This is a genomic window from Pedobacter terrae (genome assembly GCF_900100705.1).
Lineage (GTDB): Bacteria > Bacteroidota > Bacteroidia > Sphingobacteriales > Sphingobacteriaceae > Pedobacter > Pedobacter terrae.
The window spans coordinates 1-57,671 of sequence record NZ_FNCH01000014.1 but is presented as its reverse complement, the minus strand read 5'-3'; the positions used below and the strand labels follow the sequence as shown (position 1 = coordinate 57,671).

Here is a 57,671-nt window from a genome sequence, read left to right as displayed (position 1 = left end):
GGAAGACCTAACCCACGCTTTCCTCTCGCAAAATGATGAAGCACATGCCATTTTTGAAGAAATTAAACATTTCCATTTCGGCATTATAGATGAACTCTTTCAAGGGAATCACCATTCTGTTTATGATGATGTGGCCAACACATTTGTCGAAATCGATTGGTTGATTGAAGATGAACCAGACCAATATCATGACTATATTTATGATCAGATTGTTTCTATTGGTGAGATCGTTTCAACTAAAATTGTGGCGGCCTGGTTAAATGAAACGGGCAACAAAACCCTTTGGGCCGATGCACGCAACTATATCCAGACCGATAATACGTATAAAGAAGGTAAAGTAGATTGGGCTAAGACCAACCAGATTATACAAAAAGATTTAGTCCCGCTTTTAACAGATAACATCATTGTAACACAAGGATTTATTGGCGGAACAAGTGAAAATTATACCACAACATTGGGTCGCGAAGGCTCTGATTATTCGGCAGCGATATTTGCGTCCTGTTTAGATGCCGCGGCCTTAACCATTTGGAAGGATGTTCCAGGGGTATTAAATGCAGATCCTAAATGGTTTGATGAAACAGCCTTGATTGCTCAGCTTTCTTATCATGACGCCATTGAACTTACTTATTACGGTGCAACGGTAATACACCCCAAAACCATAAAACCACTCCAAAACAAGGGTATTCCACTTTTTGTAAGATCATTTATCCAACCAGAAGGATCTGGAACAGCAATTACCAAAGATAATAACCCATTGCCTATCCCTTCTTTTATTTTTAAGGTTAACCAGGCGCTGATTTCTATTTTCCCAAAAGATTATTCTTTTATTATTGAAGAAAACCTGAGCAATATCTTTGAACTTTTTCATAGACATAAAATAAAAATCAATACCATGCTTAACTCGGCAATCAGTTTTTCGGTAAGTATTGATGATCATCCCGTGCAGATTGAAAAACTGATTAAAGACCTATCAGACGAGTTTACAGTAAAATACAATAAGGGCTTAGAATTGGTCACTATCCGTTATTACAATCAGCAAACCATTGATCGGGTAACAGTTGATAAAGATATTTTATTAGAAGTGAAGAGCCGGCACACCTGCCAGATGGTGATGAAGAATAAAACCGTATAGGTTCGTCATTTCGACAGCAGTGGAGAAATCTATTTGAATACATTTCTCCACTTCGTTGCACTTCAGTTGAAATGACGAACTCTTTGGAAATAACATAACTAACAATGAACAATAAACTTTTGGCTAAAGCTGTACAAGATTACATTAATGCAAACTTAAATGCGGATGTGAATCAGATTGCTTTAGCAAAAAGTCCGTTCGAAGGCATTAGCCCTGCGGAGCTAGCTACACAAATTGCTGCGAAAAAAAAATCGGAGAAGAAATTACCAACCTGGTTTCATGCAGAAAACATTTATTACCCCCCAGTATTATCCATCGAACAAACATCTTCTGAAATTACCGCAAAATATAAATCAAAACTGGCTAAAGGTCATACTTTAATAGATGTTACAGGCGGCTTCGGAATTGACAGTTATTACTTTTCGCAAAAGGTAAAAAAAGTTACACATTGCGAAATTAATGACGAACTGTCTGCAATAGCCCAACATAATGCCCAGGCCTTACATGCTACCAATATCGAATTTAAAGCAGAAGATGGCATTGCTTACATCCAGAAAGGTGATACCACCTATGATACCATTTATGTAGATCCTGCACGAAGAGCCGAAAAGGGCAAAGTTTTTATGCTCATAGATTGCACACCCGATGTTGCAGGTAATCTGGACATATTACTGGAAAAATCATCACGCACAATCATCAAAACGGCCCCATTACTGGATATCTCTGCCGGATTATCAGAATTGACGCAGGTAAGCGAAATTCATATTGTAAGTATAAAAAACGAGTGCAAAGAACTTTTATGGGTAATAGATAAAGGTTACAAAAACGACACTAAAATTAAGGCCGTAACTTTAAATAATGAGACTGAAAAAGATTTTTCTTTTTACAGATCATCATCAAATGCATCAGTGCATTTTACCAATCATTTGACCATTGGCGAGTACCTGTACGAGCCTGATGCTGCATTATTAAAATCAGGTGCTTTTAATTTAATTGGTACAACTTACGGTCTCTTAAAATTACATCCTCAAACGCAGTTATTTAGTGCTGATGGCATAAAAACAGATTTTCCTGGCCGTATTTTTAAAATTGAGTCTATACTGAATACTGGTGAACTGAAAAAAGAGGTTAATTTAAAAGGCAATGTGATTGTTCGTAATTACCCTGCAAAACCAGAAGATCTAGTAAAAAAATATAAAATCAAAGCCGATCAGACTCAGTTTTTGATTTTTACAAAGACTGCCAATGGAGAGAACGTGATTTTGAAAGCGTCGATTATACAGTATTATTAACTGTCATTCTGAACATATGGAAGAATCTTTAGCCCATCAATATTTTTTTGAAAGCAGGTACGGAAGCTTTAGGATCACACAGCCTCGCTTCTGCCGATGAAATATCGGCATCTAAGATCGCCCGCCTGCAACAGGCAGTGGTTTATCTGGCTTAATAGTACAACTAATGTTTGTAAGATAAACAGACAGCGTCATCCTGATTTGAGTATTATTTTATCCTTTAGCAGATTTCAATCGGGATTAAGCAACTGGGACTATCGGGACCTAAGTACCAAAAATGCTGCTTTTCAAAAAAATATGTCAGTTTCATCACATCATATTTCCAGACTTTCAGCTTGATTCGCAGTAAAGAATCTTGTAACAAGACCTTGAAACAAGTTAAGGGTGACGATATCATTAATGCAAAAAGCCCCGCTCTCGAAAGACTTTTTGCATGCTGGAGATATTATAATTATTGCTTAAACTTTTTTAACGTTTACAGCTTGTAAACCTTTTTTGCCATCAGCTACTTCAAATTCTACTTTGTCGTTTTCTTTCAAACTCTCAATTCCACCCAAAACATCTTTGAAATGTACAAATATGTCTTTATTGTCTTCTTGCACGATAAATCCAAAGCCTTTTTGTGTATTAAACCATTTAACTTTTCCGGTTGCCATAAAAAAATAAAAATTGTATAAATAAATAAACCCTTTACGCTTTGATCAGCATTTAATTTAAACAATTGTGTATTAATTTAGATAAAAACAACCCGTTTAAGCATTAATATTGAAACAAAACTATCAAATATAATAATTTAAGCATTTAACGCAAGTGATTTTGATCTGTTCAACAAGAATGTTGCGTTACTAAAAACCGAATTATTTATTTGGCTGAGGTGTGGTACGTAAATAGGGTTTAATCACCTGATGTCCTTTCGGAAACTTAGCAGGAATATCTTCAGTTTTAATACTGTTTACCACAATTACGTCTTCCCCATCTTGCCAATCGGCCGGCGTGGCTACGCTATAATTAGCAGTAAGCTGTAAAGAATCAATCACACGCAATACTTCATTAAAATTCCGTCCTGTGGATGCCGGGTAAGTAATCATTAATTTCACCTTTTTATCGGGACTGATGACGAACAATGACCTTACCGTTAAGGTTTCTGAAGCATTCGGGTGGATCATATCATAAAGATTAGCTACTGTTTTATCCGGATCGGCAATAATCGGAAATTCGACAGATGTATTTTGAGTTTCGTTGATATCATTTATCCATCCTTTATGCGAATCGGCAGAATCAACACTCAAGGCTAAAACTTTAACATTTCTTTTCTCAAACTCGTCTTTCAATGCGGCAGTTCTCCCCAGTTCAGTAGTACAAACTGGTGTATAATCGGCTGGGTGAGAAAAAAGCACACCCCAGCTATCACCTAAATAATCGTAAAAATCTATTTCGCCAATGGATGTATCGGCCTTGAAATTCGGTGCGGTATCGCCTAATCTTATACTCATGATATTATTAATTTAATTTTGACTATAACAAATCTAAACAATACTATAGTAAATACATAGATTTTATATTAATTTAAGACTTCCAAATTACAATTTCAATAAAAAAACCCTGAAGAATAATCTGCAGGGCTTAAAGTATTAATTTGTTTGGGGTATTATTCTTAATATGCTTTAATCATAAATACATAATCTTGTATTTTTTCAATCTGTTTGGTACGTTTTAAACCAGACAGCAAACTCTTTTTATTGGCAGAAAGTTTATTTACACCCAGCGAATCCTGAGGAATAGCCCTCATGGCCTCTAAAATATATTTAGATTTGATAGCAAAGGCGGCACCTTCAGTCTGGTCTGGCTTACCGCTAATTATACCAACTAAATTTCCATTATTATCTAAAACCGGACCACCGCTATTACCCGGATTAACCGAAATGGCTACCTGATACTGAGTGGTATCTCCAACAAAACCATTTTTAGAACTTACGTAACCTTCTCCCAATACCGCATCATCTTTCGGATAACCTAAAGTATATACAATTTCGCCAATGTTACTGGTATTTCTTTTAATGGTATAAGGAATAGATGACAGGTTACTAAAATGTTTATCGCTTATCTTCAGAATGGCAATATCATTTTGAGGATCAGTGTAAACCGATTTTACTTTAAAGGATTCTCCTTTACTGTTTTGCACATACAATGAATCTGCACCATTAATAATATGCAGGTTGGTTAAGATGTAACCATTTGTAGAGATGGCAAAACCAGTACCCCCAAAACTATTTTGATTATTTGGCTTATCGGAAGTAGCATTATTATGCTTTATATTTCTGATTAGGCTATTTTGAGTTTTAATGGCATTATTTACTTTATTGCTCAACTGCCTGTAGCGCTCGGCCTGTTGGGTGCTGTGCTGAATAGAGTAGATCGAAACCAAAGAAAGTACAACAAAAGATGCGGCAACCGCAATGGCAGATTTATATTTCCGCCACAATTGCACCACACGTGAAGGATGAGGCCTAAGTGTAGAAGCCAAACCTTCCACATCAATTTCCGAATGGATCTGATTTAACTGTTCTTTTAAGCGTAATTGTTCTGCAAAAATATCCATAGAAGCTAAAAAGAACTTATGCGAAACTACTTTATGATCTATTGTAGCATCGTTAAGACGTAACTTTTCAAAAGCTTCTATTTCCTGTTCATTAAGTTTACCTAAAAGATAATCTTCAATAATTGCATCTAACTCCAAATCGTTTCTCATTTCAAATTATGGTTGAAAAAATATTTTCTTTAACCTTTGCAGGCATTTATATTTCTGCGTTTTTGCGTTGTCGGTATTGGTATAACCAAACTTTTCGCAGATATCCTGCATGGATAAATTTTGGATATAAAAATCCTGAATAATGGTTTTACAAGGTTCGCCCAGATGATCAAGCGCCGATTGCATTTTTACAAAAGAGGCATCTTTCTCTTCGTGGTTTTCTACATCTTCCTCAACAGCGAAAACATCTTCGTAATCAGTAATACTCCCGGTCTTTTTACTGTTTAAGCTCAGTTTCTTCAGCCAAATGCGCCTGCAAACCGAATAAATATAGGTTTTCAGCTTACTGCTGAGCTCAAAATTACCAGCCTTAATTTTGTTATATAATATAATTATGCCTTCCTGGTAAACATCTTTTGCATCATCTTCATCACCGTTATTGTTTAGGATAAACTGCAAAACCATTGCATAATAAGCTTTGTATAACTTGTTAAGTGTATCTTCTGAGTTATTTAGGATACCTAAAATAACCTCTCTATCTGTTGGAACTGAACTCTTTAAACTGTTATTCACTAGTTAATACATTTTTCTGTAAATAGTAACCCAATATTAGACAAAAAAATATTTATAGCCACTATAATTGCTTAATACAATCATCAGGCAAACGGTAACCCAAATCTCCAAAAAAAAATATTTTAACTTTTTTGTAAATTTTCGGGTTACCTTTTTACCTTTGCGGCATTAACAAGAAATTAATTACTAAAAAAAATCAAAAAATGAAAAATGCATTCAAATTAGGCTTTTTAGCTTTAGCTTTATCTTTATCAGTTGTTGCTTGTAACTCAGAGAAAAAAGCTGAAGGTGCTGATACTACTTTAACAGATTCTTCTACCATCGTTACTGATACTACTGCAAAAGATACTTCAGTAAAAGATTCTACAGTAAAAGATACAGCTGTAAAAACTACTACAGAGAAAACTGAAGTTAAACACTAGTCTAACTTTACCATATAAAAAAGCGCCTTGAAATTAACTTTAAGGCGCTTTTTTATTTTTATTCATTTTTTTTATTTTTTTTGGGTTACCTTTTTAAATAAGTGGTATTAACAGATGAATTAATTAATTACTTAAAAATACTCAAAAATGAAAAATGCATTCAAATTAGGCTTCTTAGCTTTAGCTTTATCTTTATCAGTTGTTGCTTGTAACTCAGAGAAAAAAGCAGACGGTGCTGATACTACAGCTACTGATTCTTCTACTATCGTTACTGATACTACTAAAAAAGATACAGTAGTTAACGATTCTACAGTAAAAGATACAAGTGTGAAAACTACTACAGAAAAAACAGAAGTTAAACACTAGTCTAACTTACTGATAAGAAAAGCCTTTGAAATTCATTTTTCAAAGGCTTTTTTATTTTTGTAAAATAATAAGGTTACCTTTTTAATTTTTTGGTATTAAGGGTATATATTAACCCTAAAACAGATACCAATATGAAAAATGCATTCAAATTAGGCTTTTTAGCCCTAGCTTTATCTCTAACAGCGGCTGCTTGTAACTCAGAAAAAAAAGCTGATGGCGCTGATACGACAGTTACAGATTCTTCTACAATTGTTACTGATACGACCAAAGTTGATACAGTAGTAACAGATTCTACCGTAAAAGATACTTCTGTTAAAGCTACAACAGAAAAAACTGAAGTTAAACACTAGTTTAATCAATTAATTATAGAAAAGGTCGCGATCATAAATCGCGACCTTTTTTGTTTTAGAATATCAGGTTATTTTTATCTTTTTTTTTGAGAAATCTGTTTTGATAGATTTTTCCCCGCCTGTAAGGGCAGCCCTATCCGCACAGGCGGGCACTTCGCATTGATAACTCTTTAAATTCAGGCAGGCTGAACTCAACGTGTCAATTAGTGGTGTAATCACAACTTATAACACAGTCTCCTTTTTATTTTAGACATCAAGGCCTTAAAATCCATCAATTGTAGTAAATTTGCGGCAAAAATATAATCCGCATAATGAATTTAACATCACTACAAGCTATTTCACCTGTTGATGGCCGTTACAGAAAAACTACAGAAGGTTTAGCCGCTTACTTTTCTGAAGAAGCCTTAATCAAATACCGTGTTTTTGTAGAAATCGAATATTTTATCGCGCTTTGTGAAATCAACTTGCCAGGCTTAGCAAATTTTGATCGAAATCTTTATGCCGAATTACGCAAAATCCACGAAAATTTCTCAGAGGCCGACGCTTTAGAAATTAAAGAAACTGAAAAAGTAACCAATCACGATGTTAAAGCGGTAGAATATTTTATCAAAAATAAATTTGATGCTTTATCTCTTCAAGACTACAAAGAGTTTATCCATTTTGGTTTAACCTCTCAGGATATCAATAATACGGCTATCCCTTATTCTATTAAACTGGCATTAAACGAAAGTTATTATCCGGCTATTGATTCTTTAATTGAAAAAATAAACGCGCTGGCCACAGAATGGAAAGATATTCCGATGTTGGCACATACGCACGGGCAGCCAGCCTCTCCTACCAAGTTAGGCAAAGAGTTTTTGGTTTTCGCTGATCGTTTGGCCATTCAGGTAGAAAGCTTAAAAAACATCCCGAACAGTGCTAAATTCGGTGGCGCTACCGGCAATTTCAATGCCCACCACATTGCTTACCCTCAGGTAAACTGGGTTGATTTTTCGAACCAATTTGTAAACGAAACATTAGGTTTATCGCGTGCACAACACACTACCCAAATTGAGCATTACGATCAGTTTGCTGCACAATGTGATGCATTGAAACGAATCAACAATATCATTATCGATTTGGATAGAGATATCTGGACCTATATCTCCAAAAACTATTTTAAACAGAAGATCAAAGCTGGAGAGATCGGTTCATCGGCAATGCCACATAAGGTTAACCCGATTGATTTTGAAAATGCAGAAGGAAACGCGGGAATTGCAAATGCACTTTTCGAATTTTTCGCCGCCAAATTGCCAATTTCGCGTTTACAGCGAGATTTAACAGATTCTACCGTTTTAAGAAACGTTGGTGTTCCTTTTGGACATACATTAATTGCCATTCATTCGACTTTGCGTGGATTAAATAAGATTTTATTAAATGAAGCAGCTTTGCATGCAGATTTAGATGAAAACTGGGCGGTTGTTGCTGAGGCTATTCAAACGGTTTTAAGAAGAGAGAACTATCCGAATCCATACGAAGCCCTGAAAGAATTAACCAGAACAAATACTAAAATCAATGCAGCAAGTATTGCCGAATTTATTGAAGGTTTGGCTGTTTCGGAGACAATAAAAGTTCAATTAAGAACCATTACACCATTTAATTACACCGGCGTTTTTTAATGAAATTAAATTGACGTTAAGCAGACAGCCCGCAAGGGTTTTATTTAGCAGTAATTGTTAATTTTGTTTATTCAAATTGATTAAGACATGACGATTAACGTATATACAGAACAAACTCCAAATCCAGCTACCATGAAATTTATGGTAAACAAACTGTTAATAAACGGCAGTGAGGATTTTGCGACTAAAGAGAGTGCTGAACATTCGCCTTTTGCGAAAGAGTTATTTAAGTTCAACTTTGTTTCTGGCGTTTTTTTCGCCAGTAATTTTGTTACCATTACCAAAACAGACGATGCAGATTGGGCAGATATTGAAGCCATTCTAAAAGAATTTGTGAAGGGCGCGGTAGAATCTGAATTAAAAATTAAAGAAGCAGCTGCTGAAGAAGCTCCAGCATTTGAAGGTACCGAAACTGAGATTAAAATTCAGCAGATTTTACACGATTATGTTCGCCCAGCCGTTGAACAGGATGGTGGTGCAATTACATATAAATCTTTTGATGAAGGTGTGGTTACTGTAGAATTACGTGGCTCTTGCAGTGGCTGCCCGTCTTCTACCATTACGCTTAAATCAGGAATTCAAAACTTATTACAAAGAATGGTGCCAGAGGTTACAGACGTAGTTTCTGAAGCGCTTTAAAATTTGCATTTTTCATAGTATATATAGTAAAAAGGTTGCGATGAGAATCGCAACCTTTTTTTTATTTGAACCTATTTCCCGTCATCTCGACTGTAGCAACGCGGAATGGAGAGATCTATTTAGAATAGATTTCTCCACTACGGTCGAAATGACGATCTGCTTAATTTATCTTGCGATTATTAAAAATACTTTTTAATCGCCTGCAACATCTCATTGGTAAGCTTCCCATTGGTAGCTAGGATCTCCCTTTTCTCAAAATAATCATTTCCACCAGAAAAATCATAAACCGCTCCGCCTGCCTGCTGCACAATGAAACATCCGGCTGCAAAATCCCATTGCTGCAGATTGTATTCAAAAAAAGCATCAAAACGTCCGCAGGCTGTATATACCAAATCTATTGCCGCTGCACCAATTCTACGAACGCCATGACTTTTCTGCATCATTTCAGCCAATAATTTTAGGTATTTCTCTTGTTTATCAAACTGATAATATGGGAAACCCGTAGCCAACAGGCTTGATTTTAAATCAGGATTACCGGAAACTTTAATTTCCTTTTTATTCATTAAAGCAGGTCCACCCTTGTAAGAATAAAACATTTCTCCCCTATTTAATTCATAAACGACACCAATTACAGGCAATCCATCTTCATAAAGCGCCACGCTAATGCCATAGGCGGGAATACCATGAATAAAGTTGGTTGTACCGTCTAATGGATCAATGATCCAGGTGTATGTTTTTCCTGTACGGTTAATGGTTTTTTCTTCGGTGATAAAACCTGCATCGGGAATTAATTTCTCCAGATTTTGAACGAGTTTCTGCTCCGCTGTTTTATCAACATAAGAAACCATATCATTTAATCCTTTATATTCTATTTTCTGAACATCAAACTGCATGGCCTCTTTACGGATAAAATTTCCGGTAAGCTTAACAATCGAGATCACTTTATTGCATAGTAATTCGTAATTCATAACTATTTAACAACAGCGTAAAACTATTGTTGGGTTTTAAATGAATTTATAGGGTTCTTATTGGGCCAGTTGATTCCTGTTCCTTAAAGCATAAGCACTTAGTGCAATTCCACCTACAACAAGAAAAGTTGAAATCATTTCTGCCTGCGTAAAAGATAAACCAAAAACATGGTATTTGGAGTTTACACGGATTAACTCGATACAGAAACGTTCGAGACCGTTTAAGATCATGTAAATACCAAACATTAAACCAGGTGCTTTTATTTTATCTCTTATACTCCATAAAAAGGCGAACAGGATTAAACAGATAATCACTTCGTAAAGCGGTGTTGGGTATACACCTTGTGCCAATTCGTTACAAAACTTACCTGTACAGCCGGGAATCGGAATCCCCTCGCCCACCACATTATTTGGGTATTTGTAAGACCATAGCCAATCTGGCAGCCAGGAGAACGGTTTAGGATTGGGATTCACAATGCCCCAGTCGCCATCACCTGCCATATGACAGCCAATACGCCCCACTGCATAAGCCAGCATCATACCTGGACCACCAACATCAAGCATATGTAAGGGTTTAATGCCGTTTCTCTTTGCAATAATTAATACAGCAGCACCACCGCAAATTAACCCCCCGTAAAAGGTTAAACCACTAAAAGATAATAGGCGCTCTATAGGATGTTGAACAAAATCATCCCAATACTCTAAATTATCGAAAAATTTTGCACCCAAAAAGCCCCATATAGCCGCCCAAACAATCAGGTTGCTCATTGTTTGATAAGGGTGAATGGTTACCTGTGTTTCTTTTGGTTTAGCTAACTTATGTTTATTTTTTTCTGTATAATCCCAATAAGCGAATAAACCGGCAAAAAACAAACCACCAATTATATTTCCTTTGGTCGACATTAAAACCGATTGTGCGTCGTTTACAAAGAGTTTATAGTTTAATAAAGCATAAACCAGTTTATAGCCGATAACAAAGCCGAACAGGCCGTTCATCAGCAATTCTGATGTAGTAGCAGGCTTGCCAACTATAATTGTCTTTTTAATCGGGTGGAGTATGCCTAATGCCTCTTTACGTTTAAGCTCTTTGGTAAATGCCCAGTAACCGGCTACAAATGCTAGCGCTACAAAAACTCCAAATGTATTAAATGGAAGCGGTAAATTAATGCCGAACAGGTATTCTAAAAAATGTGAAACGGTAGGAAACATACAAATATTTTGTTGCGAAGATAGGAAAGAAAGAGTAAAGACCAAAGCGGAAAGACCGAAGTCTGAAGGCTAAATTTAAAAGAGAAATAATTCATAAACAATAGCATATTTTTTCCATCATTCATTTTTAAATCTTACTTCTAAAAAGATTCTTCACTGCGTACAGAATGACAACAAAGGATATTTAACTGAATACTTTAGACTAAAGACTCTGCACTGAAGACTTTGGACTGAGGACTATAGACTGAAGACTAACCTAGTGATGCGCGTAAGCGGTTTCCAATTCGGCTACTTCTACTTCTCCATCAGCTGTAATTGCTAAAAGCTTAACCGCTTTTAATTCATTTACCATAACGGGGTCGTATTTGGCACGAACTTTTACATAGTTTTTGGTAAAACCATGCATGTAACCTGATTTTTGATCTGCTTCGAAAAGTACTTCTCCCTCAGCTCCAATTTGCGATTCGTAGAAAGCCCTCCGTTTTTTATCTGATAAGATATGAAGCATTTTACTGCGCTCATTCCGCTCACTTCCGGCCACAACGCCTTTCATTTCGGCAGCAGCTGTTAATTCGCGTTCAGAGTAGGTAAATACATGTAGATAAGAAATGTCAAGCTGGTTTAGAAACTGATAGGTATCCAGGAAATCTTCTTTTGTTTCGCCAGGAAATCCAACAATCACATCTACGCCGATACAGCAGTTTGGCATTACTTCTTTAATTTTAGCTACACGCTCCACATACAAATCACTGCGGTAACGACGGCGCATTAAACCTAAAATTTTATCAGAGCCAGATTGTAAGGGAATATGAAAATGCGGAACAAACCTTTTTGAAGTGGATACAAATTCTATAATTTCGTTGCTTAATAAATTTGGCTCAATAGATGAAATACGAATTCTTTCAATTCCTTCTACCTCGTCCAATGCTTTAACCAAATCAAAAAACTTGTCTTCCCGCTGCCCGTTTCTGATTCCAAAATCACCCAAATTTACACCGGTTAATACAATTTCTTTAACACCGCTTTCCGCAATCATTCTTGCACGGTTTACTACATTTTCAATAGTATCGCTACGGCTTGCACCGCGCGCCAGCGGAATAGTACAGTAGGTACAAGGATAATCGCAGCCATCCTGTACTTTCAAAAACGTACGCGTTCTATCGCCAATAGAATAAGAAGCAATAAAGTTGTGGTTAACTTTTTCTATATTTTGTTGGTGAACAAGTGCTTTTGGCTGTTTGGTTAAATCGGTAATATATTCAACAATTCTAAATTTTTCTGCCGCACCTAAAACCATATCAACACCTTCTATTTCGGCAATTTCCTGTGGTTTTAACTGGGCATAACAACCTACAATGGTTACAAAGGCATTTGGCGAATACTTTAAAGCTTCTTTAACTACTTTACGGCATTTTTTATCAGCATGCTCAGTAACAGAACAAGTATTGATTACGTAAACATCAGCCTGATCCTGAAATTCTACTACGGCATAGCCGGCATCGGTAAATAAACGACCGATGGTTGAGGTTTCGGAGAAATTGAGTTTACAACCTAATGTATAAAATGCGACCTTTTTCATTGAGCCTGCAAAGATAATAAAATAGATTTGAGTATTGAGATATGAGATTAGAGATTAAATGTAAATTACAGTCTATTAACAAAGGAGTTGGCAATTTTAAGTTTTCAGTTGACTACAAACTGAGAATTGCAAACTGAAAACTATTTTTCCTGCCACCGGTAACTTTCCTGTTCGAAACCTGCCAGGTCCAATACCCTGCTCACTACCGTTCCGGCAACTTCTTCTATGGTTTGGGGCAAACTGTAAAAAGATGGGTTGGCTGGACAAATGATTCCTCCGGCTTCAGTAACCGTTTTCATATTGTTAATGTGAATCAGACTAAATGGAGTATCTCTTACTACAGCTATTAATTTTCTACGTTCTTTTAATACCACATCTGCCGCTCTTGAAATCAAATCATTAGATATGCCATGTGCTACCCTACCCAAGGTTCCCATTGAGCAGGGGATAATGATCATGGTATCGTATTTTGCAGATCCTGATGCAAAAGGTGCATTAAAGTCGTTTTTGTTATAAAATGTAAATTCTTTAAAATGGTTGTAATCCTGGTTCCCCAGCTCGAACTGCCAAACTGCTTTTGCATTATCGCTCATTACTACACCCACGGCTTCAATCTGGTCTTTTAATTTTAGTAACTGATCAAACAAAACCTTTGCATATATAGAACCACTAGCGCCTGTAACCGCCACAATTACTTTCTTTTTCATCATAACCACAAAAATAGTCTATCTAAATCCATTAAAACAAAAAAGGGCCAGAACAATGTTCTGACCCTACATCTACCTATGAAAAACATACCCTCGAAAGGGTAAGAACAAATATATATAAATTTTTAAAATAATATAAATGTGAAACGTTAAATATTCCAAATTAGCTAAATTAATAAAAAATAAAATACAAAATACTGATTATCAGATTAATAATTTTAAATAAAATTTATCAAAAACTTTTTTACCACTTAAATAGACGTATTTTTTAATAAAAATAAGAGTAATTTTGTATTATAAATAATACTATATCCGCGGATAATGACCGAATCTGAAGTTTTCATTGAATCTTTATATCATAAAATTTACATTTTTTTGATATTGTCCTAACATCATTACCCATGCATTTTTATAAATATTCAGCAAATCTTTTACAACTAACAGTTATGAACTTCTTATAATATAGCAAGTTTAGATCTAATCCGACTTAATGTTTCTAACCGCATATTCAAAAACGATGCGATATATTTTAGCGGAATGCGTTCTACTAATTTTGGGTAGGATTTAATGAAGCGGATATATTTTTTCTCTGCTGAAGGTAGTCGCGAAATAAATGCCCTCTCGGATGCTTGAAGATAGTGGAGTTGCGCCACTTCTTTACCAATGTAGTTCGCAATTTGATAATTTAAATATAATTTTTCTGACATGGTATGCGGAATTGCAACAGCAATAACATCTTCCAAAGCCTGTATATATTCTTCTAAAGCATTGTTCGTATTCCAGATATTACTCACGCTTCCTATAAACTCATTTTCTTTAGCCATCCACATGGTAATCTCTTTATTATCATCTTTAATATATCCTCTTGTTACGCCCTTATTAATAAGATACACGTACTGATCGAGGTGTAAGGGCGATGAAATAAATTTATTCTTTTTAAAGTTAACTGGAAAAGTTTCATTATTGATGATCAATTCCATCGCTGGGTTTAAATCGTGAAAAGATTTAAAAATGGTAATCAGCGGTGAAAAACCATCGAATGGCAACCACTTTTCGTGGGTATTATAGTTAAATTCGGGATTCATGATCTTATCTGTTATGCAACTGCTACTAAAGTTCTAAAGAAGAACAAACGAAATATTTACTATCATTTTTCAAACATCGATTTATTTGAAAATGTTTTATTGATAATTGTTCATTGTTTCAAATTAAAAAATGAGCACAAGCCATTAAAAATCAATCACCTTATAATCTATACCCTTATGTATGATAAATATTATAAATTCCTACTAAATCAGTTGGAATTAATTGTTTAACAATTATATTTGAGAAAGAGTCATCTCCGATTTATGATAGATTTAGCTTCACCATTCTTAAAGGCATTATTAAAACATTCTACAAGCCCGGTAGTCATTTTTAAGATAAAGCCCATACTAGTGGTTGTTGCACATAATGATGCTTACCAGGCTTTAATAGCACGTGTTGGTGGAAAATCAAAATTCTTAGACACCGATATTATTCCCAATCTCATATCTGATGCTGAAAAAGTTAATTTGATTAACACAGTTCAAAAAGTGAGTGAACTTAAGGCTAAGCAGCTTCTGATGATCCATCCTATTTATTCCAACTCACCAAACGTAAAATGGGAATTGGAATTTTCGCCGGTATTACAAAACGATCGCCCGGTTGAGTATCTCATTTGCTCGCTGAGGGAAATCCCAATGGACGAAAATGACCTGGAGCGGATTTTATTTGAACTTTCGGAAAGTGAAACACGTTTTAGGGGATTTTTTGAACAAGCGCCTTTAGGGATGTGCGTGTTAAAAGGCCCGGAACTGATTACAGAGTATGCGAATGATAATATATTAAAAATTTGGGGCAAAAGCAGAAAAGAAGTAATCGGAGTACCTCTGGAAAAGGCAAGGCCGGAATTCGATATCCAACAATCTCATGTAAAACGTGTAAAAGATATTTTCAAAAATAAACAACCTTTAACGATCAATGAACTGAAACTGTCCTCGCCAGTATCAGATGGCTATTTTATCGCCCTTTACGAACCTTTAAAAAATGACAAAAACGAAGTAACCCGAATTTTAGTGATTATAAAGGATATTACCGAGCAGGTAAACTTTAAAAAGGAATTGCTTAAAGCTAAAGACATTTTGAAAATAGCGATGGATGCCTCTGAAATGGGCTCATGGAATATCGACTTGGCGCAAAAACAGATACTGTTATCCGAAAGGGCACAACAGATCTATGAACTTGAGGACAACAGGTTAGATATAGAAGAAGCCAAATCTATGATCTGCCCTGAGGATATGGGGCATCTTACCAGAGGGATAATACGTGCGCTACACAACCGCGACGCTTTCAACATCGAATACCAGATTATTCTGAAAGGCTCCAGTGCAAAGCGCAGATGGATAAGAACTGCAGGAAAGGCTTATTATAACGAGGACGGAAAAGCAATTTATATAGCAGGTGCTGTTCTGGATATTACAGAGCACAAGCAGGATGAAATAAGAAAAAATGATTTTATCGGTATGGTAAGTCATGAGCTTAAAACGCCTTTAACCTCTTTAAGTGCCTATGTACAGCTTTTACAACATAAACTCAAAGAAACAGATAATAGCTTTCACGCTCAGATACTTGATAAGATAAATGTTCAATTAAAAAAAATGGCGTTAATGATTGATGGTTTTTTAAACGTTTCCCTACTGGAATCTGGTAAAATATTATTGAACAAAACAGCTTTTAATTTTATCGAACTGATTAAAGCCATTACGGAAGAAAGCAGAATGGTTTCGCCAAGTCATTTTATCCAGGTAATCGGTCCGGAAGAATTATACGTTTACGCCGATATGGAAAAAATTGGCAATGTAATTAGTAACCTGATTGGCAACGCCGCAAAATACTCCAAAAAAGAAACTTTAATTGCAATAAAATGCGAAATACAAAATAATTACCTTGTTGTAAGTGTAGAGGACGAAGGTATAGGCATTAGAGAAAATGATATACCGCGGCTTTTTGACCGTTTTTATCGCGTAGAGAGCACTGATACCAAAACAATTGCAGGATTTGGAGTCGGGTTATATATTTGTGCTGAAATAATTGAAAGACACGATGGAAAAATATGGGTAGAAAGCAGATTGGGAAAGGGTTCTACATTTTATTTCAGTTTGCCCGCCTCTACTCACCCATAAAGCTAATTAGAATCTGTTTAGTCAAGAAAATCAAACCTTTACTTCCTCCCTTTCTAATTTAACGTTAACCGCCATCAGGCCGCGTTCGTGTAATTCAATTTCAAAAGTTATTTTTGAATTTAAAGTAATCTGATCATCTACATCTCCTAATTGAAAATGTATATCCTGGCCATTTTCATCAATGATGATTCCTTGTCCGTTTTCAAAGTCAATTTGCGTAATATCTCCCTTTCTTATCTCCTCTGCTATAAAATTTCTTTCCATAAATAATGAGCAATAATAGCTAATTTTTGTATAATTATGAATACATTTAACATTTTTTAGCATAATCTATTGCCGCGAGCATTATATTTTGTTACCAATACGACTTAACAAAGGAAAATGACGATTTATTTTTTCCCCTATGTCAGTAATAATTTACTTTTTTTTCTGATGCTGTACAATTCAATATTGCCTGATCAACATGATATCCAAATGAGCAGGTTTTGTTTGAGCTACTACTGACAGATCCCAATATAATGGCCGGCATCTCGACCGCAACCATGCGAAGTGCGCTCTGTACCGACAGACCTGCCACTTTATCAGGCGGGGAGAGATCTATCTTAACAGAACTAACTTTGCAAAGCAACCAAATCAGGCACAGATGTTTTTAACACTTTTATACTAAAAAGGGCCGGAATTAAAAATTCCAGCCCTTTATATCATTCATTAATTTGAACTCTATTTTTGAGATTGTTCAGGCGCTTTCCCAATCAGATCCATAAACTGATCTAATTTAGGCGTGATGATAATCTGTGTACGTCTGTTTTTAGCTTTTCCGGCTGGGGTTGCATTATCTGCAATTGGATTAAACTCTCCACGTCCACCAGCGGTTAAACGTTTAGGATCTACAGCATACTTGTTCTGTAATACCTGTACAACAGATGAAGCACGTAATGCACTCAAATCCCAATTGTTACGGATATTTGTTTGCGCAATTGGCACATTATCGGTATTACCTTCTATCAACACATCATAAGTGTCGTAATCTTTAATAATCTTGGCAATTTTACTCAAAGTTTCACCAGCTTTATCTGATACTTCATAACTACCTGATTTATATAACATGTTATCAGCTAACGAGATATACACTACACCTTTAAGTACCTGTACATCAACATCTCCTAATTCTTCGCGGCTTAATGAACGTGTTAAGTTATTTGTTAAGACCATATTAAGCGAATCGCTTTTGTTTTTGGCATTAACCAATTGTTTGATGTATTTGTTCGAACTATTTATCTCATCAACCAGCTTTGAAATATTAACATTTCCCTGGCTACTCGAGTTTAAACATTTGTTTAAGGCATCTTGCAATGCTGTTACGTTGGCTTTTTCTGATGCAATCTGCTCTTCTAAGCTTTTAACCCTGCTGGAAGTTCCGCTAAGCTCGCGCTGACTATCCTGATATTTATTGCTGAGCTCCTGATTTCTTTCACGTAACTTCGAATAAGTATCCTGAAGTTCGGCGTATTTCTTATTACTTACACAACCTGCAGCAAGTGCCACGGTAAAGAGCATTATGGGAATTGATTTGTATAATTTCATAATATTACTTTATTTATTATTACTGCATTAACAAATTTCTTGCCGTAAAGTTTAAATGGCCAGATAAGGGTGTTAAAAGGTGTTAATTTTCACTGAATCGAAGCTGGCCAATGCTTTATATGTTCTTAATCCTATACTGCCCGATTGATATTGATCATCTGATGCTGAAAGTACTGGTTTAGGAGATCCATTTATAAAAATATCAAATTTAGTATCCTTGGCAGTAATCTTTAAGGTATATATCTTATTCATTTCGACAGGGTATTTTTCTGAACGTATTACTGTCCATTTTTGCCCGTTAGCTTTCCCAAACACTATGGTTCCATTAAGTTGATCTAGACCCACATAGTATCCCTGGTAAGCATCTGGTCCTATAGCCGGCTTAGCAACCCTGAACATTAAACCAGCATCACCTGTGGTATTGATTTTAACATCGGCCTGATAAATAAAATCTTTAAAATCTGTTCCGTTAGCTACGTATTTAGATCCATTTATACCATAACCACCGGAACCCGGATTTGAGGAAACATTCATCTGACCATCTTTCCAAAACCAGCCACCACCATAAAAAACCCAGTTATTGGCCATTCCGTGATCAAAGTTTTCGACCAAAGTTTTGTTTCCCTTTTTGGGTTCACCAATTACGGGGAAGCAACTTAAGCGGATATTTTCTGATCCATATGGAACCAGGGTAATTTCCTCCGGCTTTTCTGCCGATGCAATTGGGCCAAATGGTACATCAAAAGCAGCCATCTTATTGTAATCTAAGCCCCATGATGGAATCCTTTTTGCCAGTACCTTTATTTTAAGCGGTGCATTCGCTGCTATAAACGGGTTATCGGGCATTTTTGATTGGAGCAAATTAACATTAGTCAAACCACTTTTATCGATCATTAAGCCATAATTCCATGCCGATTGGGGGTGTATTTCATAATCTGTAAAGCCTGTAACAGCATGTGTTTTAGTAACCTTATTTATGGCTTTAATTTCCAGTGCGTAAACAATCGGTCCACGTTCTACACTTACAGAATTGTTTACCTGTGTATTCGTAGTAACTTCCATAGGAAAGTTAAGTTCTAATTGATCCTTATTTTCCCATTTGCGGGTTACGGTAAACATTTCTCCAGCTTTTACACCATTTAAAACAATTCCATTTAGTTTGATGCTCGGTTTTACACTCCAGGCTGGAATTCTTAAAATCAATGGAAAAGATACAGGTGCAGCGAGCCCTACTCTTAACCTGATCTGTTCTCCGAAAGGATAATTGGTTTCTTCTGTAATTTTAACTTTTTTATTCCCGGCAACTACTGTTTCTATTTCCATGGGGCCATAGGTAATTACGGCCAAACCTTTATCTGGCGTGGCCACTACACTATTTTTCACATAATAAGGCCAGCCCATGTGCATATTATAGCGACAGCATCCAAAGCCTGAATATGGACTGGAAACAATACCTGTGCTATAATCCTGATTAAATCCGTGTCCGCCATGGATACTCTGCACCTGGTTGGGTAAAGTATAATAAGAATGGTTTTTAAAATCCCGGCTAAACTGGGCAGGCAAGGCATTAAAAGCCACTTTTTCTAACTGATCGCCAATTTTCACTTCGTGGATAACCTTTGCTGCCGTTTCTAAACTCTGCATCCATTCTACTACGGTACAGGTTTCTACACCTTGCATGCTGCCGGTACCTGCCAGAAACTCTGTTCCGGAACCTAAACCTTCTGGCTGACCATGGTCGTGCATAATATGATTGATGCCTTTAGAAAATGCCTGAAGGTTAACAGGAAGATCTTGAAGTTGTGCATAAACTACGGGGAATTTTAGTGCCTGAGCGACGTTAACCATATGTTTTGGCTGAAAATCGTCACCGAAAAAGTAAAATCCGTTGTTGGTGTAAATATCAATCCAGGGGTAGGCTTGTTGTTTTAATTTTTCTACAAGCTTTAATAAATCCTTTTCGCCGGTTTTATTATATAGCCAAATGGCAATTTCCATGTTATCGCCAGCTCTGGCTTTAGCCCATTCACTTAGCGGATTGGCATCAAGGTTATCGAGTTCATATTTAAAATATTTGGAGAGGAATGGAATAACCCTATTATCGTTTGTGGCCTCATAGTAGCTTTGCAGCGCATACATCATTGGCATGCGCGGCCACCAGTCATTCATTTTCTGCGGACCAAATAATCCGTTAGCCTGTTGATTATTTAAAGTCCAATCGATATATTTTTGTGCCTTCGCTTTTAGCATAGGATCATCTAAAGTATAGGCCAATGCCACCAAACCTTTAACATAGTAGGGTACGCGCTCCCAACTACTGCCTTCTCCACCCAGCCAATCGGTATTTTTACCCAGGTTATCTTTTTCCGGATACAGCTCTTCGGCCATCCCTGTTGCTCCATCTCTCTGTTGTTCCAACTGCTTTAATAACCAACCTCTGGCTTTAATACTGCCTATGGGCAATTGCACATAAACATGCTGTTTTAAAGGCGTTTTATTAAACTCGGTTAAACTTTGGGCTTGTAAGTGTTGAATAGATAAACCTGGTAACAGGATATATAAAAAGGTTATTGCGCGCTTCATAAAAGGATGATTTGGTTAGCTACTTATTAAGGTAAAACTAACAAATACATCCGATTAATAAAACGATTTAGTCAAAATCGGAATCAATAATAATAATATTAACCAGAGTTCGATTATTAATAATGCCTTTCAATAGCTTATTTCGGCTTTTTGATCTGGCGGCCGTCACCCTGATCCGATAGCTAGCGAATTCATTTCTGGGTCTTTCCAGTTAAAAAGATGCTGACCACGAAGTAGCTACAAGGCCGTTGAAAATATTATTTCTACTTGTAAAACAAGTTCAGCATGACGAATCGGTCAGGTATGGGTCGTTTATAAGACAGTCTTTAATTTAAATAATTATTGAGTTCAGGTTATTAACCAAATATTAAACAAATAAAGGCCCCAACAACATATGCAGGATAAATTGTTGGGGGGGTTGTAGAAAAGGTGTAGGAAATTTATTTTTTGCCAAAGGTTATCCCCTGCCAGGTATCTGTTCTAAATGGTGAAGCAGGTAAGCCATCATTACTCACGAGGTTACAAACCGGATTGTTTCCCCATGCATAACGAACCGCTACCGGATTGGCCACCTGATCGCTACTGACGATAATCTGGTTCCCTTTGATACTTGCTTTGGCCCAATAAAACTTCTGATCTGCGCCAGCAATTGCAAAACCTTTTAGCACCCCACCATCTGCGGTTTTTAATCCATTTCCGCTATTACCAAACGTTAAAAGCATCTGTTTTCCTTCAATTTTATTTGATTGATAAACAGGCCCTGAATAGTTTACTTTTTGGCCATATGTTTTAGCCAAAGCAATTAATGCCAATCTTCTACCCACCTCCTGTTTATTTTTGGGATGAATATCTTTTGCATCGCCAATATCAATGATGGTTGCCATTCCTGTATTTGGCAGAGCAAGTGTTTTTTGCTGTGCCTCCCTTAGTTCTGCCCATGCAGATGCTGATGGTGTATTATCAATCTGCATATAATTAGCCAACTGCACAAAATAGAAAGGAAAATCGCCCTGCCCCCATTTCTGTCGCCAATCTTTTATCATTGTTGGAAACAACGTCCGATATTGGTAAGCCCTACCGGCATTAGATTCTCCCTGATACCAGATAGCCCCCTTAATGGCGAATTGCTGGTAAGGATGGATCATGGCATTGTACAAAACTGTTGGTCGGTTAGGGCCGTTTTCTTCGTATGGCTTAGGCGCAATATTTTTAAAATCCAAACCGACTTTGTATTTCCATTCGCCAGCTAAAGAAATTTTTTCAGTGCCATTAGTTAAATTTAAATCCTTTGCATGACCATATAATCCGCCGCCGCCACCACTATCAAAAACCCTAACCGTAATGATGTTTTCGCCTGTTTTGAGCAAGTTAGCGGGTACATCATATATTCTTTCTACATTATACCCTGTTGTTTCACCAACTTTTACACCATTAATAAAACTTATGTCATTATCGTCAATAGTGCCTAAATTAAGTTTTACTCCCTCAGTTTTCCAATCTTCAGGGATGATCACCTTTTTTGTAAACCAAACCACACCGTCAAAATCTTTAAGTGCGTCATCTTCCCATAAGGTTGGCAAAGTCATACTTTTCCAATTACCACTCTCCGGCAATGCCCATTTCATGGTTCCATTTTGATTCCCGGAATCTTTATCTGTAGTGATTTTGACCCAATTTAGCAATCTTTCCTCATCAGAAATTGCAGATGGATTTTTAGCCAATTTCTGTACCTGATCAACTGCTGCAGAAAAATCTGCCATCTTTTTTAATGATTCGGCACTCGTCCAGGCTTCAGCAATTGTTCCTCCCCATGAAGAGTGGATCAGGCCAATAGGAATTTTAGTTTTTTCATACACTTCGCGTGCAAAGAAGTATGCGGTAGCAGAAAATTCAGCAATATATTTCGGGCTACATTCCTGCCAACCGCCATTGGCCACTTTGGCATCGTTAAGTGGAAAATTACTGGTAATATGTTCTGCCTGCCATAAACGGATGTTAGGATAATTGGCTGCTGCAATTTCTTTTTCGCTATTGAGGATTTTGCCCCAACCTGCCAGTGGCATTTCCATGTTCGACTGACCTGAGCAGATCCATACATCGCCAATTAATACATTATTAAGCACCAACAATTCTCCATCCGATATGGTGATGGTATATGGACCTCCGTAACCTGGCGTTGCTACTTTAAGTTTCCAGTCACCATTGGCATCGGCAATAGCACCATAATTAATTTTATTCCAGGAAACCATCACTTTAACGGCTTTACCTACGGCTGCTTTGCCCCAGATCGCGGCATTCGTTTTCTGCTGTAAAACCATATTATTGCCAAACACTGAAGGCAACAGAATTTTAGCCTGTGTAAATGGAGATATAAAAGTAATGCGACTACGAGGAGTATAGTGCCCAGCCTGTGGATGCTCATATGTTAACCTGTTTTTGATGATTAGAAAACGAATGTACGTTTTATAGCAGTCAACATCAATATGATGGTCTGCTTCTCCCAAGATTTATTGCAAAAAGGGATAAAATTCATACAATTATTTTGGGTAAACGCATCATTTTACTTATTTTGCAAGCCTAAAAGAACAACGCCGCTTTAATATGATGGCCATCAATGTTCTCTCAAATAAAAAAATTAATGGTTAAGATTTTCATAGGTGGCCTTCCTGACAATATCCAAGAAATGGATTTGGCAATATTGGTTAGCCTTCATGGTAGGGTTGAAACAATTAAGGTAGTTCGCGACAGGGCTACAGGCAAATGTAAAGGCTACGCATTTCTGGAAATTTACAGCCTGCCCGATGCTAAAAATATCGTATCTACTTTAAATGGCGAAACCTTTAGAGGTAATATAATTACGGTTAAAATATCTGAAGAGGAAAGCGGTGCAAAAGCGGCAAAGCCTAAACCTAATCCCAACCAACCTTTTAAAAGTAAAAGGCCCAGGCTACAACGCTAATCATTTAGCTGGTTTTTACTAAAATTCTTAATAATCTGGCTGCAATTGCTATCAGTAACCAGCAATCTTTCTTGTTTGTTCATCCTACAGTAAAGATTACTTTACCATAAACTTTATTTCAGATCTACAGATATGGAAAATTATGCCATTGTAATATTTATTTTAGCTGTAATGATTGGCCTTTCTGGCATCGCAGACCGAATTAAAATCCCCTATCCTATTTTACTGATTATTGCCGGAGTTGCAGTTGGTTTTGTACCATCATTACCACCAATTGATATTAATCCCGACATTATATTTTTGATATTCTTACCACCATTGCTTTATGATGCTGCGTTTAACATTTCATTTAAGGAATTTAAAACCAATATCAATACCATTTCTACCCTCGCTATTTCGCTGGTTTTTATCACCGCAGTTGGCATTGCCGTAGTTGCGCATTATCTGATTCCGGGGATGAGTTGGCCGCTATCTTTTGTATTAGGTGCCATCCTTTCTGCTACTGATGCCGTTGCTGCCATGAGTATTACAAAGGGCCTTGGTTTATCTCATAAAACCAATACCATTTTAGAAGGTGAGAGTTTGGTTAATGATGCTTCTGCACTGGTAGCTTATCGTTTTGCCGTAGCCGCTGTAACGGGAACAGCTTTTGTGTTTTGGAAAGCATCACTTGAATTTGTCGTTTTAATGGCTGGTGGATTTTTAACAGGCCTGGTGATGTCGACAATTTTAGCATTTATTGTTAAGCGGATTCATAATAATAGACTGGCAACTATAAGCTTTATGTTATTAATGCCCTTTGTTACCTACTTAATTGCCGAAGAGCTACAGGTTTCTGGCGTTATTGCGGTAGTTATTTTAGGTCTTGGGATATCAAGGTTTAGCAACAAGGTATTTCCGGAGCAGCTTAAAAATCAATCGAAAAACATCTGGGACATTATTATCTTTTTATTAAATGGGCTCATTTTTATATTAATTGGCTTACAGTTCCCTTACGTATATAAAAACATTAGCGGTGCTGATATCCTGCCTTATATAGGTTATTCGCTTGTAATTACCGTAGTCGCGTTGTTATTGCGAATGGGACGTGTTTTCTCACAAAAATTTAATCTTCAAAAAGCTTTTCAGAAAGGGAAACATCGCATTACAGCGGATGCGCTGCTGGACTTTAAAAATAGCCTGATCATTAGCTGGTCTGGCATGAGAGGCATTGTTTCGCTGGCGATTGCAATTGGTCTACCCACTACTTTATCTGATGGAAGTGCATTTCCGCAACGAAATGCCATTATCTTTATCTCGGTGGTGGTGGTATTGTTTACCCTTATCGGGCAGGGGCTTTCTTTACCCTGGTTGGTGAAGAAACTGGCTACTGAGGATAAATAACTGATTCTTAGCGTAAATCATAAAATAACTGTTAAGGACATTAAGGCTCAATTTAATGAAAATCTTCATCCTGAACGTGTTTCAGGATCTTTTAGAGCAGACTCTATCGTTGAAGCTAAATTTAAAAGCAAAAAGGGATAAAATCTATTGATCTTATCCCTTTTCATTGCTATCAATTCTAGCTTACCAGTATACGCTATAAAGTGCCACCAATAAGCCGATGATGATTAAAGCGCCGACTGCAAAACTGGTAGTCGTTTTAAACATTTTAGCATCAATAGCCAAACCTTTAGTTTCAGCCTTCTCTTTGTTGCTGGCCAAACTGATCATTACCATACCTAACATACAGAATACAAATACAAATCCCATCCGGTCTAAGAATGGAATTTCGTAAACCCCATCTGCATTTTTAACAGAGAACCCCATGCCTGACAACCAGGAAAGATCTGTTATTATAGGTAAGAATTTAAGTAAAATAGACAAACCGAAACCACCAATTGTTGCAAATAGTGCCGCACTTGATGTTGTCCTTTTCCAGAAGAAACCTAAAATAAACATCGCAAAAATACCGGGGGATACAAACCCTGTATACTCTTGAATGTACTGAAATCCACCTTTTTTATCGATCCCTAAATGAGGCGCAATTAATACACCAAGAATCATCGCTACAACGATAGAAATCTTACCGGTGGCTACCAGATTATTCTCTGTAGCATCTGTTTTTAACACTTTTTTATAAATATCTAAAGTAAAAATAGTAGCAATACTATTTGCTTTACCTGCTAAAGAAGCTACAACCGCAGCAGTTAATGCCGCGAATGAAAGACCTTTTAATCCGGCAGGAAGCAAGTTTAACAATACCGGATAAGCGCGATCTGGATTTACAGATCCATTCTGCAACATTTCTGCTTGGAAGGCACCATCTTTATACAATACATAAGCGGCAATACCAGGTAATACCACGATGATAGGCATTAGCAGTTTTAGGAAAGCAGCAAAAAGAATACCGCCACGGGCAGTTTCTAAATTGGCGCCTAAAGCACGTTGTGTGATGTACTGGTTACAGCCCCAATAGTTTAGATTTACGATCCACATACCGCCGATTAAAACACTTAAACCTGGCAAATCGATGTAATTTTCGTTATCAGGCTTTAGGATCATGTGGAAATGTTCTGAAGCTTTAGAAGTCATTAAACTATAACCTTCAAAAATACCGCTCGTACCATAGTGTGTAGAAACCAGGTTTAAAGCCAGATAAGTTGTGGCCAAGCCACCTAAAATCAAGAAAAACACCTGGATTACATCTGTATAACCAATTACTTTCATTCCGCCCAGTGTAATGATGATCGCAAAAACAGCAATAGCATACATACAGAAATTCAGATCAAAACCAGAAATGCTACTTACAGCTAAAGCACCTAAGTAAAGAATAGAAGTTAAGTTTACCACAACATAGAGCAATAACCAGAAAACAGCCATAATCATGGCTACTGTACCGTTATAACGCTGATGCAAAAACTGTGGCATCGTGGCTATTTTGTTCTTCAGATAAACCGGAATAAAAAATACGGCTACCACCACCAAGGTAAGTGCGCCCATCCATTCGTAGGTGGCAATGGCCAATCCCATTTTAAAACCTGAACCGCTCATGCCGATAAACTGCTCTGCAGAAATGTTCGATGCGATTAAAGATGCGCCGATTGCCCACCAGGTTAAAGAACCTTCAGCCAGAAAATAATCTTTAGAACCCGTAGATTCTGATTTTTTCTTGTTGTAAATGTAGAGCCCGTAAGCAGCTACAATAACGAAGTAAATTGCAAATACAATGTAATCCTTCGTGTCTAATAAATTGTTTTTCATTTATTTATTGGTTGATATAAATTGGATGTTTAAACTTTAATTGAATAAACTGGTTCCATTATCGGTTTGAACAGTATATGAATCTAACTTAAGGCCAAATTGCAATAAATATTTAGAAGACAGTTCTTCGATTAAATCTGCAATTTTTTCTTCTTTAACAATATTAATGGTGCAACCGCCGAAGCCACCACCCATCATTCTGGCACCCAACACGTAATCCAGTGGTTTAACCGCCTCAACCAAAAAATCCAGCTCCTTGCAGCTTACTTCGTAATCTTTGCTTAAACCTTCGTGTGTTTCGAACATCAGGTTTCCTAAACCCTGCAAATTACCATTTTCCAGTTGTTCTGCAGCTGTTAGTAAACGCCCTATTTCTTTGACTACAAAACTGCATTTTGTAAATACTTCTTCATCTTTTGGCTTAACATGCGCTTCCAACATACTGAGATCTACATCACGCAAGGTACTTACATTGGGATAATGCTCACTTACCCAGGCTACACCCTGCTCGCATTGGGCTCTTCTTGTATTGTAAGCCGAATCGGCAAGGGCATGTTTTACATTCGTATTTAAAAGTAAAAGCTTATAGCCATCTAATTTTAAAGGGATGTAAATGTGTTTCATCGATCGGCAATCGAGCATAATAGCCTGATCTTTTTTGCCAAATACCGAGGCAAACTGATCCATAATACCACAGTTAACACCTGCAAAAGTCTGTTCGGCCTTTTGTGCAATTAACGCAACATCCATTTTAGGTACATTAAGCGAAAAAAGTTGATCTAGCGCAAAACCCGTAGCACACTCTACTGCTGCCGATGAAGATAAACCCGCGCCCAATGGTACATCGCCATCAATATAAAAATTGAAACCACCCAGGCGGTAACCTCTTTCTATTAATTGATCTGCTACACCTAAAATGTAGTTTGCCCAGCTATTTTCAGATTTATTTAAGCTTTTTACCGATGAAATATCGAATTGCTGATAACTCTCTGAAAATAAATGAATTTCATCATCTTCTCTTTTTGAAATGGCTACGTAAATGGCTTTATCAATAGCTGCCGGCATCACAAAACCACCATTGTAATCAGTGTGTTCACCAATAATATTAATTCTTCCCGGCGAACGAACCAAAATGGGCTCGGCATTGAAAAGTCTTTGAAACGTAGTTTTTAAATCTTGAGCATTCATTATCTAATAATTTTAGTCTTCAGCCTTGCTGGTTTTATAGTGTATAGTAGACATTTCTTTCAATCGGTTTGCGGCAAACTCAGGTGTAATATCGCGCTGAGGGTTAGCTAGCATTTCGTAACCTACCATAAATTTTTTAACCGACGCTGAGCGCAACAATGGCGGATAAAAATGCATATGCCAATGCCATTCCGGATAATAACCATTGTTTACAGGTGTCTGGTGCATACCTGCCGAATATGGAAAAGAGGTTTCGAAGAGGTTATCGTATTTTGTGGTGAGCACTTTAATGGCTTCGGCTAACGATTTCTTTTCTGCATCAGTAAAAAGTTTAATACTGTTAACATGCCTTTTGCTGATGATCATCGTCTCATAAGGCCAAACTGCCCAAAAAGGAACCAATATGGCAAAATGATCATTTTCAAATATGATACGCTCTTTTTTCGTTTGTTCCAGCTTTAAATAATCAGCAAGTAAACTTCTTCTGTGGATGGCGTAGTAAGTTTTCTGACGATCGGTTTCTTTGGCAATCTCTAAAGGCACATCGCCCTGCGACCAGATCTGACCATGTGGATGTGGGTTGCTACAGCCCATTATTTCGCCTTTATTTTCGAAAATCTGAATATATTTAATCCAATCGTTCTCAGCCAGACTATTAAATTCTTTCTGCCAGACGTTAACCACAGCCGTTATGGCTTCTACACTCATTTCAGGAAGTGTTAGATTATGCTTAGGACTAAAGCTGATTACTCTGCAAAGCCCACGCTGGTTGTTGGCTACCAACAAATCACTTTCATTCATTTCGCCAGCTGGTGTATCCTGTAGCAAAGCGGCAAAATCATTGTTAAAAACAAAGCTCTCGGTATAAGCCGGATTGCTATCGCCGTCTGCTCTACCGTTTCCCGGGCATAAATAACATTTAGGGTCATATTCCGGACGGTTGTCTGGTGTAATGTCTTCAACTTTACCCTGCCATGGCCTCTTGGTACGGTGTGGTGATACTAAAACCCACTCGCCGGTTAATATATTGAGCCGGGTATGCGGATTACTGTCAAGTTCGAATGTTTGGTTCATTTTATATTTTTCAACTGGTTAGAAAAAAGAAAGCCACATAGCCCTCCTATCTAATGCGCCAAATTATAAAATTAATATTAATTGTCAAAAAGACAATTAATATTAATTTTTATTTTCGTGAAAATTTAAACATATTAAGCCCTTTAAACCCTAATTAAAAATGATTGAATATTCCAGGCAGCCACATTATCTTGTTGCTGTTGATTGCATCGTATTTGGATTTGATGGAGAACACCTTAAAATTCTGTTGGTGAAACGGGGTTTAGAACCCGAAATAAACAAATGGAGTTTAATGGGCGGTTTCGTAGGTCCTGACGAAAGTCCGGATGATGCAGCAAATAGGGTACTCAAAAAAATGACGGGTTTAGAAGGCGTTTATCTCGAGCAGATGCAGATTTATGGCGAACCTCATCGCGACCCGATTGAAAGAACACTTTCTGTGGGTTATTTCGCCCTTATTGATATCCACAAATATGAGGCGCAGTTAAATGATGATTATGAGGCCGAGTGGTTTTTGATCAACGAGCGGCCTAAACTTATTTTCGATCACAACCAAATGGTGGCTGATGCCCGAAAAAAATTAAGGTATAAAGCGGCACTTCATCCTATATTGTTCGAAATGCTGCCCAAAAAATTCACTATTCCGCAATTACACATCCTTTTTGAAGAGGTAAATGATACTAAAATAGATACGAGAAATTTTAGTCGTAAAATAACCTCCACAGGGCTATTAATTAAACTGCCTGAAAAAGACAAAACAGGCTCTAAAAAAGGTGCATTCTATTTTAAATTAGATAAGAAGAAGTATCACGCCAATTCGCAGGCTTTTTTAAACCTGGTACCCAACTTAAAAGTGTAGCTTATCTTCGGCTTTTGCAACACTTAGTGCATAAGAGTAAAACAAAAGCGAAGCCTTATTCCTTTGCTTAGGTAAATTGTACCTTAAATATGGCAAAGCATAAAAAAAGACCTTTCCAGCCAATAGAAAACTATGGCGTTATCGGCAACCTGAAAACTGTAGCGCTGGTTTCCTTAAAGGGCTCGATAGATTTTTTGTGTGCACCAAAATTCGATTCGCCCACCGTTTTTGCCTCCATGCTCGATTCGGAAAAGGGAGGTTATTTCTCGGTTGAACCACAGCTTGAAGACTTTACCAGCAAGCAACTTTATCTACCTGGAACAGCAGTTCTGCTTACCCGTTTTTTCGCCGAACAGGGCATCGCAGAGCTTAGCGATTACATGCCATTATCGAAGGAAACTGATTTTCCTAGTGCTATCGTGCGGCAGATCAAATCCATTAGGGGCAACATTACTTTTAAGGTTTTCTGCGTACCCGCTTTTGGCTATACCAAAAGTAAACACACGGTTCAGCATGAAAATGACGAACTGGTTTTTTTTTCCAAAACTGAAAAACTGACCTTAAAGCTAAAAGCGGATGTGCCTTTACATATTGAAAAAGGTACTGGTTATGCTGAATTTACGCTAAAGGAATCAGAAACGGCGCACATCATTATGGAAATTATTGAAGATGATAAAGTTGCAGCTGGTTTAGCCCATTATAAAGAACATGGTTACCGCAAAACCGTAGATTACTGGCGGGATTGGATCAACCAGACCACATATAAAGGCCGTTATGATGATATTATCAGGAGATCGGCAATTACCTTAAAGTTACTTACCTCGGCAGAATTTGGTTCGGTAGTGGCCGCACCTACTTTTGGATTGCCTGAAACGATCGGCGGAAACCGTAACTGGGATTACCGTTTTACCTGGATCAGGGATGCGGCTTTTACCATGTACGCATTTTTAAGGCTTGGCTTTTTTGACGAAGCTACGGCATTTATGGACTGGATATTTAACCTTTGTCAGAAAATAGACTTACAACTGGTGTATCAGATTGATGGTAGTGCGAAAATAAAGGAAATAGAAGCCGATCAGTTTGAAGGTTACCTTTCGTCGAAGCCTGTACGCATTGGTAATGAAGCAGCCAGTCAATTACAAATTGATATTTATGGAGAACTGATTGATACGGTTTACATTTATAACAAATCGCACAAACCAATTACTTATGAATTCTGGACATTGATTGAAAAACAGGTTCAATGTGTAATCAAACAATGGAAAAAACCCGATCACGGCATCTGGGAAATCAGGAATGAGAAAAAGGAGTTCCTACACACACGTTTAATGTGCTGGGTAGCGATGGATAGGGCAATTAAAATTGCCGAAAACCGATCATTCCCTTATCCGGAGCAGGAATGGCACGGTATCCGCAGTGAAATTTACAAAGATATTTATCATAATTTCTGGAATGAAAAATTAGGTGCATGGGTTCAGTATAAGGGTGCTACACATGTAGATGCCAGTGCCTTGCTGATGCCGTTAACACATTTTATCTCACCATTGGAACCCCGCTGGCTTTCGACCATGAAAGCAATCGATGAAGAATTACTGCTTGATGTATTAGTTTACCGTTATAAAAACGGCATGACTAAAATAGATGGATTGGAGGGCGAAGAAGGCACTTTCAACATGTGTTCGTTCTGGTTTATTGAAGCATTGGCCAAAAGTGGAGAGTTGGAACGTGCGGTTGAAAATTTCGAAAAGATGATCGGTTATTCCAACCATCTTTTACTCTTTAGCGAAGAACTGGGGCAAAAAGGCGAACACCTTGGTAATTTTCCCCAGGCTTTTACACACCTGGCCTTAATTAGTGCGGCTGTAGAGCTTAATAAACAACTGAGCCGCGAAACCGGTTAGCCTATTGTTCTTCGTAATGATAGGTTAATCCCCCATCCACATAATAGGTTGATCCGGTTACGTAAGCGGCATCATCAGAAGCAAGAAAAGCGACTACTGCAGCTACATTCTCCGGCTTCCCCATCCGCTTTAATGGAATATTTTGCAATACTTTTTCCAGTTGTTTTTTATCGTTCAATAAATCATCATTAATAGGCGTTGAAATAGCCCCTGGCGCTACATTATTTATCCTGATGTTAAACTGGGCTAATTCTGAAGCAAGGTTTCTGGTCAGCATCATTAAGCCTCCTTTACTGGCGCAATAGGCAGCAAAATTAGGAAATGCGATTTCTTCGTGAACAGAACTCATATTGATTACAGTTCCAGCTATTTTACTTTTTCTACAGTAATTTACAAATGACTGGATACTAAAAAAAACACCTTTTAAGTTTGTGTTCATAATGAGGTCATAATCTTCTTCGGTAACTTCCCAAAAACTGGCATTTTTTTCCACGCCCGCATTATTGACCAAAATATCTAAATGTCCAAATACCCCTACGGCGTCGGTTATCAATTTTGTGGCTGCATCGGCTTTACTTAAATCGGCTTCCAAAAAAGCTGCCTTTCTGCCCATGTCTTGTATTTCTGCTATCAGTTTTTCGCCACGCTCGTCAAATTTATGACCATTTAAAATAATATTACAACCCTCTTTGGCCAACCTTAAGGCACATGCGGCACCAATTCCCTGACTGCTTCCAGTAATTAAAGCAATTTTGTTTTCAAAACGATCCATATTAAAATATTATACTAAATAAAGGAAATTGATGTAAATATGTTTGCGTAAAATTGAAGTAAATTAAAAGGATTATTGCATAAAATATAAGTTCTTAAAAAAAACATCGTTATAGCTATAATCATTTATTAGTATGTTTGGGCAACAAACACACAATAAAATAAATTAATCTTAAAACATGAACATTACCAAAAATCTTTTATTTACCACGCTCCTAGCGTTGTTTACGCTAACCATGTATTCTTGCAAAACCAAAAAACTGGCTGCAAAACCTACTCCGCCACCTGTTGAGAAACCAGCACCACCAGCAGAGGAGAAAAAACCAGCGCCGGTACCAGAAAAGGAAGAAGCTCCTGCTCCGCCTGAAAAACCGAACTTTAACTTAGATAATATCCAATTTGAGTTTAATTCATTTGTACTTAAAACATCATCGTTCCCTATTCTGGATAAAGCGGTTACAGAGATGAAAAAATCGCCGGATACAAAATTTGTTCTCAATGGTTATTCATCTGCTGAAGGCACGCCCGAACACAATATGCAACTTTCTATAGACCGCGCAAATGCGGTAAAATCGTACTTTATAAATGCTGGTTTAAATGGAAATAACTTTACTGTTGTTGGCCATGGTGATAAAAACCCTATTAGCAGCAATGACAGCGAAGAAGGAAGAATTCTGAACAGGAGAACTGAAATAAAGGTTCAGAAGTAGGTATTAAAACATTAAATATGAAAAGGGCCATGGTTTAATTTCCATGGCCTTTTTTATGCAATCGTATTTTGAATTGTTTCCGTATTTCGACACCGTTCCAATAGACAGACTTCACTAAACTTGGCGGTTATACCGAATAAACAAAAGCTCCCCAAATCTATTAAGACCTGTGGAGCGAAATTATCTAAATACCTCAATAACCTGGGTTTTGAGTGAGTACTGCATCTTTATTTAACTGTATTTCTGTTAACGGGATAGGTAATAATAAGTTTTTCGTGGTTAAACCTGTGATTGGTTTAGACGCATCATTCGAGTTTAACCTAAGCGCGCGTTCTACTAAAGTTCCTGTCCTCATTAGTGTCATTCTTCTATTTTCTTCGCCAATCAACTCTCTGGCTCTTTCGTCGAGAATAAAATCTTTAGTCATTTGAGCAGCCGTAACCTGATCGGCACCTGCCCTGGTTCTCAATACATTAATGGATGTAGCGGCATCTCCTGTTTTGCCTTGAGCAACCTGTGCTTCGGCCAATAACAAATAAGTTTCACCTAATCGCATTAAAATGAAATCTTTGATCATGGCATAACCAAATGTATCATTAGGATCAAAGGCACCCCATTTTGTTGTACTTGGACAAATATTAATCAATGTATCAGGACCTGTAAAAGGAACCTGCTTACCATATCTAGCTGCATATGTAGGATTTGGATCATTATAATAATATCTTCTACGGATGTTATATTGTGAATTACGAATATCATTTCCTTTATACAAGCCATAAAGTACCCAGTTACTTAGGCGCAACCTGCCAACCGAACGCCCGCCTAATGAATCGGCCAAAGCCATGCCTGCGATGTTATAGTAAGCAGCCCCCCAAACCCTTCTTTGCTGTGGATTATCGGTAATACCACCCACAACCGCAGTTGGATTTTCCTGTTCTAATACCCAAATAGCCTCGGTATTGCCCTGTGATCTTCGTTGATTACCATACTGGAACATATCCGAATAGTAATCGCCAGCCTGACTTGTTTTAACGCCATAACGTGCTTTTATCAGGCTAAATTTACCACTGGAAATAATGGTTTGCGCCTGTTGCTCAGCCAAATCTGGCTTTCCAATTCGAAGATAAACCTCAGCTAGAAGCTGCATGGCCATAAATTTATTTGCTCTGCCATACATTTTGCCCTTAGTATTGGTTTTCACCGCTTCAATATCTGGCAAATTGCTTGAAGCATAAATCAGATCGTTTACAATCTGGTTGTTTACATCGGTTAGCGGAGCACGAACAAAATCGGTTTTCGGACCTGATAATGCGTGTAAAATTAAAGGAACCCCACCATAGCATGTGGCAAGATTATTATAAGCATAAGCCCTAAAAAATTTCGCTTCGGCACTAACCAAACTTTTACCTTTTGCACTGATACTGGTTACCGAAGGGTTTTCAATCCCATCGATAATGATATTGGTTAGGTTAACCATAATATAATTCCTGTTCCAGGTTCGCGCTGAACCACCATCAGTAGGTGTTAAAGTTGCATAATTATAATAGGGAATTTCAACTCCTTGCTGGTTGTTAGTGGCATTGGCCACATCGGTACCTACCTGCCACACGCTTGGCCAGCCCTGTTGATCAGACCAGGAAAATATGGTACTGGTGTGGTTGTACAAGCCGACCAATGAGGCTTCGAAACCAAGTGAATCGGTAAGCGTTAACGGCGTATATAAAGAAAAAGGCTTCTCATCCAGATATGATTTTTTGCAAGACGATAAGGCGAAAAATAATACGGTTAGAGATGCGAATACGGTTATATATTTTTTCATGATGATAATAATTAACGTAATGAAACATTTAGACCCAGAACAAAAGTTCTTGTTATTGGATAGTTATTTGTCCAATCTGCCGCAAATGCCTGTTGATTGGCACCAGAATTTCCTGATCCTCTACCATAAGTGGTTTGCTCAGGATCCCAACCTACCCAATTAGTAAAGGTGTGCAGATTACGTCCACTTGCATAAACAGTTAAACTACCTAGATGAAGTTTGTCTAAAACATGTTGCGGAAATACATAACTTAATGTTACATCTTTAATTCTGGTATAACTTGCATCAGATGCGTAGCCATATCCTAAAGTATTATTATAGGATAATGCCGGGCGGGTTTGGCTTTGGTTTTCAGGAGTCCAATAACCAATCTCTGCCGGGGTATTTCTTCTTCCTGTTTCATCACCATAAGTTAAGTCTGGATTATTTCTGGTTATACCCTGCGCGGTTTGAATAAATACGCTTAGGTTAATATTTTTGTAATGAAAAGTATTGGTTATACCACCTGTCCATTTCGGAGCAGTTTGCCCGAGAATGGTTCTGTCGTCGGCAGTAATTTTTCCATCACCGTTTAAATCGGCAAACTTTAAGCTACCCGGCTTTGCTGTTGGATCCTGCTTAGAAACATCTTCGCCAGTTTGCCAAACCCCAGTCATTTTGTAATCATAAACCACATTAATGGGCTGTCCGATAAACCATCGGTTTCCTAAATCATCTTTACCATCGCCGTACAAGTCGTCGATTTTATTTTTATTGGCTGCAAAAACAAACATTGTTTCCCAACGGAAGTCTTTTCCTGCAAAGTTTTGAGTATTCAATGTGAGCTCTAAACCATTATTGGTTGTTTTACCAATATTTTCTAAAACTTTTGAGTAACCTGTAATAATGGGCAAACTTCTGTTCAGTAACAAACCACTTGTTTTATTCTGGTAAGCTTCCAAACTACCGGTAATCCGGTTATTGAGTATGCCAAAATCTAAACCAATATTGGCCGTTTTGGTAGTTTCCCATTGCAACAATACATTACCCAAATTATTTGCAATAACCCCAATGGTACTCACTCCATTAAAAGGTGAGCGGGCAGAAACTTCGTTAGTAATGGTATTATAAACACCAACCGCTTCGTTTCCGGTTTTACCGTACGATAATCTTAATTTCAGATTGCTAAAGAGCTTAACATTTTTCATAAAATTTTCGTTCATAATATTCCAGCCAAGAGCCGCTGATGGAAAAATACCATGCTTGGTTGTATTTGCTCCGAATACGGATGAACCATCCCTGCGTGCCGTTAAAGTAAATAAATACCGGCTATCGTAGGAGTAAAATAAACGGCCCATTTGTGAATTCAGCCCATATCTATCACGGTTGGTATTACTTGTTTGTGTAGCACCTGCACCAAGGTTATCCAAACCTAATTCATCATTAATAAATCCAACCGCACCTGCCGTGGTTGAATTGTATTTGCGTTCCTGAGCACTATATAAGGCCGTAAAATCGAAATGATGCTTTTTAATATCCTTAGCGTAGGTTAAGATATTTTCTATGGTATAACTGTTGGTAGATGCATTATAACTTCTTGCGGTTCCATTATTATCATTTGCCAAACGCCCTACATAACTACCTGATCTTTCAGGAAAATAGGTGTAACCAGTATTTAGCCTAAATTTTAAACCTGTTAAAACACCAGGAAATTTTACCTCGGCATACCCGTTTCCATTTATATTGGTTGTTCTATTAATCTGTGTGGTTTTTAAGCCTAACAATGGGTTGGTATAAAGCTGCTCAGGATTCATCGGGTAGATGGTATATGATCCATTTGAATTATACTCCTGCCCGTAAGGACTCATTGCGGTGGCTAATAATAAGTTTGCTCTTCCGCCGTCGAAATTATTGCTGGTTAAAAAAAGCGAAGTTCCGATGGTTAAAAAACTGGTCACGTTTACATCTAAGTTGGATCTTAAACTTACACGCTTGAACTGGTATCCTTTTACCACCCCTTTTTGATCTAAATAATCACCCGAAATAAAGTATTTAACATCGGGCGATCCACCAGATATACTCACGTTATGATCTTGAATCTGACCCTGTTGTGTAGCCTCATCTACCCAATCAGTTGTAGTTCCGGCATTGTAAGCGGGCAGTTCGCCAATATTTGGAACTGGCCTGGTTTGTGTTTGATTGGTTTGTTTAAGAAAATCTGCATACTTTTGAAGATATTCCGCGCCGCTTCTGGGTGTTAAAATATGGGCAATATTATCAATCCCCACATAACCGTTATAGCGGATTACCGGCTTACCAGTTGTTCCTCTTTTCGTGGTAACCAATATTACGCCGTTTGAGCCATTTGTACCATAAATTGCTGTAGCACTCGCATCTTTCAAAACCTCTACCGACGCAATATCGTTAGGGTTGATGTCGTTTAATGAACCTCCAGTTTTAGTTAGTGGTACACCATCAACTACTACGTATGGTCCGGCACTTGCTGTTATCGAATTTTGTCCGCGGATAAGCGAGTTAGGTTGACTTCCCGGCACAGATGACGTAGTGGTAATATTTACCCCTGCTACTGCGCCTTCAATTGATTGAAGAACATTCGTTACGGGTAATTGCGACAACCGTGCTTTAGGTACAGAAACGATCGATCCGGTAACATCTGATCTTTTTTGAGTACCGTAACCAATAACCACAACATCATTTAAACTTTTACCGGAATCTTCGGCAAGGGTAATATTAAACTGTGTTTGGTTATTAATTAAAATGGTTTGGGTAACGTAACCGATGAAAGTAATAACTAAACTTTCTCCATTTTGAGCTGATATTTTGAAATTCCCATTGGCATCGCTGGCCACCACCTGAGAAGTTCCCTTAACATTGATGGAGGCACCAGGAATCGGATTGCCTTTATTATCTTTTACTTTTCCAGAAATTGAGATTTGAGTGTTTGTTTGTGCAATTGAGTTGTTTGATTTACCTAAGAATAGGACTAGCGCAAACAAAAACATTACCGCACACTTAGAAGTGGCCAGTAGTTTTTTTTTCATTTTTTAAGATTATTGGTTAGTGAATAATTGAATCACAAAGGAATTCAAAAGGGTAGCCTGTCAAAAATATTTTATCAAATATTTAATCTGACCGATTGTGTAAATTATGCATGAATAAGAATGATTTGATTACGGCAAAGTAATGATAAAACCGCAGCGAAGTGAGGGGTAATACAGTAATAAGTAGGGGTTAAATCGTTACTTTTTGTTTTAAGTTGGTATTTTAACCCATTTTAAAATTTTCTAATGTTTAATCCACGTTTATTTTTTTAAGTGTGTTTAAGATCGGCTGACCAATTGCCTTTAAAGTTTTTTGATCTGGTTTAAGCAGTTCTAGAACAGCGATCTCATTTTTACCTTTTTTTAACCACTCTTGTGGAATATAAAGTGTTTGCTGCGGACCAATTGCCCAGTATTTTCCAAGGTTGTGTCCGTTAATCCAAACTACTCCTTTGCCCCAATCGGTCATATCTAAATAGGTATCGGCCGCGGTTGAAAGCTGAAAAGATCCTTTCTGTAAGGTCGGCCCGTTTCCATTTGCTTTTGATTGACTGGTGTTACGAATGCGATCGTTGCTGAAAGGAAAACCATACATAGACCAGTTTTTAATTTCTGCACCATCAAAAGTTACTTGCCCGGTAATTCCTTTTTTGTTTTCCAGCAAATACTTTCCAAAATTAATCCGTCCCATATTCTCTACAAAGACATCAAGCTGTACCTCTCCTGCCGGAAGATCTAATGATAAGGTATTCTGGTTTAGCCTACGGTCTAAAATACCTGCTCTTTGTTGATTGATAAAAACGAGGGCATAATCGCGTAATTGTTTAAGCTGCAACTCACCTTTTCTACCTCCCTTAATGGTAGTACGGTACAATACGTAACCATAATCCTGACCCAGGTCTTCAAAAGTTAAAGGTGTAGCATTTTTCACCGCTTTAGGCAAGGCATTAAATAAGGCTACTTTAGTGTTCAATTTAAAAGGTGCAATAGCCATACTAGGTTTTGCAGCTGGAATTGGTGGTAAACTTTGTCCTGCAGGAAGGTGTTTTTCGACTACACTTCTAAATGCCTTAAATTTTTTGGTTACGTTTCCGGCTTCATTTAATGGCGCATCATAATCATAGCTGCTGGTTTGTGGCTCGTAAGGCGAAGTATCCTTATAGTTTGCGCCATTCATAAAATCGCGGGTAGTACCGCCGTGGAACATATACATGTTAATCGAAATGCCTGCCGCTAGAACAGAATCTAACTTTTGGGTGTATTGCTCAGCCGGAACGGTATGATGAGGGGTTCCCCACCAATCGAACCATGCAGGATACCATTCTGCAATAAAATATGGGCCTTTGCCACTATGGTTTTCATTGACCAACTGCCTGATTTTTCCTGGATTATCAATCCCGTTTAATGCTGGCAGCAAGCCGTTTAAATGTCCGTCTTTTACGTCCGCTGCAGGATCGCAGGTGTAAAGTAATCCATCAAAACCTGCCTCTATAAACATTTTCCGGTTGATATCTAAATAGTTTTTATCAGCAGCATAAGAACCATATTCATTCTCTACCTGCACCATTATGATATTACCACCATGGTTAATCTGCAATGGCGCCAATTGTTTGCCAACTTCAATGATATACTTTTTATATTCATCTAGATATTGCTGTTCGGTACTTCTTACCACCAGGCCTTTTTCGGTTTGCAACCAGTAAGGGTAACCACCAAACTCCCACTCTGCACAAACGTAAGGACTGGGTCTCAAAATAACCCACAGGCCTTCTTCCTGGGCAATTTTTACAAATTCTGAAATGTTATTATTGCCCGAAAAATCGAATTTGCCCTTTTGTGGTTCATGCAAATTCCAGAACACGTAGGTTCCAATGGTATTTAAGCCCATGGCTTTGGCCATTTTCATACGTGCGCGCCAGGCTTCTTTTGGCACACGTGGATAGTGCATCTCTCCAGATATAATCTGAAAAGGTTTCCCATCCAATAAAAAGTCTGTTTCTCCCAGTTTAAACGTATGTTTAGCCTGCTGACCAAAAGCTGATAAGGAGAAACATATCGCCACCAACCATAGTAATTTTGCTTTCATTTTAAAGTTTGTTTTGAGATGACCCTTATTTTTGGGCAAAAAAGTCCCATTTTGCGCAATTTTTCGCAAGCCAATCATCCAGGTTATATAAATTTTTTTGTTTTTTGTTTACTTTTTAAACACGCTCAGATCCCATTCATCTGCCCAGCTTATTGAAATTTTATCGTTCTCAAATTTAATCGGCAACCACAAATAACGCCCGTCAATTGCATTTTTGGGTGCCCATTTATCTGCCATAAAAATAAATTCTCCCTTTTTTCCTGGTACAGGCAAAACATGTGTACTCTGCCCGCCAAAGGTGATCTTTGCGCCCTCGCCCTGGCAAGGATTTCCCATGTATGTCCATGGTCCCCAAATATTGCTTGCTTTAAACCATCTTGCTGCATTTGGCGCCCAGCCGGTACAGCCTGAACCAATCATATAATAAGTTCCATTTTTTTTGAATAAAGCTGGTGCTTCAGTTTGCTGACCTACATAAATTCTGATGAATTTTCCGGTATGCCCCAAATAATCGGGCGTTAACTCAGCCAGATGCAAGGTCAAATTCTCTTCAGAAGAAAATACATGATAAGCTTTACCATCATCATCTACGAAAACAGTCATATCCCTGGCCATTTGCCCACCAGGCAAATCCCTACAGAAAAAACCATCACTTTCATTAGCTGGCTTCTCGCAGTTTACCCTATCTTTTTCGGCTGTGCCTGCATCGTAAAAAGGCATTTTACCAGGATTTGGACGATAACTTTTGATAAAGGTATATGGCCCGGTTGGGCGATCGGCCACAGCTACTCCCGCTCGGGCTGCTGCATAACCTTTGCCCAAAAGTTCCAGGTGAAACCACATGACAAACTTTTTAGTTTTCTTATTGTACACCACTTTTGGCCTTTCGAGAATGCAGCCTTTGGCAATATCACTCGTTAAATCGCTGGAAACGGGCAATGCAATACCTTCATCTTTCCAGTTGTATAAATCTTTTGATGAATAGCAATGCACACCTACCTGTGCCGTATTTCCTAGTTCTCCTTCGATTTTATGTTCACCAAACCAATAATAAGTGCCTTTATGCTCCACAATACCACCACCGTGCGCATTGATGTGTACGCCTTTATTGTCTTTCCAGATTTTACCAGGGGTAAAAGAAGTATAGGTCTGCTGTGCAGAAACATAACTGCTTAAGCTCAAACTTAGGGCGATAAATCCTATAACAAAACTGATTCTCTTGTTCATCATTTTAATCAACTAATTTTTAATATTATAAAGAGGGTATTTACCTCATCAATTTCAATTGTATACGAACTCTTATTTATTTTAAACTGGCGCTATGATCGTTCTCGAAATTCTCACCGCTCCAGATCTTCTGTGCACTCCATTTCTCTGCCGGATTAGCCCAAAAAGGATCTGATGCGGGTAAACCTAAAGGCAAGAAAATATTTGAAGCGATGTATGGACTACCCTGATTGTTATAGAAATCACCTAAATCAGGTTGATCACCATATAAACCTATGGTTAACCAGCCATTTTTATAGGTTGAAGGGCTTTCTAAAGTTTTTCTGATTACGGCTGTTAAAGCGCAACGTACCTGCGCAGGGCTTAACTGTTTAGGCAATGCTTTTCTCCAGGCGATATCAGCCAGATGATGAAATGCAGCTCCACGATAAATAATAGAGCGACCAGTTGCAGGATAAGTACCATCGGCATTGACTAATCTTTCCTGAATGATGGCATAACGTTCATTTCGCTTTTTAATCTTCTCGAACATTTCTTTATAACTGTTCGTTTTAGCGCCAATAATATTGGCCAAAGCAGCCAGATAAGGATGGATAACATAACTATTATAATAGTCAAAGGCGAATGATGTTCCATCGGTATACATTCCGTCGCCGGTATACCATTGTTCCATTTGTTGCAAGGCGTAATCAACACGCATAGGATCCCAGTTGTAACCAAATCTGGCTAAAAAAGCCTCGTTCATGGCTGAAAACAGTAACCAATTAGAAAAAACCGGCTTAAATCTTCTGGTTGTTACAATGGACTGCATCATCAATGCCTGGTTTTTCTTATCCAGGTTTTCCCATAGCCATGGTGCACGGACTAGCGCAAGCGCTACGTAAGAAGCATCAACCAGTTGTTGACCGCCTATATCGAAGTTCATAAAATCTTTGGCATTAGAGTCCAATGCATTCTTCAATCCTTTAATGGCCCACTCCCGGTATTGCTTCCTTAAAGCTACCTCTTCTACCGAACCTCCTTCTAACTGTAACCATGGTGCAATGCCACTTAAAACCCTACCTAAAACCTCCACATATTGTACCTTAATGCGGTGCTCTTTGTTATCAACATGGACAGATGTAATTTTAGGCATGGCAATCCTCAAGCTATCATTAGCCAAATTATATAAAACAGGTTTTACCATCTTATCCATTTGCTGTAGCCAAAACTGCCTATCGGAGACAGCTGTGCCTTTGGTATTTTTGTATTTCTTTTGCGCAAAAACAGGCCCAACCGCCCAAATGATCAATAAACCTGTAACTAAAATATTTTTAAGCTTCATTCTCCTTCTAACATTATTGCTTGTTTGATAAATAGCGATACATTTCGCTTCCTGCCAATAAAAATGCCCCTACACCAAAATTCGATGTAGCATTTACATCAACCACCTGACCTGGAATGGCTTTTTCTCCAATCGGCTGTACGTAACCCAGTTTACCGTCAGGTTGTAATGCAGTTTTACTTAAATATGCCCATGCTTTTTGGCCTATTGGCCAATAGGCTTTCTCTTTTAAATAACCATTGTTTATTCCCCATAACAAACCATAAGTAAAAAATGCTGTGCCACTGGTTTCAGGCCCTGGCGCGTGTAACGGATCAAGGATACTTCTGGTCCAATAGCCTTCTGTTTGCTGGCTTTTGGCAATTGCTTTAGCCATATTACGGTATTTGGTTAAGTATTCATTCCGGTGCGGATCTGTAAGGGGCAAATCTTTAAGCACTTTTGCCAAACCTGCAAATACCCATCCATCTCCTCTTGCCCAAAAGTCTTTTTTACCATTGGCTGTTTTATGTTTTGGGTACACATATTTTGCATCCCGGTAATAAAGTTTTTCCGTTTTATCGTACATGATGCTGTTGGCATACCTAAAATAGTCGTAGAGTTTATCCAAGTATTGTTGATCGCCGGTTACGTTATAAAGTTTGGTCATTACCGGCATTACCATGTACAAACCATCAGCCCACCACCAGTAATCGTTATTGGGTGTACTCATTTCGTATTGCATAACCTCTTTCGCCCTGGCAATTTTATATGCTTCGGGTTTTAAGCGGTATAAGTCAATATAGGTTTGAAAGCAGATCTGCCAATCGCCAAACAGCACATGTTCATCTGTTTCGCCATATTGATATTTCCAGTTGGATTTATCTGTCGATTTTGCCCCCATCCATTTATTGTATTCGGCCCAATCTTCTGAATATTTTCGGTATGCCTCATTTTTAGTAACATTATAAGCCTCCATATTTCCGGTATGGTAAGCTGCATGATCCCAAAAGGCCCGTACTTCGGATTTAATATTGCGTTGCCAATACGTATTGGCACGGTTAATCATTTCCAGTACTTCTTCTTTTGATGGCTGGTTTTGGGCATTTACAACCCCGCTGATCAAGAAAAAGAGCAAAAAAAACGCTTGGTGTAATTTCAATTTCATTAACGTATGGGTTTAATGCCGATTACTGTTGGTTTCACTGGTTTAATGGTTCCATCGGCATTAAATTCCATTTTATCGATACACACTTCACGGTTGTAACCGGCAGCATCACCCATTGAAATTCCTTTTGGACGGGTAAAACGGTGATAAACCATATACCATTCGTCTTTGCCATTCACTTTAATTACACTGTTATGCCCTGTACCATAAATCTTTTGAGCAACATCTTTCGCCAAAATCAGATTATTTTCAGGGATAGTTATTTTTCCTGTAGGCGAGTCAGAAAAACCATATCTTACCCTGTAGTTTTCGCTTCGCGTATCATCTTCAGACCATAAAAAGTAATATTTTCCATTTCGATAAAATACTTCTGTACCTTCTCTGAAACTATCATCAGGCGTAATAATTTTAATGGCATTGGTATCAATCGAAATCATATCATCATTTAATGGTGCAACAGCCATGTAGCCATTTCCCCAATACAAATAACTTTTATTGGTTTTAGGATCGTTAAATACATCCGGATCAATCTCCTGTCCGCCTTTAACACCCTTTGGTCTGTGTGCAATTAACGCTTTTCCGCTATCCTTAAATGGGCCCGTCGGATGATCTGCAACAGCAACGCCTACCTTCTGTGCAGCCGAAAAATAATAGAAATACTTATATATTCCATTTACTTTCTTTTCGATAATGGTTGGCGCCCAGGCATTCCTTTTTGCCCACGATACATCTTTTTCGAGGTCTAATATTTTGCCTTCATCATTCCAGTTAACCAGATCGTTTGAGGAAAAAGTTTTAAAATAAGTACCACTCCAATTGTTGAAGCCATCACTGGTTGGATAGAGGTAATATTTGGAAGTTTTATGGGAGTATAAAATCTCAGGATCGGCATAATAACCTTTTAATACGGGATTATTTGCTACAGCAACACTTACTGCATAGGTTTTAGCCTGCTGACCCGGAATAGTTACCTTAATTTTTACCGGGCCTTTAGAAAAATCCAGTTTGCCTTTTGGCATCAGGCTGATCTGGTTAAAGGTATTAAACTGCGGATCAAAAGCCTTTAGATCTGTACCATCATTTACGGGCAGATAAAGTTTTTGGCTTACACTATCAAGAACGGTGTTATTTTTGTTTATGGCCTTATTTTGTGTGGCCTGCAGAACAGATTCAACCGTATACCACTGTTTAAGCAAACGGCTTAACTCTTGTTGATTAATTGGTAGAACAGTTCCGTGCCTGGGATGAAAATCCATGGTAACATCCTGGTCTACCACCCTAAAATTGGCCAAATCTTTACTTTTGGTAAACTGATAACGGCCTTTCATATAAACATCGTACATCAGGATATGCTCGTCGCTATGGTTAAGTTTAAAAACTCCGGCACCTTCTACGGCTTCTTTAGTTTGCTGCAGGTATTTATCCTGTAATACATAACCTGCCGTTAGTTTATCAGAAACGGCTTTTTTAATGCCATTACCATTCCCTTCTGTTTTAAAAAACAGGTTGTATTTTCCCTTATCGTAAATAATATCTCCATCAATACAAGAGCCATTGGTAGGGCTAAAAAAGAGCTGCTTTGGAGTGGTCTCCAGATCGGTAAAATCAGCATTGGCATAAGCATAATAAATTTTATCAGGGTCATTGCCATGTTTCATAGACCAATACACCATATATCTTTTGGCTGTTTTATCGTAAATGGTCTGTGGTGCCCAAACGCGCAGCAGATTTTCGTTATTTGGAAAACGTTTTTGAATATTAACAACTGCAGATGTCCAATGGATCAGATCATTTGATTTTAACAATACCATCGCCCTGTTCGAATCCCAGCCATTGGCCGAAACCATATCAGTAGCTACCATGTAAAAGGTTTTGCCATCTTCACCGCGCAAAATATGTGGATCGCGAACACCACCCGTGCTACTAATCTTCTCTGAAGAAATGACTGGATTATTGTTATTTAAAGCTTTATAGTGATAACCATCAGTACTTACCGCAAAACGAATGGCTTCTTCTGCTTTCGAATTTCCGGTGAAATAGGTAAACAAGTACGCTACGTTTCCATTTGATCCGGCTTGATTAGCGGCCTTTTTAGTCTGTGCGATGATTTTACCTGATAAAAATATCAGCAATAAAAGAATGCTATATTTTGTTTTCGAATACTTCATTTCTTGTGTTATTATTTATTTCTTGGTTTCCAATCCAGTACCTGCACTTTTGTTGGCAAATGGTCTGCTTTTCCTTCGCCGTCTATTTGGGTAACATTTTGCAGAAATAGGCTCAATATCCCTTTGCTTTTCCAAAGTTCGGTGTCATAAGTAGGTTCCCAATCGCCCATGCCGGTTTGGGTAAGGTCTTTAATGGTCCATTTTTGTGACCCAAGATAATTATTTATAGCGATAGATGCCTTATTTTGGCGTTCGGCATCTCTAAACAATAAGCCTGCGGCATTATGTTTCCCGTTAGACCAAACGATAATCTGCGGTCTCGAAATCGGAATTTGCTTGGTGCCAGTACCACTTAAGCTAAACGTTGTCTTTCGAAAATTCAGGTTACTTACCCTCCAGTTGCTATCTGTTTTATAAACAAGGTGATACTGAGGTCCTGTTTCATTCGCTCCGCGCCAATAGCCGGCAATAAATACTTTACCCTTTGCATCAGCAAACATTGATGTTTGATTAATCAGCTCACTTTTCTGCGGAATTTTTACCGTATATTCTGCATTTGTTGCGGTAATGGGAAGGTTATATTTTTCACCGGTAGACTTTAACCAGGTGATACCGCCATCGGTTGATTTAGCATAACATAAATCGTGGTTACTGGCTACATCCGGGCTTTCGCGCCAAACCCATGATAAATGAATGGTTCCAGCCTGATCTACTGCTACCTGGCAATAGGCATTTCGCTGTCCTTCGCCATCAATCATCCCATCTTGTATACGTGTCCACTTTTTGGTTGCCAAACTATAACGGTTAATCATTAAATTTCCGTTTCCGGAACCACCATCACGGTAAAAAAACAACAAATCGCCATTGGCTAACTTATAAAATTCGGGATAACTGATTTTATTTTCCTTTTCAGCAAGCATTTCTTCTTTATTTCCTAAGGTTAGGGAACCTGCTGAAATAGATCTGGCGTAATTTAACTTGTTGTTGTGTTGCCCCCAGGCCATGTGGAGAAAACCATCACCATCTACCATAATACTAATCGATTTATGCGCGTCGGTAGCATCGCCCTTATAAGAGGTCGTCATTACTCCCCATTGCGTGGAACCGATTTTACGTTTTGCCAATACCACATTTTGTTCGTGATCGTAATAAGCCGCATACTGGTTATCCTTAAAGCTCACTAGAGCATTTTTACGAAAAATAACCGTATTTACCGAGTTATTTGCCCAGCCATTACTGGCAATAGTGCTCAATTGTGTTTCTTGTGCAGCCCCCATCATACTGATGCTGATGAACGCATAAATTAGAAACATACTTTTAATTAGGGACTGATACATTATAAAGGGTTACACTGCTCGGTTTATTATCATTTGGTAAAGCCCGAAGTAATGGAATTTTTAAGTTTTACATGGGGGGCTAAATCATATTTTGCAGGGGGCGTTTTAAGCTAAATACCCTTTAATGTATAAAATAGCGTAACTTTTATGTTGTTCCATTGATATTATAATATTTATGAAAACTTTTCCGGTGTTTCTTGATAAACTCTGATGGCGTTAATTTAAACAGCTTTTGAAACTGCTCTCTGAAATATTTGCTATCATTTATGCCAACCCTAAAGGCCGCCTCATTAATATTTAAATTGGTATTAATTAACAATTCAGCAGCCTTTCTTAACCTGATAAAACGGATAAAACCATTTATAGATTGGCCAGAGGTTGCTTTGATCTTTTTATAGAGATTAGAATGACTCATTCCAAGATCAGATGCCAGGGTTTTTACATTAAAGTTGTTCTCCATTAAGTTTTCTTCGATAATCATGATGCATTTTTGAAGAAAGCCCTTATCTTCTTGTGAAACTTTATGGGCCTCACTTTTTAACGTGATTTCATTGTAGAAGTAAGATTGAAGGTTGGTCCTGTTTTTTATAATGCTTTTAATTTTGGCCGTAAACAGTTCTTTATCAAAAGGTTTGCCAATAAAATCGTAGGCACCTACTTCAATTCCTTTAAGTTTTACTTCGGGACTTGGGTCGCCAGTGAGCAGAATTACCGGAATGTGGCTTAGGGCCGAATCTTCTTTAATTGCCTTACAGAGTTCAATACCATTAAGGCCGTCCATATTTACATCAGATATTACAATGTCTGGCAAATATTCTTTACAAATTTTTAGTCCTTCCAAACCGTCAACGGCCTTATAAATTTTAAAGTTATCCTGAAAAATCTGCCTGATGTACTCTATAATTTCAGGATTATCATCAACAACCAAAATAGAGTGCAGATCTGAAATGAGCAATTCGAGGTTGCCTACGTTTTCAGACTCACTATTTTCTGCTTCTTCCTCTTGTGCAATCAGCTCATTTACATAGGTTAATTCGTTTTGCAAAACACCGCTGTGTTGCAAACATGGTTCTCCAACCGGAATATCAATTAAGAATATCGTACCCAATCCCTGATTGGAGCGGAAAGAAATTTTACCTTTATGTAATTCTACAAAGTTTTTGGCCAGATAAAGGCCGATACCAAAACCCATTTTTAATGACTCGTTGGACATGACCTTGTAAAATTTATCAAACAGTTTTTCACCCACATGTTTTGGTATGCCAGGGCCACTGTCGTTCACTTCGATATGCACCCGCATACCTACCGTTTTAACCGTAAATTTTACACAGCCGCCCTTCGGGGTAAATTTAAGTGCATTAGAGAGCAGGTTAAAAATCACAATTTCTAGTTTATCTTTATCTCCATAAATATCCAGATCCTCTTCCTCACACTCAAATGTATATTCGATGTGGTTCTGCTTGGCGAGATAGTTAAAGCAGAGAAAAATCTCTTTCGCAAATTTGTAAAGGTTTATCCTTACTATTTTTAAGGCATCATTCTCGCTTTCCGTTTTTCTAAACAGCAATAACTGGTCTACCAAGCTTAGTAAACGCCTCGAATTGCGATAAACTACACTTAAATCGTTCTTTTCCGGTCCGGATTCTTTTTTATTGATAATATCTTTAATCGGATTCACGATCAACGTTAAAGGTGTTCTTAGCTCATGTGAAATATTGGTAAAGAAATTCAGCTTTTTCTCATTCAGATCTTTCTCGCGCTCCATTTTAAAATTGGTAAGTTCTATTTCATGTTTTAATCTTATCTGCCTATTGCGATAGGTTTGAAAAACATAAAACAGGGAAGCTCCTATAATAAGGTAAACCGTAAAAGCCCACCAGGTACGATACCAGGGTGGTAAGACCCGAATCAGTACAATCTTTTCATTATTACTCCAGGCGCCTTCAGTATCAGTACTTTTAATGTGCAATTTATATTCGCCTTCACCTAACCTGGAATAATAAGCTGTACCCAATTTATTTACATAACTCCAATCTCTATCCCATCCCTCCAGATAATAGGCATAAGAAATCTGGTCCTGAAAAGAGAATTCTATGGCCGCATAATCAACAGAAATTACCGCTGCGCTGTACGGAACTTCGATCTGTTTTAAATTAACGATAGAAATATCATTATAAGCAGAATCCTCATCGAGGGAAATATTATTGACCCTAAAGTCTGTCAATACTATTTTAGGCACCCTTCTGTTTTTCTTGATGTTATCTGGAGAAAACATGGTAAAACCGCCAATTCCACCAAATAATAAATCGTCGTTGGTAAGCTTTAATGCGGCATTATAGTTAAACTGGTTGCTCTGTAAACCATCAGTAGCGTAATAATTTTTAAAGTTATGGTGTTTAATATCAAATTTAGATAAGCCATTATAGGTACTACACCATAAATTGCCTTGTTTATCCTGAAGAATGTTGAGCACCGAATTGCCAGGCAATCCATCACGCTGGATATAGCGTTTGATCTTTTTTGTCCCGGGATCAAAAAGCAATAAACCGCCACCTTCGGTACCAATCCATAGCTGATGATTCAATCCTTCCTGAATAGCCCTGATGGCATAATTAATCTTTGTGTAACGATGTTTTTTGTTTATCGGATCGATTTCAATCAGTTCGGTATAGTTTCCTGCCCAAAGCCTGCCTTTCGAATCCTGAAATAAGGTGTGAATATCCTTTAGTTTAGGATCGAAAAGCTCGAATTTATCGATCCCTTTGTTGTAACGGTATAGTGCGCCACCTTTTGTGGTACCTACCCAGATATTCTGCTGTTTATCCTGGTAAAGCTTCCAGATGTTAATATCATCAACACCAGTAAGGGTATTGTAACAGCTGTAATGTACAAATTTGCCTGTTTTTTTATTAAAGCGGTCTATCCCTCCGCTAAAACTAGCTACCCAAACGTTGCTTTCTGCATCGCTTAATATACTGGTCACAAAATTACTGGCTAGTGAATTTGGATCATTATTTTTGGTATAATTGGTAAATGTATTTTGCTTTCGGTTCCAAACACTTAAACCGCCTCCATCTGTCCCGATCCATATGTTTTTATGCTCATCTTCACTAAAAGAGAGCACAAAATTGTTAATTAATGAATTTTTATTTAATGGATCATTTTTAATCGTGGTAAACTGTTCACTTTCAGGATCAATAACGTTAACTCCACCGCGTAAGGTTGCAATCCACTTTCTAGATTCCCCATCTTCGCAAACCTGGGCGACAGAATTGCTGCTGAGTAAGCCTTTTTCTTTTCCGGCAGATAGGTAATCTATTTTTTGATTTTTTGTGTCGTAAATGTTAATTCCTCCACCATCAGTAGAAATCCAGAGTTTTTGTTTTGCATCCAACAACAACCCCATAACGTTTTCATTACTTAAATGCTGGTTAAAAATGGTGAGGCTTCCTTTGGCTTTATCCAATTGAAAGAGCCCATGTTCTGTGCCGATCCAAAGCATTTGATCAATGCCTTTTGCAATACAAGTTACCTTGCGTACGGCATTGTTTACCAGATGAAGTATATTTTTGTCATGATCATATTTACACAGTCCAACATCTTTTATAAAAAGCCACAGGGTTTGATCTTTATCGATGTATAAAGCTTTCACGGTAAAATCGAAATTTTTACCAAGCGGAATCCGCTTTGCGATGTTACTATTCTTTTTGAGCATAAAAAGCCCTTTTTCATCAGTAGCTATATACACGCCTGAATCCCGACTTATGGCAACAGAATTAATGGCATAACCTAATTCATGTTTTTTTCCCTTATGCAGATAAACCAATTGATGAAACCTGGAATCGGCATAATCATAGTATGAAACTCCCTTTTGCGTACCCACCCACACCCTGTCTTTCCCATCGCCAGTAAGTACAGTAATATGGTTATTTACCAATGAATGTTCATCTCCCCACACGTTTCTAAAAACCTTAAAATGATAGCCATCGTAACGGTTTAACCCATCATAGGTGCCCATCCACATAAAACCGTAATGATCTTGATATAAGGAATTTACCACATTGTTAGACAGCCCGCTTTCTACCCCCAGATATTTAAGTCGAATAGTTGGCGACTGGGCAAAACAAATACTTGCGGCCATCCAAAAAATAAGTATGAATACGGCAGTTTTTTTTGGTAAAAAGAGCATAAAGAAAAAGTACTGTGGTAATATTTGGTATGGACCGAATATACATATTTTCTTAATACTCCATTAGCGCCATGATTTAGGATTAAATAGCTAAAAGCGCAAGATTTCTAAGACATCACTGCGCTAAGACAGCATAGTATTTTTTGATAATCAGCTAATAATGAGTAATTTTAAAAGATTTATGGTTTTAAAATCACTTCACATCAGAATGTCCGAGATGTTTTGCGGGATTTACTTCATCACGGATAAGTTGTTTTAATTCTTTAATTTCAGGGAAACGTTGCATCTTTTTTCGATCAAAAATTAGCTTCGCGCTAACGTGCACAGTAAAAACACCAGATGTTTCACTTGGAATTAATGTTACACCCTTTACCTCATCTACAAAAGTGGTTAAAATTTCTTGCGCCATGTAGGCCGAACGTAACATCCAGCCACATTTTGGGCAATAGGTTATATTAACAAGCGGTTTTTCCATTTACTTTTTTTACAAGGGTACAAAAAATAGAACTACAACTAAATAACTATTTAAATCCTTTATTTTGAGGGAAACTTAAATTATGCCTATGTAATTTGTTAATTATACCCGTTTCTAAGGTATCGTTTAACTTATCTTCTATATCGCTCATGATATTATTCATACTTTGTGCTGATAAAACCCAGTTCATCGGTACATTTTTTTCTTCAGGTGTTAAGGGCGCGTCAATAGGACAAACGTCACTATTTTCTTTTAAAAACCGCTTTAGTTGAAATCTGCTCATTGTACTATTTCCGGATCTTGTATGAGTTACTGCATTTAAAATTTCGATAAACTCATTACCAAATCTGATTTTGGGTGTGTTTTTATCTTCCTCGCTAAAAAGCAGCGTAATTACTATTGGCGTAATTCGGTTAAAATATGGTGATTTACTTTTTAATAGTTGAAGTACTTCTAACATAGAAGCACTGCCTGTATTTTCAACATAACCCCCATCCAGATAATGCAAGCGGGGAATGCCATTTAACCCACCAACTTTTGCGGCCGGAGAAAACAAAGGAAAACGGGTACTAAAATTTATCGCTGTGCTGTAATTTAGGTCATTTACCTTTTCTGCTAATAAATCACGCTTATTTTTTAAGGCCAGACTATCAGGTGTAAGGTTGCTCATCCAGCATTGTAATCCTGTTTCAACCTCTGTGGTATTAATGATAAACAAGGGTTGAGTCGGCTTTATTTTTCCAGATGCGAAACTTCTGGAAAATACATTCTCCCGATTGTTGCCGATTAATGATTGATAGGATCGTTCCCAGGACTTCTCCAGGGCAATTGAGCGGTCGAATAACTTAATGTGTATGGGTAAAAATAAGTTCAGAAAATCACCGAAAAGCATTTTACCGATTATAGGCGATAGTGTATCATCCTGGAAAAACTTTTTCGATAACGCTACCGATACACTGGATGAAATCTGATTATTATTTTCGAAAGTTAAAGCATTGTACAAACCTAAACCAACAGCACCACCTGATACGCCAGACATGGCGAATATTGATTTTTTAAAATCTATATTTTGTTCTTTTTCCAATTTTGCACTTAAACTGGATAAGAATAAACTGGTATATGCCCCGGTACGTAGCGCACCACCTTCTGCACAAATGAAAACAACAGGATATTTTTTTGCTGGTTTCCATCATCTTTTTGCTGATCGATATTGGCTTTGTAATTTACAAACCACCTGTTAAAATGATCTACAACGCTTTCCCGTTGATTGGTTTTATGATCTGTCATCCGTACAGGGTGATCTTGATTATAGTAAGAACAAATGACCAGCATAATGAATAGCAGTAAGCGGACAGAAATTTTCCATTTCCTGAGCAAAGATTTATCTAAGTATAGCAATCCGGCATAAATACCTGTGTAACACGCAAAAGCAAAACAGATTAAAGCGGGAGCCCCTATCCACGAAAACACAGGCCACCAGCCGGGAATAAATGATATTAACAGGAATAACATAAATGAAACCCCGGCAAATAATTTAATCTGACCATGTAAGCCCTTATAAAATGATGCAGGAATCTGATAAGTCCATTTATAGAGTTCACCTCTTCCTTTTAATAATTTTTCTCTTTCAATCAGATTAAATTCAGCAGGTACAATACGTGTTTCAATCAATACTTTTGGATTTTGAGGAAAGCCTTCTGTAAAATCACGGGTTGATTTTGTAAAATGATCTGAAAAATGCTGTAATTCTTTTTTGTAACCTTTTTGAAAACTGGACGCTTTTGGTAAAGCATAAATAAAATCCTGATAGATGCCATATAGTTTCCGGAGGTATTGCTGTTCCCGATCTGGCAAAGACCTTTCTCCCAACTTTGTTTTCAGGTAAACGCCGGCGCTTGCTTTACCCGATTTACGAAAGTATAAATTGGATAAAAAGGACATTAACCAATAGATGAGGATAAAGCAGATACCAAAGCATAAAAATCGTGGCACTTTATCCATATAAGTGGCGCTGAGCATGCACCAAAACATGCTCACAAAAACAATAAATGATGGCCACAACAAAAAAGCTGCAGCAAGCAATTTTTGAACAGTTTTCCGCCAGGCCACCCGATCGTCGCTCAGGTTTTTACCAGAATTATCAGAAATATAAATCGCATAGCGTACACTAATTTCTGATACCATACTCCAGGCTGCAATACCCAATAGTAAAAAAAAGATTGGCCAAATATTGAAGGTAGATAAGTTTTCTACAACGAGTAAAAGTGTATCTCTCCCCTGGGGTAATAACAGAAAGATAAACCCAATTAAAAACGCAGGCAAAATAACAAAACCAATACTAGCGGCTACCGAAATAAAATCGTGAACCAATGTTCTCACCGTTAAACGTTTAAAGCTGAAACGGATTTCGAATATTCCTTTTTCAAAGGCGGGAACGAAGCTGCCTAAAATGGCATTTACATAGCTTTTCATATATCTTTTAATTATTTTTTAAAAGATTAAAATGTCTTTATATTCATCTAACCAATATGTGAGCTATCAATTATAGATAAACAAGTTAGCAATTTTAATTTGGCAATTTGCAGTATCAATCAACCATTTCTCCCAAGCAGATTGCTTCACCTCTTTTCACTCATGCCCCCCGCTTCGGTTCGCAATGACGATTAGCTGGCAGTTTGCAGTACCAATGAACAAATAACAGTTTTCAATTGGCAGTTGGCAGTATCAATGAACAAGTAACAGTTTTCAATTGGCAGTTGGCAGTACCAATGAACAAGTAACAGTTTTCAATTGGAGTTGGCAGTACCAATGAACAAATAACAGTTTTCAATTGGCAGTTGGCAGTACCAATGAACAAAGGACTAATGAACCAATACAGTTCTCCGTTTTCAATTTACAGTACCAATAACGGATGGACTGTTCTTTATCTATTTGTGCCAAAACCAAAGAGCAAGGTTAGCGCAGCTATCAAGTTTCCATTTTTGGTTATGGTGCCATCGAAATTGCGGCCGAAAGTGAAGATGATTTTTTGATTGTCTGATAAGGCGTAATCGGCATTTGCCACCACTCGCCACGAAGGTTTTACGGTAGCTGATGATAAAATGCTCCGGTAAAGCGCCTCTGCGCCTCCACCGAATTTATTTTTTGTAAAAACAAATCGCAGACCCGTATCGAAGGTAGAAATGTTGCCAATGTTATTTTTCATATTATCCAATGCAAATACTTCATCTGGGTTATACAGGTAGCGGGCCAGCCCTAAAATAGAACTGCCGTTGGCCCAGTTGTAACCAAAGGTTGTCCATACGCCTGAGTTGAATATTTTAGAATTATCAAATCTTTTCTCTCTAAACTCGGTACTTAAACCACCAGCAATATCAACTGATAAACCTTCGCGGTTACCCGTAAAAGTTTTGGCTTCTTCCTGCAGGTCGGCTTCCAGTTTAGATTGCTTGGCCAGTTCAGCCTGTATTTCTTTTTTGAAACCTGTATTTAACACACTTTTTTCCTTCTCGTTTTTGGCATACTCGCTGGTGGAATCTTCCATCATGGTAAGCGCAGGTGCTTGTTTTTCTGCTATGGTGAGGTATGGTAGTCTCGAAATTGAATCGAGCAGGTAAATGTTCCTGATGCCCAGGTATTCGTAACGGGCCGATTTTCTTTTTTCTTCCAAACCAATTTTATAAATCATCAGTAATGCACGCTGTTTCTCATATATGGAAGTTAATTTCTGCCTGGTTTCGATATTATATTGAGGCCTGATGATGGAAAACTTTAAACCCAATGCCCCATAGGTACTGGTTGGTTTAAAATTATTGAAAGCCGAATCGGGATTGCGCAATGCCAGCGACACTACAAAACTCTGCCTGAAATAATCCTTGAACCGCGTTGATTGTAATCCGTTTTTTCCGGTGGTACTAAAATCCGCGCCTTTATTGCGGAACAAATAAAAAGGCGCAATATCTACGGCATAATTAGATGGGAGTTTGGTATAGGATGAACTGGCCGATTGTACCGAGAGCATAAAATCACTTAAGTCGGTCGGTTTTTCGATATCGGTTACAGCAAAGCCCAATAATGCCGAAGCAGGCGAGCTTGGTGCTTTGAGCAGGTCGAGTTTAACCTGTTTAATGTCTTTTTCGTCGTTTTTAGCCGCTTGTTGTGCAAAGGCTGTAGTAACGAACATCGAGAGGGCACTTAATATCAGATATTTCATAACAGCTAAAATTGGTAAAACGTAATTTCTGCGGTATAAACTGTAGAGGCACCGGGCTGTACTTCTTCTTCCATTTTATAACCTTTGGTTACAAAGCCTCCTTCTAACAGCACATATAAATCGGTATGGTTATGGTTTGGAGAAGTATCGGTAATTACGGTGATGATATTTAATACTTTTTGGTGGAGATTATCATTCTGCCCGATTATCTTTTGGTGCAGATCGCCCTGGTAATCTTTTAAAATCAGCTCTTCATTCAGGGTGATCAAACTGGTACCCGTTTGTTCTATACCACCAATAATGAGGCTTAATTTAATATCTTCCGAACTCCTGTTCAGGATGTAGGTTTTAACGAGATCTGTACTCATGGCAAGGGCTTATTTAGATGTAATGATCAAGCATTTGGCTTATTGCAAATTAACAAACCTAAGTTACGTTATTGTTAACGTTGGTGAAATACTAGTAATGGGGATTTTATTAAAATTGCGAGCTTGCAGTTGGCCCCATATCGACCCATACATATTCTATAATCACCTAAAAAATGAGTACTATAGGCTAAAGATGCTTCGTACCTACCGTTAACAGAATGAAAGAGATTGGTCGTCATCTCGACTGTAGCGCAGCGAAATGGAGAGATCTTTAAACCGAGTTATTAAAAATCTAGCTTAAAAGATTTCCCATTGCTGGCGCACGCGTGCCGCGTGTGCATTTCTATATCTCCTTTACAGTTCATCTAATTCTATCAACCCTCTACCTCCACTATAATCTATTGCACTACTATATTTCCAATGCCAAGCTTCGTTACCAAAACCTGCTACTACCGGATTATCGTGCAGGTAATCTGCCTTTTGCTCAATAACAGCCGTACTCCACAATTCTATTGGCTTATTGTTGTGTTGCCAAAATTGATATCCTTTAACGTTACT

Annotated in this window: 44 protein-coding genes and 1 pseudogene (1 of these 45 running past the window's edge); 13 read left to right on the top strand and 32 right to left on the bottom strand. The window is 37.8% G+C overall.

The genetic code is table 11. The annotated features are described in order from the left end of the window. Together BLR60_RS16965 and BLR60_RS16960 are read left to right on the top strand one after the other, a co-directional pair. Positions 1-1,132, top strand: the 3' portion of a protein-coding gene (locus tag BLR60_RS16965) for an aspartate kinase (protein WP_090501973.1). 137 nt of this gene lie to the left of the window's left edge; only the last 1,132 of its 1,269 coding nucleotides appear in the window; the start codon falls outside the window, past its left edge; it ends in the stop codon at positions 1,130-1,132. A gap of 104 nt (positions 1,133-1,236) precedes the next feature. Continuing rightward, entirely contained in the window at positions 1,237-2,424 is a 1,188-nt protein-coding gene (locus tag BLR60_RS16960) for a class I SAM-dependent methyltransferase (protein ID WP_090501971.1), read from the top strand. A 458-nt stretch (positions 2,425-2,882) separates the two neighbouring features. Here the strand turns inward: BLR60_RS16960 and BLR60_RS16955 are convergent, their stop codons facing one another. From BLR60_RS16955 to BLR60_RS16940, 4 genes are all read right to left on the bottom strand, one after another. Then, on the bottom strand, positions 2,883-3,080 hold the full coding sequence (locus BLR60_RS16955; protein WP_090501969.1) for a cold-shock protein: 198 nt from the start codon (positions 3,078-3,080) through the stop codon (positions 2,883-2,885). 201 nt (positions 3,081-3,281) lie between these two features. Then, positions 3,282-3,917 (bottom strand): peroxiredoxin, encoded by a 636-nt coding sequence (locus tag BLR60_RS16950; RefSeq protein WP_090501965.1) that lies wholly within the window; start codon positions 3,915-3,917, stop codon positions 3,282-3,284. Positions 3,918-4,078: 161 nt separating this feature from the next. Continuing rightward, positions 4,079-5,173 (bottom strand): S1C family serine protease, encoded by a 1,095-nt coding sequence (locus BLR60_RS16945; protein ID WP_090501963.1) that lies wholly within the window; start codon positions 5,171-5,173, stop codon positions 4,079-4,081. Between the two features lie 6 nt (positions 5,174-5,179). Then, entirely contained in the window at positions 5,180-5,746 is a 567-nt protein-coding gene (locus BLR60_RS16940; RefSeq protein ID WP_090501961.1) for an RNA polymerase sigma factor, read from the bottom strand. 203 nt (positions 5,747-5,949) lie between these two features. Here BLR60_RS16940 and BLR60_RS16935 point away from each other — a divergent pair, with 203 nt between their 5' ends. From BLR60_RS16935 to BLR60_RS16915, 5 genes are all read left to right on the top strand, one after another. Then, a complete protein-coding gene (locus BLR60_RS16935) occupies positions 5,950-6,168 on the top strand; it encodes a hypothetical protein (protein ID WP_090501959.1) in 219 nt (72 codons plus the stop codon). A gap of 147 nt (positions 6,169-6,315) precedes the next feature. After that, complete coding sequence (locus BLR60_RS16930) at positions 6,316-6,534, top strand: hypothetical protein (protein ID WP_090501958.1); 219 nt, start codon at positions 6,316-6,318, stop codon at positions 6,532-6,534. Positions 6,535-6,665: 131 nt separating this feature from the next. Next, on the top strand, positions 6,666-6,884 hold the full coding sequence (locus BLR60_RS16925) for a hypothetical protein (protein WP_090502066.1): 219 nt from the start codon (positions 6,666-6,668) through the stop codon (positions 6,882-6,884). A 311-nt stretch (positions 6,885-7,195) separates the two neighbouring features. Beyond that, positions 7,196-8,542, top strand: a complete 1,347-nt coding sequence (gene purB / locus BLR60_RS16920; protein WP_090501956.1) for an adenylosuccinate lyase — start codon at positions 7,196-7,198, stop codon at positions 8,540-8,542. Positions 8,543-8,629: 87 nt separating this feature from the next. Then, complete coding sequence (locus BLR60_RS16915; RefSeq protein WP_090501954.1) at positions 8,630-9,181, top strand: NifU family protein; 552 nt, start codon at positions 8,630-8,632, stop codon at positions 9,179-9,181. A 179-nt stretch (positions 9,182-9,360) separates the two neighbouring features. Here the strand turns inward: BLR60_RS16915 and BLR60_RS16910 are convergent, their stop codons facing one another. The 5 genes from BLR60_RS16910 to BLR60_RS16890 form a co-directional block, all read right to left on the bottom strand. Continuing rightward, positions 9,361-10,149, bottom strand: coding sequence for an inositol monophosphatase family protein (locus BLR60_RS16910; RefSeq protein WP_090501952.1), 789 nt, complete (start codon positions 10,147-10,149; stop codon positions 9,361-9,363). A gap of 57 nt (positions 10,150-10,206) precedes the next feature. Further along, on the bottom strand, positions 10,207-11,358 hold the full coding sequence (locus tag BLR60_RS16905; protein WP_090501950.1) for a prolipoprotein diacylglyceryl transferase: 1,152 nt from the start codon (positions 11,356-11,358) through the stop codon (positions 10,207-10,209). Positions 11,359-11,614: 256 nt separating this feature from the next. Then, on the bottom strand, positions 11,615-12,937 hold the full coding sequence (mtaB, locus tag BLR60_RS16900) for a tRNA (N(6)-L-threonylcarbamoyladenosine(37)-C(2))-methylthiotransferase MtaB (protein ID WP_090501948.1): 1,323 nt from the start codon (positions 12,935-12,937) through the stop codon (positions 11,615-11,617). A 140-nt stretch (positions 12,938-13,077) separates the two neighbouring features. Then, on the bottom strand, positions 13,078-13,647 hold the full coding sequence (locus BLR60_RS16895; RefSeq protein ID WP_090501945.1) for a UbiX family flavin prenyltransferase: 570 nt from the start codon (positions 13,645-13,647) through the stop codon (positions 13,078-13,080). A gap of 452 nt (positions 13,648-14,099) precedes the next feature. After that, positions 14,100-14,729, bottom strand: a complete 630-nt coding sequence (locus BLR60_RS16890) for a Crp/Fnr family transcriptional regulator (RefSeq protein ID WP_090501943.1) — start codon at positions 14,727-14,729, stop codon at positions 14,100-14,102. Between the two features lie 264 nt (positions 14,730-14,993). On the opposite strand from BLR60_RS16890, the gene BLR60_RS16885 reads away from it, so the two are divergent. Continuing rightward, positions 14,994-16,847, top strand: coding sequence for a PAS domain-containing sensor histidine kinase (locus BLR60_RS16885; protein WP_090501941.1), 1,854 nt, complete (start codon positions 14,994-14,996; stop codon positions 16,845-16,847). A 30-nt stretch (positions 16,848-16,877) separates the two neighbouring features. Here BLR60_RS16885 and BLR60_RS16880 read toward each other — a convergent pair whose 3' ends face one another. The 4 genes from BLR60_RS16880 to BLR60_RS25220 form a co-directional block, all read right to left on the bottom strand. Beyond that, positions 16,878-17,111, bottom strand: coding sequence for a hypothetical protein (locus BLR60_RS16880; protein WP_090501939.1), 234 nt, complete (start codon positions 17,109-17,111; stop codon positions 16,878-16,880). A 456-nt stretch (positions 17,112-17,567) separates the two neighbouring features. After that, positions 17,568-18,431: an OmpA family protein gene (locus BLR60_RS16875; RefSeq protein WP_090501937.1), complete on the bottom strand. Its 864-nt coding sequence runs from the start codon at positions 18,429-18,431 to the stop codon at positions 17,568-17,570. Between the two features lie 72 nt (positions 18,432-18,503). Then, entirely contained in the window at positions 18,504-21,014 is a 2,511-nt protein-coding gene (locus tag BLR60_RS16870; RefSeq protein ID WP_090501935.1) for a beta-L-arabinofuranosidase domain-containing protein, read from the bottom strand. Between the two features lie 440 nt (positions 21,015-21,454). Then, the gene (locus BLR60_RS25220; protein WP_244155686.1) at positions 21,455-23,518 is read right to left on the bottom strand and encodes a sialate O-acetylesterase; all 2,064 of its coding nucleotides are present in this window, start codon (positions 23,516-23,518) and stop codon (positions 21,455-21,457) included. Positions 23,519-23,652: 134 nt separating this feature from the next. Between BLR60_RS25220 and BLR60_RS16860 the strand changes: the two genes are divergently transcribed. Then, on the top strand, positions 23,653-23,973 hold the full coding sequence (locus tag BLR60_RS16860; RefSeq protein ID WP_244155685.1) for an RNA recognition motif domain-containing protein: 321 nt from the start codon (positions 23,653-23,655) through the stop codon (positions 23,971-23,973). 132 nt (positions 23,974-24,105) lie between these two features. After that, complete coding sequence (locus tag BLR60_RS16855) at positions 24,106-25,356, top strand: Na+/H+ antiporter (RefSeq protein ID WP_090501931.1); 1,251 nt, start codon at positions 24,106-24,108, stop codon at positions 25,354-25,356. Positions 25,357-25,539: 183 nt separating this feature from the next. Here BLR60_RS16855 and BLR60_RS16850 read toward each other — a convergent pair whose 3' ends face one another. The 3 genes from BLR60_RS16850 to BLR60_RS16840 are packed head-to-tail and all read right to left on the bottom strand — an operon-like array spanning position 25,540 to position 29,478. Then, positions 25,540-27,216, bottom strand: coding sequence for a sodium/sugar symporter (locus tag BLR60_RS16850; protein WP_090501929.1), 1,677 nt, complete (start codon positions 27,214-27,216; stop codon positions 25,540-25,542). A gap of 36 nt (positions 27,217-27,252) precedes the next feature. Then, a complete protein-coding gene (locus tag BLR60_RS16845; RefSeq protein ID WP_090501927.1) occupies positions 27,253-28,404 on the bottom strand; it encodes a galactokinase in 1,152 nt (383 codons plus the stop codon). Positions 28,405-28,416: 12 nt separating this feature from the next. Next, entirely contained in the window at positions 28,417-29,478 is a 1,062-nt protein-coding gene (locus BLR60_RS16840) for a UDP-glucose--hexose-1-phosphate uridylyltransferase (protein ID WP_090501925.1), read from the bottom strand. 160 nt (positions 29,479-29,638) lie between these two features. Here BLR60_RS16840 and BLR60_RS16835 point away from each other — a divergent pair, with 160 nt between their 5' ends. Further along, positions 29,639-30,337 (top strand): NUDIX hydrolase, encoded by a 699-nt coding sequence (locus BLR60_RS16835; RefSeq protein ID WP_090501923.1) that lies wholly within the window; start codon positions 29,639-29,641, stop codon positions 30,335-30,337. Positions 30,338-30,426: 89 nt separating this feature from the next. Next, positions 30,427-32,238, top strand: coding sequence for a glycoside hydrolase family 15 protein (locus BLR60_RS16830; RefSeq protein WP_090501921.1), 1,812 nt, complete (start codon positions 30,427-30,429; stop codon positions 32,236-32,238). Position 32,239: 1 nt separating this feature from the next. Here BLR60_RS16830 and BLR60_RS16825 read toward each other — a convergent pair whose 3' ends face one another. After that, on the bottom strand, positions 32,240-33,010 hold the full coding sequence (locus BLR60_RS16825) for an SDR family NAD(P)-dependent oxidoreductase (RefSeq protein ID WP_090501919.1): 771 nt from the start codon (positions 33,008-33,010) through the stop codon (positions 32,240-32,242). Between the two features lie 178 nt (positions 33,011-33,188). On the opposite strand from BLR60_RS16825, the gene BLR60_RS16820 reads away from it, so the two are divergent. Further along, positions 33,189-33,719 (top strand): OmpA family protein, encoded by a 531-nt coding sequence (locus BLR60_RS16820; RefSeq protein WP_090501918.1) that lies wholly within the window; start codon positions 33,189-33,191, stop codon positions 33,717-33,719. 193 nt (positions 33,720-33,912) lie between these two features. On the opposite strand, the gene BLR60_RS16815 is transcribed toward BLR60_RS16820, so the two are convergent. From BLR60_RS16815 to BLR60_RS16745, 15 genes and pseudogenes are all read right to left on the bottom strand, one after another. Then, on the bottom strand, positions 33,913-35,538 hold the full coding sequence (locus BLR60_RS16815) for a RagB/SusD family nutrient uptake outer membrane protein (protein WP_090501916.1): 1,626 nt from the start codon (positions 35,536-35,538) through the stop codon (positions 33,913-33,915). 11 nt (positions 35,539-35,549) lie between these two features. Continuing rightward, a complete protein-coding gene (locus tag BLR60_RS16810) occupies positions 35,550-38,579 on the bottom strand; it encodes a SusC/RagA family TonB-linked outer membrane protein (protein WP_090501913.1) in 3,030 nt (1,009 codons plus the stop codon). Positions 38,580-38,829: 250 nt separating this feature from the next. Continuing rightward, entirely contained in the window at positions 38,830-40,665 is a 1,836-nt protein-coding gene (locus BLR60_RS16805; protein ID WP_090502062.1) for a glycoside hydrolase family 35 protein, read from the bottom strand. A gap of 108 nt (positions 40,666-40,773) precedes the next feature. Then, positions 40,774-41,895: a glycoside hydrolase family 43 protein gene (locus tag BLR60_RS16800; protein WP_208600661.1), complete on the bottom strand. Its 1,122-nt coding sequence runs from the start codon at positions 41,893-41,895 to the stop codon at positions 40,774-40,776. 73 nt (positions 41,896-41,968) lie between these two features. Continuing rightward, positions 41,969-43,216, bottom strand: coding sequence for a DUF2264 domain-containing protein (locus tag BLR60_RS16795; RefSeq protein WP_090501908.1), 1,248 nt, complete (start codon positions 43,214-43,216; stop codon positions 41,969-41,971). Positions 43,217-43,229: 13 nt separating this feature from the next. Further along, a complete protein-coding gene (locus BLR60_RS16790) occupies positions 43,230-44,363 on the bottom strand; it encodes a glycoside hydrolase family 88/105 protein (RefSeq protein WP_090501906.1) in 1,134 nt (377 codons plus the stop codon). Continuing rightward, entirely contained in the window at positions 44,363-46,531 is a 2,169-nt protein-coding gene (locus BLR60_RS16785; RefSeq protein ID WP_090501904.1) for a glycoside hydrolase family 43 protein, read from the bottom strand. The genes BLR60_RS16790 and BLR60_RS16785 overlap by 1 nt, the downstream gene beginning before the upstream one ends. A gap of 11 nt (positions 46,532-46,542) precedes the next feature. Then, positions 46,543-47,868 carry a BNR repeat-containing protein gene (locus tag BLR60_RS16780; RefSeq protein ID WP_090501903.1) on the bottom strand — a complete coding sequence of 442 codons (1,326 nt, stop codon included), beginning with the start codon at positions 47,866-47,868 and terminating at the stop codon, positions 46,543-46,545. A 145-nt stretch (positions 47,869-48,013) separates the two neighbouring features. After that, entirely contained in the window at positions 48,014-52,009 is a 3,996-nt protein-coding gene (locus tag BLR60_RS16775; protein WP_167354769.1) for a hybrid sensor histidine kinase/response regulator transcription factor, read from the bottom strand. A gap of 241 nt (positions 52,010-52,250) precedes the next feature. After that, positions 52,251-52,532, bottom strand: coding sequence for an Rdx family protein (locus tag BLR60_RS16770; protein WP_090501899.1), 282 nt, complete (start codon positions 52,530-52,532; stop codon positions 52,251-52,253). Between the two features lie 46 nt (positions 52,533-52,578). Then, entirely contained in the window at positions 52,579-53,688 is a 1,110-nt protein-coding gene (locus tag BLR60_RS16765) for a patatin-like phospholipase family protein (protein WP_143009102.1), read from the bottom strand. Then, positions 53,625-55,004, bottom strand: a complete 1,380-nt coding sequence (locus BLR60_RS16760; RefSeq protein ID WP_090501895.1) for a hypothetical protein — start codon at positions 55,002-55,004, stop codon at positions 53,625-53,627. Before BLR60_RS16760 ends, BLR60_RS16765 begins: the two co-directional genes overlap by 64 nt. A gap of 451 nt (positions 55,005-55,455) precedes the next feature. Further along, positions 55,456-56,745: a hypothetical protein gene (locus BLR60_RS16755; protein ID WP_143009101.1), complete on the bottom strand. Its 1,290-nt coding sequence runs from the start codon at positions 56,743-56,745 to the stop codon at positions 55,456-55,458. Positions 56,746-56,750: 5 nt separating this feature from the next. Beyond that, positions 56,751-57,113 (bottom strand): hypothetical protein, encoded by a 363-nt coding sequence (locus BLR60_RS16750; protein WP_090501891.1) that lies wholly within the window; start codon positions 57,111-57,113, stop codon positions 56,751-56,753. A gap of 354 nt (positions 57,114-57,467) precedes the next feature. After that, a pseudogene (locus tag BLR60_RS16745) lies at positions 57,468-57,671 on the bottom strand (transposase); the annotation flags it as partial.

Excerpts from the sequence above, each read along its gene's own strand:
- BLR60_RS16960 (WP_090501971.1), top strand. The coding sequence starts at position 1,237 with ATGAACAATAAACTTTTGGCTAAAGCTGTACAAGATTACATTAATGCA.
- BLR60_RS16955 (WP_090501969.1), bottom strand. The coding sequence starts at position 3,080 with ATGGCAACCGGAAAAGTTAAATGGTTTAATACACAAAAAGGCTTTGGA.
- BLR60_RS16950 (WP_090501965.1), bottom strand. The coding sequence starts at position 3,917 with ATGAGTATAAGATTAGGCGATACCGCACCGAATTTCAAGGCCGATACA.
- BLR60_RS16945 (WP_090501963.1), bottom strand. The coding sequence starts at position 5,173 with ATGAGAAACGATTTGGAGTTAGATGCAATTATTGAAGATTATCTTTTA.
- BLR60_RS16935 (WP_090501959.1), top strand. The coding sequence starts at position 5,950 with ATGAAAAATGCATTCAAATTAGGCTTTTTAGCTTTAGCTTTATCTTTA.
- BLR60_RS16930 (WP_090501958.1), top strand. The coding sequence starts at position 6,316 with ATGAAAAATGCATTCAAATTAGGCTTCTTAGCTTTAGCTTTATCTTTA.
- BLR60_RS16925 (WP_090502066.1), top strand. The coding sequence starts at position 6,666 with ATGAAAAATGCATTCAAATTAGGCTTTTTAGCCCTAGCTTTATCTCTA.
- purB (WP_090501956.1), top strand. The coding sequence starts at position 7,196 with ATGAATTTAACATCACTACAAGCTATTTCACCTGTTGATGGCCGTTAC.
- BLR60_RS16915 (WP_090501954.1), top strand. The coding sequence starts at position 8,630 with ATGACGATTAACGTATATACAGAACAAACTCCAAATCCAGCTACCATG.
- BLR60_RS16910 (WP_090501952.1), bottom strand. The coding sequence starts at position 10,149 with ATGAATTACGAATTACTATGCAATAAAGTGATCTCGATTGTTAAGCTT.
- BLR60_RS16905 (WP_090501950.1), bottom strand. The coding sequence starts at position 11,358 with ATGTTTCCTACCGTTTCACATTTTTTAGAATACCTGTTCGGCATTAAT.
- mtaB (WP_090501948.1), bottom strand. The coding sequence starts at position 12,937 with ATGAAAAAGGTCGCATTTTATACATTAGGTTGTAAACTCAATTTCTCC.
- BLR60_RS16895 (WP_090501945.1), bottom strand. The coding sequence starts at position 13,647 with ATGATGAAAAAGAAAGTAATTGTGGCGGTTACAGGCGCTAGTGGTTCT.
- BLR60_RS16890 (WP_090501943.1), bottom strand. The coding sequence starts at position 14,729 with ATGAATCCCGAATTTAACTATAATACCCACGAAAAGTGGTTGCCATTC.
- BLR60_RS16885 (WP_090501941.1), top strand. The coding sequence starts at position 14,994 with ATGATAGATTTAGCTTCACCATTCTTAAAGGCATTATTAAAACATTCT.
- BLR60_RS16880 (WP_090501939.1), bottom strand. The coding sequence starts at position 17,111 with ATGGAAAGAAATTTTATAGCAGAGGAGATAAGAAAGGGAGATATTACG.
- BLR60_RS16875 (WP_090501937.1), bottom strand. The coding sequence starts at position 18,431 with ATGAAATTATACAAATCAATTCCCATAATGCTCTTTACCGTGGCACTT.
- BLR60_RS16870 (WP_090501935.1), bottom strand. The coding sequence starts at position 21,014 with ATGAAGCGCGCAATAACCTTTTTATATATCCTGTTACCAGGTTTATCT.
- BLR60_RS16860 (WP_244155685.1), top strand. The coding sequence starts at position 23,653 with ATGGTTAAGATTTTCATAGGTGGCCTTCCTGACAATATCCAAGAAATG.
- BLR60_RS16855 (WP_090501931.1), top strand. The coding sequence starts at position 24,106 with ATGGAAAATTATGCCATTGTAATATTTATTTTAGCTGTAATGATTGGC.
- BLR60_RS16850 (WP_090501929.1), bottom strand. The coding sequence starts at position 27,216 with ATGAAAAACAATTTATTAGACACGAAGGATTACATTGTATTTGCAATT.
- BLR60_RS16845 (WP_090501927.1), bottom strand. The coding sequence starts at position 28,404 with ATGAATGCTCAAGATTTAAAAACTACGTTTCAAAGACTTTTCAATGCC.
- BLR60_RS16840 (WP_090501925.1), bottom strand. The coding sequence starts at position 29,478 with ATGAACCAAACATTCGAACTTGACAGTAATCCGCATACCCGGCTCAAT.
- BLR60_RS16835 (WP_090501923.1), top strand. The coding sequence starts at position 29,639 with ATGATTGAATATTCCAGGCAGCCACATTATCTTGTTGCTGTTGATTGC.
- BLR60_RS16830 (WP_090501921.1), top strand. The coding sequence starts at position 30,427 with ATGGCAAAGCATAAAAAAAGACCTTTCCAGCCAATAGAAAACTATGGC.
- BLR60_RS16825 (WP_090501919.1), bottom strand. The coding sequence starts at position 33,010 with ATGGATCGTTTTGAAAACAAAATTGCTTTAATTACTGGAAGCAGTCAG.
- BLR60_RS16820 (WP_090501918.1), top strand. The coding sequence starts at position 33,189 with ATGAACATTACCAAAAATCTTTTATTTACCACGCTCCTAGCGTTGTTT.
- BLR60_RS16815 (WP_090501916.1), bottom strand. The coding sequence starts at position 35,538 with ATGAAAAAATATATAACCGTATTCGCATCTCTAACCGTATTATTTTTC.
- BLR60_RS16810 (WP_090501913.1), bottom strand. The coding sequence starts at position 38,579 with ATGAAAAAAAAACTACTGGCCACTTCTAAGTGTGCGGTAATGTTTTTG.
- BLR60_RS16805 (WP_090502062.1), bottom strand. The coding sequence starts at position 40,665 with ATGAAAGCAAAATTACTATGGTTGGTGGCGATATGTTTCTCCTTATCA.
- BLR60_RS16800 (WP_208600661.1), bottom strand. The coding sequence starts at position 41,895 with ATGATGAACAAGAGAATCAGTTTTGTTATAGGATTTATCGCCCTAAGT.
- BLR60_RS16795 (WP_090501908.1), bottom strand. The coding sequence starts at position 43,216 with ATGAAGCTTAAAAATATTTTAGTTACAGGTTTATTGATCATTTGGGCG.
- BLR60_RS16790 (WP_090501906.1), bottom strand. The coding sequence starts at position 44,363 with ATGAAATTGAAATTACACCAAGCGTTTTTTTTGCTCTTTTTCTTGATC.
- BLR60_RS16785 (WP_090501904.1), bottom strand. The coding sequence starts at position 46,531 with ATGAAGTATTCGAAAACAAAATATAGCATTCTTTTATTGCTGATATTT.
- BLR60_RS16780 (WP_090501903.1), bottom strand. The coding sequence starts at position 47,868 with ATGTATCAGTCCCTAATTAAAAGTATGTTTCTAATTTATGCGTTCATC.
- BLR60_RS16775 (WP_167354769.1), bottom strand. The coding sequence starts at position 52,009 with ATGGCCGCAAGTATTTGTTTTGCCCAGTCGCCAACTATTCGACTTAAA.
- BLR60_RS16770 (WP_090501899.1), bottom strand. The coding sequence starts at position 52,532 with ATGGAAAAACCGCTTGTTAATATAACCTATTGCCCAAAATGTGGCTGG.
- BLR60_RS16760 (WP_090501895.1), bottom strand. The coding sequence starts at position 55,004 with ATGAAAAGCTATGTAAATGCCATTTTAGGCAGCTTCGTTCCCGCCTTT.
- BLR60_RS16755 (WP_143009101.1), bottom strand. The coding sequence starts at position 56,745 with ATGAAATATCTGATATTAAGTGCCCTCTCGATGTTCGTTACTACAGCC.
- BLR60_RS16750 (WP_090501891.1), bottom strand. The coding sequence starts at position 57,113 with ATGAGTACAGATCTCGTTAAAACCTACATCCTGAACAGGAGTTCGGAA.